Below are 57,671 nucleotides of genomic sequence, written 5' to 3'. Positions count from 1 at the left end.
TCTATAGCATTTATCTCACCTACTTATCAGAAAATAAAATCTCAAACGACTTTTGTAAGAGTATCAAAAACAATAAAGCGAGGAGAAAAAATAAATGATAGCCAAGTTAGAGAAATAAATACATCAGATTCAAAAAGTTTACCATCATCATTTTTGAAACAAAAAAAGGATGTAGTTGGTAAATATGCAATTGTAGATATGGAAAAGGATGACCTTGTTTTAAAATCAAAATTATCAATGCAACCTGTGGCTGAAAATGAGTATTTATATGGTTTAAATGGTGAAAAAAGAGCTATTTCTATAACAATAAAAGACTTTGCATCAGGTCTTTCTGGAAAACTACAAACAGGAGATATAATTTCCATAATAGCTACTGATTTTGGAGATGATAAAAAGACTATAGAACCACCAGAACTGAAATATGTAAGGGTTTTAGCAGTAACAAATGCTAAAGGAGCTGATAAAGAAAATGATGTTATAAAAAGTGATGAAAACGAAAATGAAAATGATTTGCCAACAACAATAACAGTTATGGCTAATGAAGAACAAACAAAATTATTAGCTAAATTGGAAGTTGAGAGTAAAATGCATATTTCTCTAATTTATAGAGGGACAGATTATTATGCAGACAAATTTATAGAGGAACAAGATAAAGCAATAAAATCACTTGTAACTAAAACTTTAGATGTAAAGACATCAAAAAATGAAGAGTAGGAGTGTGAAAAATGGCAAAGAAATTTATTGCTATATGGGGTAGCCCAAATAGTGGTAAAACAACATTAAGTATAAAGATTGCTAGAGAATTTTCTTTAAACAAAGAAAATGTCCTTATTATCTTTTGTGACTACTTATGTCCAGTAGTTAATACTGTTTTACCATATTCAAAAGAACATGATAAGTCTATAGGAAATGTTTTGTCTTCAATTTCTTTGGAAAGAGAAACTATATTTGAAAATCTTATTACAGTAGATAAGAATAAATATATAGCAACATTAGGATATAAACAGTCAGAAAATTTATATTCATATCCAGAATATTCAAGTGAAAGAGTAGTGACATTTTTTAATATGTTAAAAAAAATGGATTGTTTTGATTATGTTATTGTTGATTGTTCAAGTTATTTTTTAAATGATCAACTGACTACAATTGCACTAGAAATGGCTAGTGATGTCATTAGAACTATTACTCCAGATCCTAAATCAATATCATATTTTGATTCAAGTTTACATTTATTAATAGACCAAGCATTTGATATAAGTAAACATAGACCAGTTTTATCAAGTGTGAGAGAGTCAGATGCAATAAATGATATTGAAGAAGTTTATAATATCAAAAATAAAATATGTTATTTAGAAGAAGTAAGAGAACAATTTCTTTGTGGTGAATTATTTTCTGAATTAGTATCTAAAAGAAAAAAAATATATAATAATCAAATTAAAAATATAGTATCCCTAATATCTAATCAAGAATTAAAAGAAAAAAATAGATTTTTTAGGAAAGGAAAAAATTGATGGATTTTACATCAGAATTTAGAAATTCTAATTTAAACAAAAAAGTTATATCTTTGAAAAATAATTCTGATTTAGATTATAGGGAGTATCAAGATGTTTTAGAAGAAATTAGAGAATTTATAACTACAAAATATTCTGGTTTAATAAATAAAGATGATGGACAAAGAAAAGAACAATTAAGAGCTTATATATCAAAATATATAGATGATTATGGGATAATTGTAGAAGATAAGTCTAAAGAAGATTTAGTAAAAGAATTAATCTCTGCAACATCAGGATTTGATTTTTTAGATAAATATCTCTTTAATAGAAATGTAGAAGAAATAAATATAAATGGATGGGATTCAACAAGAATAACTTTTAGAGATGGACATAAAGAGTTTACAAAAGAAAAGTTTAGTAGTCCAGAACATGCAGTTAACGTAATACGAAAGTTACTTAGAAAATCTAATATAACTTTTGATAATTCTAAACCAACTGTAAGAGGACATTTATCAAAGAATATAAGAATTACAGCAGTTGGAATGGGATGTGTTGATTCTGATAGAGGGGTAGCAGTCTCAATCCGTATTATAAATCCACAAAATCTTACTATAGATGATTTTGTTAAAAAAGGTACTGGAACAAGACAAATGTTTGATACTCTTATTTTATGTTATAAATATGGCATTAGTGAATGTTTTGCAGGACCAACGAATAGTGGAAAGACAACAAGTCTAACTGGTGTACTTAGTGAAGCCGTTTCAAATGATGATCGAATTGTAACTATAGAAGAAGAAGTTAGAGAGTTTGATTTAGTTAAAAGAAAAAATGGAGAAGTAATAAATGAGGCGATTCATTTGGTAACAAAACATAGCGAAGATTCAAAACAAGATATAGACCAAGAAAAGTTGTTAGAAATATCTATGACTATGAATCCAGATTATTTTGTTATATCAGAAATGAAAGGTAGAGAAGCCTATGAAGCACAAAAAGCAGCAAATACAGGACATCCATTTATGACATCTTTACATACAAATTCTTGTCGAGATGGATATTCAAGGATAGTAGATTTATGTAAGTATAAATCTAATATGGATGATGAAACTTTATATAATAATGTGACTAAAGCTTTTCCAATTATGGTATTTCAAAAAAGATTAAAAGATTTCTCCAGAAAAATATTAGAGATAACAGAATGTGTTATAAATTTGGATGGAAAGAGAGAAATTAAAACGTTATTTGAATATAAGATAGAAAAACAAGTCAAAGTTAATGGACAACTTCAAATTAAGGGAAGATTTGAAAAGGTAAATAATATCTCAGATAATCTTATTAAAAGATTAATAGAAAATGGAATTACAGATGAAGAACTAGATAAAATATTAAATTAATAAGGGTGATGATATGGATTTGATAAGTTTAATTTCATTTATTGGAATTTCTGTAGGGATTTTAATAATGTGTGATGTATCACCAATAAAATTATATGAAGATATGATAAATTCTTTAACAAAAGATAAAGAAAAACATAATCTAAAAGATATAATTGCAATTGAAACAAAAAATAAGAAAGAAAAAGGATTAAAAAAAATAATCAAAGATGCTAAAAATATATTAGAGTCTACAAATAAGATTGGTGTATTTTCAACAATATGTATAATTTCTCTATTTTTATCAATAGTAGGTGTATTTTTGTCAGTTTCAATAAATAATAACTTTTTAATACCAGTATTAATGATTGGCTTTTTAATTCTTCCATTTGAATATGTAAAATTTGCTTTTATTTTATATAAGAAAAAAGTTGATATAGAACTTAGTGTAGCTTTATCAATGATAACAACTTCATATATGAGAAATAGTGATATAATAAATTCAATAGAAGAAAGTGTTAACAATACAGGTTTGCATATAAGAAAAGAATTTGAATGTTTTTTAAATGAAGTAAATAATGTAAATTCAAGTGTTGAATTAGCTCTGAAAAATTTAAAATCAAAGTTTGATAATGATGTTTTTGAAGAATGGATAACGAGAGTAATTGCTTGTCAATCCAATCAAAATTTAAAAGCTCCATTATCATCTACTATAGAGAGATTTGCATCAGTAGAAGTATTAAATAAGAAGAAACAAAGTAAAATACTTAATCGTACATTTTTGTTTATTATTATTAATGTCTTAATATATTTTATAATGCTTTTCTTGAAATTTATAAATGAAGATTGGGCAAATATATTATATTTTACATCCATAGGTAAACTTTTATTTACTTTAGTTGTTTTTACAACTTTTTTGGGTGTTTTAAAATTATTTAAACTATATGAGCCATCAAATTATAAAGATATTATCAAGAAATAGGAGGTGATATTTTGATATTCATTATTATAATACTAATTTCTTTTGGAGTTTATAAAATATTAGAAGGAAGTTTAAAATTGCCAAATAGAATTTATTCTAAAGCGTTATCACAAGTATTAAAAATTAACAGAAAAAATCAATCTTTGGATGATTTTGTTCGTGATTGTGCTATAAAACTATCTAAATTTATAAAGCTTAATAATTATAGAAGAGAGATGATGAAATCTACACTAAAATCAGCAAATATAAAATTATCTCCTGAATCATACATAGCCAGTTCAATTATAAAAGCTTTAATTATATTTTTAGTATCTATTATACCAATAGCTATGATTTTTCCAAAATTGAAAGCACTGTGTTTTATATTATCTATATATTATTTTTATACTGAAATAACGAAAGCAAATAGAATTATTAAAACTAAAAAAATGATAATAGAATATGAATTACCAGAGTTTGTATACTCAATTACACAAGAATTAAAATGTAGTAGAGATGTTGTAAGTATAATAAAAAATTATAAAGAAAGTGCGAATGAAGAGTTCAGACAAGAATTAGAGATAACATTAGCTGATATGACTTCTGGAAGCTATATAGAGGCACTTAGAAGATTTGATTCTAGGATTGGTATTCAATCTTTAACAGAGATTGTTAGAGGGTTAATAGGTGTCATAACAGGAAATGATGAGGTAGTATATTTTCAAACACTAGGATATAAATTGGAAAAATTCAGATACCAGAAACTAGAGGAATTAATAGAAAAAGAAGCAAAAGAGTTCGATAAATATATTGGATATATGGGATTAAGTTTCTTTATATGTATATTTGGAGTATTAGGAATAAATTTAGTTGATTCACTAAAAACTATGTTCTAGGAGGATGAAGATGAAGAATGTATTGAAAAATAATCATGGTTTTTGGGATTTGGCATTAGGAACTCCTATTATTTTATTTATAATATTTCTTATTATTGCATTTGCCATTAATGCATTACCTGTATTTACTACTAAATATCAGTTAGACCAATTTTCAAGTTCTCTCATGAGAGAAGCAGAATTGACAGGTGAGATTAATGAGAATATAGATAAAAGGGTACAAACATTAAAAGAACAAACAGGTGTTGAACCAGATGAAATAAAATGGGATACAACATATATAAATGGAACACATAAGATTCAGATAAATGAAGAAATAAAGCTGACATTAAAAAAGACCGTTGACATTGGCTTCTTTGAGTTTGGTTCTATACCAATAGATATTCCTTCCAAAGCAACAGGAAGGAGTGAGCAATATTGGAAGTAAAACAAATATTAAAAAATAAAGATGGGAACTCATTTATAATTGGTTTAGCAACTGTTCTAATAATTATAATATTGTTTGTTGCCATTTGTGAATATATGAGAAATCCACTTCTTCTAAAAAGTGTAAGAGATGGTTTTCAACGATCAATAACATCAATTACAATAGAAAACTATGATGAATTATATCCATTTTTGAGACGTTCTTATGGAACGGCTTATAAATTGGGAAAAAATGATACATGGGAAGTAAATATTGATAAAGGGAATATAGAAGAGAGCTTGAAGAAAGAGCTTGGTCTTAAAAAAGAAGGAAATAAATATATAAAGCCTAAAGGTGATGGAGCTGAATATGAGATTAAGGATATAAATTTAGAAATTATAAATAGAGAAATTAATCCAAAAGACATTAGCAAAGCTGAAAAATTTACTGTTAAAGGTACTTTAAGTGTAAAGATTTATTCATCTTTTGGTTTTGAGAAAGTAAAACCCTTGGAAACTAAAATACAGGTATATAGTGCATGTTCTACTAAATTTTAATTGGAAAAAAGATGAAAAAAATACTATTATATAATGAAAAAATATGAAAAATATGATATAATATACTTATAGAAGGAAGTGAGTATATTGAATTATAAACCTGAAGAATTTGCTAATATAATAGGTGTAACAGTTAGAACACTTAAAAACTGGGATAAAAGCGGAAAATTAAAGGCTTTTAGAACAGTAACAAATAGGATGTATTATACTGAGGAACATTATATAAAATTCATGGGAAAAAATGAAAAGTATATAATAGCTTTTAATTGTAAGTCAGAGGAAAAAAGACAAAGTATAAGAGACTATGCTAGATTTATTGGATGCGAGGAAATTTAATAAAATTCTTTAGAGAGGATTTTCAGTATGAAAAAACTAAATAAAAATAAATATATAATAATTATTTTCTCTATAATTATTGTATTAATGCTTAGTGTAGGTTTTTTTTTATCTTTAAAAAAACCAGGAGAGAAAATTCAAATAACTAAAAATGAAAATAAAGGAAAAGAACAAATTATTAATGTTAAAAAAGATGATTATATAGAGATTCCAACTGTAGATATATCAAACGGAAGTACAAAAATAAATGAACCTAAAAAAAATTTAAAAAATACTGTTAATAAGAAAAATAATACTGATGGTCAAATAAACAATACTTCAAAAGGAAAAGAAGGTACAAAGGAAGAGATACAAAAGAAAACAAGACCAATAAAAAGACCAAGTGATGCAAAAGATGAAGTGATACATAATTCTAATAATCAAGGGTCTGATGATATTAGTGAAAATGAAGAAAGTAATAATAAGGAAGAAACATTGAATCCAGGTAATATACAAGAAGAAGTTAAAATGGAAGGTGAATGGGGAAATATAATAGCAAATATGAGATAGTTTAATATATAATAAAGTTAAGTTATTTATGAGGGGGAAAATTTATGAAAATTATGAAAAGAATATTATCATTAGGGTTGACTGTAACATTTTTAGTTGGTAGTAGTACATTAGTTTCAAATGCAATGCAACTTAAAGATATTGATAAAATAGTTGGAAAAAACAGATATGAAACAGCAGGTCTTATTGCAGATAAACAGAAATATACTACTGCTATAATTGTAAATTCAGATAAAAGTATTGCTGATGGACTTAGTGCAAGTGGTTTAGCTGGAAGTGAAAATGCACCAATTCTATTAACTCAAAAGGATAATGTTCCAAATGAAACACTTGAAAGACTTAACACAGTGACTAAACTGTACATAATTGGTGGGGCAGATTCTATTAGTACAGATGTAGAACAAATGCTAACTATGAGAAGAATGGAAGTTAAAAGAATTAGTGGAAAAGATAGAATAGAAACAAGTTATAATGTGGCAAAAGCAATAGATTCTATAAATAAGGTGAAAAATGTAATATTTACTAATGCCTATAAAGGAGAAGCAGATTCAATGAGTGTTGCATCTGTAGCAGTAAGAGATAAAACTCCAATTATACTTACTGATGGAAATAATATTCCATTTAATACAGAAGGATTAAAGACCTATGTAATTGGTGGAAAATCTAGTATGAGTGATAATTTAGTAAGCAAGACAAAATCAGTAAGAATAAGTGGTATAGATAGATTTAAGACAAATAAAGAAGTAATATCATATTTCTATAAAGACGTGAAAGAGTGTTATATAACAAAAGCATATACATTAATTGATGCATTAACAGGTTCTACAATTGCAAAAAATAAACCAATAGTATTAGCTGATGAAGTTAGTGATAAAAGTGTGTTAAAAGGAATGAATAAGTTTGATGTAATTGGTGGTGTAAACAATACTACAATTAATAGATGTTTAAATGTTTTAAATGGAGAAGAAGAAAAGAATAACCCACAATCTTCTGATGATAATAAAACAGGAAATATACAAGATGAAATAGAAATGGAAGGTGAATGGGGAAATATAGTAGCAGATATGTAATTTAAGATAAAGTTTTAAAGAGTGTAAATTTTTACACTCTTTTTTAGTTTTGATTTAAGGAGTGAAAATATTGAAAAAAATAATAACTTTTTTATGTATTTTTCTTATAATGCCAATTCTCGTATTTGGAGATGGGAATGGGAATGTAGATACTGGTGGAGGTAATATGGGAGGTGTTGTTAAAGGATATAAATGGACTCCTGGTGAAGAAGGTGTTAGAGTAACTGTTATAAAAGATGAAACTAAACAACCAGTAACGACACCTATAGATTTCACAAATGTAAAAAATCCAAATGTAAAATATCATTTTGGAAAAGTATCTAAAATATCATATAAAAATGGAACTAAGTTAACACGATATAATACAGCTACTAAAGGGTATGTAAGTAAAAGACCAAGTAGTGGTAATATTCCCATAATAATTAAAAGTAATAATCGTAAACCAGACATGAAAAAAATAAAAGCTTATTTTTGTGATAAGGTATTTATACAAACACTGGTTAAATTAACTGGCATGAACTATGAAGAATTAATTGGTGGAGAATACAAACTTTTAATAGAGCCAATTGGATATTGTACAATAAAAGGTGAAAGATATGCACTTACAGCACATGAAGCAGCACTATATGATGAACAATTAAAAGGTACTTTAAGGTCAAAAATGCCTTCCTTTACTCATAAAAATCTACCTTTTGCTTTATTTTTAGAAAATGCAGACTTAGGTTTTCCTGCTTGGAAGGGAACTACTAACAATAAGCAATTGAACTCTACTATAAAAGATAAACTAGGCTTAGGTATAATTTACTTTGGAAATGAAAGTGAAGAAGAAAAACCACCAGATATTGATATAAAACCAGACCCTACACCTACACCACCTAAACCAAATGAAGATGAAGGAAATACAGATACAAAAGAGTATGAATACAGAACTGATACAGATGTTATATCATCTATATTAATTAGTGGTAGAAATAGAACTCCAGATCATCCTGTGAATGTAAGTTTTAAAATAAAAGATAAAACATATACAATGAAAGACATTTACTTACCGAAAGAAGGTGGAGAACAATATGCATGGGTAAAGTGGCATACACCGAAAACAGCAGAAAAAATAATTATTACTGTTTCATCAAATGCAACAAGTGAAACGTCTAAAATTATTGCTAATGTAAGTAACTTGGAAGAAAAAACTCCACCAGATCCAAAGGCTAAAGATAAAGCAGAGTCAAAGTATACTGATAATAATGGTAAATTTAAAATACCAAATCTACCAGATGATAAGGGAAAAACAACTTCAACTTATGGAGAATGGGATTGTTATTGGGTTGCTCATTGGGTATATTATTCAGATGGAGAAGGTGGTGGAGAATGGGTTGACGAGGGCTGGTGGGAATGGAAATGGATACCATACACTGTAAATTTAAGTGCTATTATGAATATAAAAGCAGATTCCAAAACTCTTACAGCAAAATCAGATGGTAAAGAAATAAAATCAGGTTATGGCATAAATCTTAAAGTTGATGCGAATGTATCATATAATGCTCCAGAAGGGAGTGTTACAGGTGCACAAAATGTAGTTACATATTATCCGGAATTTTATTATAAAGAGTACAATAGGGTATTACAAAGCATTAAAAAAGGATATAGTTCTAGCTTTGAATTAAAAAATAATAAGTACTGTCCTTTTAATGATAAAGTACATTTTACTACTTTATGGTTTACTGATGGTAAATATGTTCCATATGGTAATGTTATGGATGTATGGACACCAGAAGGCATGTTGAGTTTAAATGTAAATGACTTTATTAATATAAAAGGTAATTTATATCAAGATTATCATTTTGGTCCGATAAAAAATATTTCATAGATTAAGAGGTAAATTTGAACAATTATGTTGATTTAAAAAGGTGTCCCTTGGGGGCACTTTTTTAGTGTACAAATATTGGAGTGATACAATAAATGAAATATACTGGTAAAAGATATTTTTATATAGAGAAAAAAGATATTGAAGATAAAATAGATTACATTACTAAATCTAAAGAAAAATTAAAAAAACAATTCAATTTAAATGATGAAGATATATTAAAGATATTAGAATCTTTGCAAATAAAACTAGAAAAAATTAATAAGAAAATTTCAAAAATGTAATACTTTTATGAAAAAGTCCCCTGGGGGCTTTTAGAGGGAGAGAACACTATGATAAATAATATTGAAAAAGTTGTTTCATTAGGTATGATTCAGTTTGTAACTATATTATTGCTAATAGGTTACTATTTTGGAGGATTAAAATATACTTTAATACTAGGGATTTTTATAATGTTTTTATTAGGCATAACTATTATCAAAACAAGTCTGAATTAAAACATTAGAAAGGATAATTATGAATGGAGATAAAAATATAAAATTTACAAAAGTTGATGAGAAGAGGCTGGAAAAAAGAAAAAAACAAAAAGAGATACAAAAAGGAATTTATCTTATGGGTGAATATGAAGAAGGAAAAGTAAGAGTAAGTACAAATCTACCAATTTCTGTTGCTGATGCACTTATATATTATACGAAAACAGAATCGGCAAAAGAAAATTCTAGGTCTGAACTTTTAGAAAATATTATCCTAGATTGGACAAAAGAAAACCTATCAGAAGAATTATTAAAAGAAGGGTGACCATAGATGATTGATATAGAATCAGTGTTTGTAGATTTAGTCAGTAGAGGAAGAAAATGGAGTGTAGGCTTATATAGAACCTGAAACATATGAAAGAATAATTAATGAAGAATCGGATAAAGAAGTAAATGTAAGTGAGTGCTAAAAGTATTAAATAATAAATAAAGGAGAAATTGACATGAGATATATTTCTATGAATAAAAATGGGAAAAAAGAATCTGGTAAATTGATCTCTGTTATGAGTGACAAGGATTGCAATAAAGTTGAAATTATGCTATCAGTGATGGATGAATTATCAAGAGATAATACTATTTTATACTTATCAGAAAAAGACATATGTGAAGAAACTATTTTTATAAATTATGATTATGAAAAACTGGAGTTTCAAGTAAGTATTAAAGATAATTTTTATGGTTATAGTTTATTATCGTTTTACAGACTAGAAGATATGTTAAGGTATGTAATAAAATCAATTGATAATATTGATATTATTTTTATAGATGGAACTAGCTTTAGTATTAAAGTTAATTATAAAAAATTAAAAGATTTGGCAGAAGAAACAGGTGTAACAATCATTCTTTTAGTAGAAAAAGAGACGATTGAACTTTTGAATACATTGAAATTTAGAAAACATATAAAAGATATTGATGAAAGTCTTATTTTATATATTGATAGATATAAAGAGATACCAGAAGGTTATTTCTATAAAGTAAGTGGAGATGAATTTAAATCTGTTCAAATAAATACGCCTACATGGATAGAAGATGTACTAAAAATAACAGGTCTTGGATATAAGTATGTAAAAGTAGCAAATTTTTAAAGTAAAAAAGAGAAGGGGTTGATTATATGATTATTAACTCAATTATATTTTTATTATATCTATTTTCCATTTGTATTTATTTAATAGGTATTTATTCTATTAGTCTAAAAATAAAAAGCAATAAAGAAAATTATGAATTACTAAAACAATGTAAAAAACATTATATATATATATTAAGAGAAATGGCAATAGGAGCTATACCAATAGTAAATTTTTTAATAGGAGTTATGTTAATAAAAATAAGTATAAAAATGGATGATTATGAAATTAAAAAAGTTATTGAAAATAGAAAAAAATAAAAAGGTTTATAAATAATGAAAAAAAGAAGTCCCCTGGGGGCTTTTTTTATTGGAAAAATTTAAAGGGAGGTGTTTGCAAATGTTTTGTAATAGTGTTTAGTTACAATTAAAAAAGTGAAATTCATTATATCAAAAGAAGTCCCCTGGGGACTTTTTTATTATGTCATTAAAAAGGAGTGATAAATATTGGCTAAATCAAAGATAGATGAAAGAAAAAAGTTAGTAGAACAGATTCTTTTATTAAAAGGAAAAAGTTATGATGAGTGGCTAAATGAAGCCCACAATAATTTTATCATGCATAATGTTAATTTGTTAAGTAGTGGATTAGATAAATTAAATCAAGAAAATAGAAATGGAGGGGATTTGTAATGGGTGTTATTGATTCTCTATGTAATCTTGGCTTAGAAGTTGTTACATGGCTTCAGAGAATGGGATTTCCTGCTTGTGCAATTGCTCTTGCGATAGGTGGAATAATTCAAATTTTTGGAGGACCTAAAGGTATTGATAAATCTAAAGGATGGTATGTAGGGGCTGGTACAGGATTCTTATTTGTATTAGGTGCTAAAGCATTTGCAGAGTTCTTACAAGGTCGTATAACATTTTGATGCAGTATTCATTTTTTTAAATTCTACTTATAAATACGTAAAATTTTTAATTTTCAAACTATAAAAGTGCTCTTTATGAGCACTTTCTATATATGCAAGTTAAACGAAATCAGTAGGTGCAATTCCTACAACTTGCCAATTATTAAAATTATAGAAAGGAGTAATAAGTTGGAACTTATAAAAGACTTAATTAATTCATTTTTTGAGACTAGAAATGCAGAGTTTAAGTTTGCAAAGAAACTTGTGAATAAAGAATATTTAACAAAAATAGGCTTATTTATATTTATAATAATAACTATTTTTCTAAATACAGTATTAGAATCAATATCATCATTGACTCAAATTTTCAATGGAGGGGAATTTAATTTATGGAGAATATTTATTCCAAGATTTTTGACCTGTTTTCCAGTATACATAATAGTTTACTTTATATTCTTAGTAGCATATTTAAAGGTAATAGCGAATATAAAAACCTCTTATGCAGAATTTGAAGAAGGTCAAAAAGGAACAGTAAGATTTGCAACCAATCAAGAGATACATGAACAATATAAAGCAGTTCCAGAAAAAGATGAATTGTATGAAGGCAAGGGTGGTATTCCTATTTCAAGGAATCCAGAGACAAAAGAAATATATGTTGATGATAGTTCTGTAAATAATTTAATAATAGGTACAACTAGAAGTGGTAAAGGTGAAACGTATGTTGTACCAACTATAGATATTTTTTCTAGGGCAAAAGAAAAACCATCATTGGTTATAAATGATCCAAAAGGTGAGTTAATTGCAATGTGTGGCGATACACTTAAAGATAGAGGATATGAGGTTTTAATGCTTAATCTATTAGACCCATTAAATTCTTCATCATATAATCCTCTTCAATTGGTTTTAGAGTCCTATAAAGGTGGAAGAATTGATGAAGCACAATTAATATGCAAGACCTTGACTTACACATTATATCATAATCCAAACTCGAAAGACCCAATTTGGGAAAATTCTGCATCAGCTCTAGTTAATGCAATGATACTAGCAATATGTGATGAATGTATAGAAAAGGGTGAAGAACATAAAATTACTATGTATACAGTTGCGAATATGCTTTCAACATTGGGTTCTCAAAATAGAAAAGATTATCAAGGTAATAATATAAATGCTTTAGATGAATATTTTAAAAAACTACCAAATAACTCAGCTGCTAAATTACAATATGCAACAAGTAGGTTTGCAGAAGGTAATACTAGAGCGAGTATATTTACAACAGCTATGAGTGAATTACAACTTTTTACTATGGATAAGATGGCAAAGTTGACATCTAAAAATACAATTGATTTGAAAGGTGTAGGATTTAAGAATCTTCTAGCAAAAGAACATAAACCAAAAGCAATATTCATGGTAACTCCAGATTATGATTCTAGTAATCATAAAATAGCAAGTCTTTTTATAAGACAACTATATTATGTACTAGCAAAAAATGCATCTTTAAGCAAAAATGGAAAATGCGAGATAGGAGTTGAGTTTATATTAGATGAATTTGGGAATATGCCACCAATTGAGTCTTTTGCAAATATAATAACAGTGTGCTTAGGTAGAAATATTAGATTTAGTTTAATAGTACAAGCATATTCACAATTAGAAAAAATATATGGAAAGGATATGAATACAATAGTTGCGAATTGTGGTAATCAAATATATTTACTTACAAATGATGACACTACAGCAGAAAAGTTTTCAAAGTTAGTTGGAGAGAAAACAGTAATAACACGTTCAAGGTCAGGAAAGGTACTTTCTTTATCTAAAAGTCAAACTGAAAACTTAGATACAAGAAGGTTATTGAAGGCAGATGAATTAACCAAACTACAAGAAGGAGAAACCGTAGTTGTAAGGGTTATAAAACGTAGAGATTTAAAAGGAAGAAAAATAATTTCATATCCAATATATAATCGGGTAGGGGATGAAAGAGCATTTAGATATAGATATGAATATCTTAATGATGATTTTGGAAATAAGAAATCATTCTGTGATATTCAAGTTAATACTGTACATAAAGATGTGAATTTAGAAGAGTTAAGTTTATTTCATGAAAAGACAAAAGAAGAGGTGAAAAGAGAAATAGAAGAACGAATAGAGTCAATAATGAAAACTAAAATAAATCCATTATCATATGAAAATGAAAAAATAGATACAGAAAATCAAAAAATATCAGAGTATCAAAAAAATATTATTTTAAAAATAGGTAATAAAATTTTAAGTTGTGATGATATTAAAGAATTGGAAAAGTTATCATCAAAAGAAGATATATTTGATTATTTAAAAGATATAGGAAGGGAAGATTTTATTGAAACAATTAAGAAAGTATTAAATTAGATATTTGCTTATGTAAGAAATAAATTTAGCCAAAGAAAGGAGTGTTTTTTTTGGGAGAAAGTGAAATGATAGATATATTATCCAAATATGATTCTATAATAGTAATTAAAGAGTTTATAGGAGGAGCATTTAGAGCAGTTGGATGGTACTTAATAAAATTTTTAGTTATGATATCTAATTCCGTTGAAGGTGTAGTTGATAAAGTATACACTTTGAACGGATTTTTTAATAGCCCTGAAATTAATGAGTTAATAAAAATGTTTAAGCCAGTTATATTCGTTATTTTTATGGTGTCACTTGGTTATTTAGGATTCCAATTAATGCTTAATAGAAAATTTAAGTTAGAAGGTTTAACTACTAATATAGCACTTGCAGTAGTAGTTGTAGTTGCGTTACCTACATTTATGTTACAAGTAGCAAAAATAACTGATACAGCAATATCAGCAGTAAATAGTAAATATGAAACAACGGCTAATAAGGTTATTAAAGAAAACTTGACAGATATATATTTATTTGAAGCAAATAATTTCAATAAGTCTACTAAAAATAATATACCTGAAAGTGCAGTCATGAATGTAAATGTTTTAGATGAATTAGATACTTCAAAGGTGAAAAATAAAGATTTATTTTCAAAGAAAATTGGTTTTGATGAAAATAGTAAAAAAATGTTGGTAGATTTAAGTGATGGTTTTTTTGGTATGGGTGGAGAATCTTATTATAGATGGCACTTAGACTACTTTAATGTAATAGTAACCTTAACATGTATTATTGTAGTCATAGTGCTTTCATCAATAAGGATAGCAAAAATAATAGCTGAAATAGGAATTAAAAGAATATTTGCAACACTATACTCTTTTGCAGATATAAGTACAGGTCAAGGATTAAAGACTATTGTAAAAGATTTATTTTCATCTTTTGCTATATTATTTTCAATATCTTTATTAATAAAAATATATCTATTACTTAGTTCATATGCATCTTCAAAAGTAGATGGAATAGCAGAATTAATAGTTTTAATTGGTGGAGCATCAGCAGTTATTTCTGGACCAGATATTGTTGAAAGAATTTTTGGAATAAATTCTGGAGTGAGTACTGGAAATGTTATATCTTCAATATATCATGGTGGAGAAATGGTAAAAGGTGGTTTCTCAGCAATTAGAGATATGACAAGTAAGGTTGCAATGGGTGGAGCTACTGTAGCATCTGGTATGAGTGGTTTTATTGATGGATTTAGAACAGGAAGCAATAGTTTAAATGGAGATGATAAAATTAGTAAAATTGATAAAATGCCTAGTGCTAATTCAGATTTAAGTTTGAATGATAAATCCAATAGACCTATAGATGAAGAAGAGAGAAAGCCAAAAGATGAAAAGGAATCTAATAAAGATAATTCTTCAATAAAGAAACCAGATAATCAAGAAAAGCAAGATAAGCAAATTCCAAATAAATTAAAAGATGAAAATATGAGAAATAAACTAGATGATGATACAGATTCTCCTTTAGGAAATATTAGAGACAAAATAGAAAATAAAGGTGACAATAAATCAATAGACGACTTAAACAATAAGAATAAGAATGATAGTATTGATAAAATGCCTAATATTGATAAAATACCTAAAGTGGAAAATAAATCTGACAAAGATAATAATATAAATAGAAATCCTGTTAAAGAGCCTATGAAAAAGGATGATATAAATAGAACATCAACACAAGGTCTTGATAGGAATAATAATATTAGAACAGGTATGAATAGGAATGGAGAAAATTTCAATAGTAAAAGTGAAGGAGTAAATACTCCAAATAACAATCTAAGAAATAGTAAAGATGATATTGTACCTAAAGTTGATTCTCCTAAAATAGCAGATAGAGGAAATGAATCATATGTAGATAAGATTGAGGAAAAAATAAGTCCACTATCACAAAAAGTGTCTCAGCATTATCAATTAGGTAAAAACACAGGAGCAAAATTTAGAGATAGTATAAATAAGAAAATGGGTTCTAAAAAATAATAAAGAACAATTAATATAATTTAGAAAGGATGTTTTTATGTATAATATTCCAAATGAAATTTCTTCAGAAACTAAAATATTTAAATCAATATATGTTACTGACTTATTAATTATTCTGTTAGCCTTGTTCTTTGCATGGATAACAAGTTCAATTGTTTATCCAACTTTAATACTTGCATATTATATATATACATTAGTGGTAGCAATATTTTTAGTTGCAAAAAGTCCGATAAATCCAGGAATGAGAAACTTTATGTCAATATATTTATTGATTACTAGAGATAGAAAAACGTATCATTCTATAGATTGGGATGAATAAAGTAATTTTGAGAATTTAATATTGAAAGGAGTTATTATGCTTAGAAAAAAGTATATAAGTGAATTAAGTAAAGAAGAAAAAAAGTTGGAAAAGCAAGAAAAAAAAGAGTTGAAAAAGATAAATAAAAAAATTGATAAAGATATAACAGAATTACTTCCTTTTTTAGATGTAACAGAAAATGAAGCCTTTGAAACTAAAGATGGGGTTATGGATATGTTTCAAATATCATCTTGTGATATATATACATTAAATAAAGAAGAAATAAATGCACATATTTCCACCTTTGCAACGTTTTTAAGAACATATCAAGATGATATAAAAATTATATCAATGAATTTTCCAGTAAATACATTTATTCAACAACAGTATTTTAAAAGAGTTATAGAAAGAACCACTAATCCTACACATTTACATTTTTTAAAAATAAAATTAGATCAACTTGAACGTATAGAATTTAATAGGGAAAATAAAGAATTTTATATTTTTATATATGCAAATAATGAAGATGAAATGGATGATAAAATTAATTTGATATTTAGATTATCGGCTGGGAAATTCAAATTTAGTAAAATTGATTTAGATAAAAAAATAAAAATACTTTTTAAATTATCCAATCAAAATACAAAAATATAGAGAGATATAAAGGGAGATTTAGTATGAATAAACTAATAAAAATTAATAAATTTAATAAAAAAGAGTACAACCCATATCTTTTGAGAGAAATTCAGCCACAAGGAGGAATTAGATTTTCTACAAGAATTATAGAAAAAGGTGATGGTTTTGAGACCTGTTTACATGTTTATGGTTACCCAAAACAAAATGATACCTTTTGGTTAGAAAAACTTTTTAGTTTTAGAAACGTTATAACTACACTAGATGTAAAAACAGAAAAAAAAGAAAAAACCTTAAATCAAATGAATAAATCTTTGGCTGAGTATAATCATAGATTTTATGAAGATCGTGATATAGTAAGCAAAATACAAGCAAAAGGTTCTTATGATACTTTATATGGCTTAGTAGAGGATATTACGAATTTTGGGGAAGTAATGAAGTCAATACATGTAAGATACTATATATCTGATAAAACAATAGAAGGTGTTGAAAATAGAATTGCTGAAATATCAAAAGAATTAGAAGGTATAGGATTTAAAACAGCTATTTGTTTAAGTGAACAAACAGAAGAGTGGATGTCCTTATTTTGTAAATATGAGAAACAACAAAGTTTTAGGTATAAAAGAAAAGGAAAACCACTTCAAGCTCTTGCTCTTGCAGGTGGGTATCCTTTTCGATTTACTAGTTTAAATGATAAAACTGGTTGTTATCTTGGACAGACTTTTACTGGTGGTGATATAATTTTTGATCCCTTTACTAATGATGGAAGGAAAAGAATATTCTATAATTCTGTGATTGTAGGTCTTATGGGACAAGGTAAATCAACATTATTAAAAGAACTTTCACACAATAATACAATTGTTGGTAATACAACAAGAATTATTGATGTTACTGGAGAATTTGAGGCATTAGTTAAGGCTGAAGGAGGAAAGACAGTATCTTTAGATGGTACTGATGGAATAATAAACCCACTAGAAGTTTTTGCTACAATAACAGATAAGCATACTTATAAAGTAAATAATGAAATGTCTTTCACTACTCATCTTGATAAAGTTAGTACAATATATAAATTTTTAGTGCCAGAATGTTCAGCAAGTGAACAAAGAGAGTTTGAAAAATTACTTAGTGAATTTTATGTTTATCATGGAATCGAAAAGGAAAAATCAACTGAGTATGAAACAGAAAAGTATCCAATTGTTGAAGATTTGTTACATTATGTTGAAAAGCAGATGTATGATGATGTAGCCAATAAAATTCCTAAAAAAAATATTACATTAAATAGGCAAGAAAAACTTGAAAATATAATATTAAATTTAGAGAGTATAGTTAGAGATTATGGAAAATTATTTAATGGACATTCCTCTATTGCAGATATTACTAATGAACAAGTAGTATCTTTTGAACTTAGAAACTTAACACAGTTTGATGAAAGAATATTTAATGCACAAATTTTTAGTGTTTTAAATCTTCTTTGGAATGAAGCATTAGTTCAAGGAAGAAGAGAGAAAGATAAGTTTGATAAAAATAATAAAGACCAAACAAAAACTTTTGCTTCATCAATAGAAGAAGCAAAAAAATTCTTTTTACTTATAGATGAAGCACATAGAATTATAAATTCAAATAATATAAAGGCTGTAAAATTTTTAACTGATTTTGAAAGAGAAGCAAGAAAGTATTTTGCAGGTATAATATTTGCATCTCAGAATATAAAGGATTTTGTTCCAGAAGACGTAACAGGAGAAGTATTTCAAGAAATTAAAAAACTATTTGCCCTTACACAGTATAAGTTTATTATGCGTCAAGATCATAGTGATAAAGAAGTTTTTAATAAGGTATTTGAAGGTCAACTATCAGAAAGTGAATTAGCACAGATAGCAAACTTATCTAAGAGAGAATGTTTGTTGTCTATTTCTGGTCAAGAAAATATTTTCTTTGAAATCGACATTAGTAAATATGAATTAGATTTATTTGCAGGAGGTGCTTAGAATGAAAAATAAAAAGATAGTATTTGGAATTGTTATTGCTATTTCTATATTAATAATATCAATATCTTACTTTTGTATAAATAATAAAAAAGATGAAGGTATTGAGCATAAAGAACTTGTAATAGAAAATAAAGATAAAATAGAAGATAAAGAATCTAATAATAATGAGAAAAAAAGTGTCAAAGAAGAAACAGAAGATATAGCAAAAAAATTTGTTATAGCATGGCATACAGTTGAAGAAAATCCAAAAAATAGGATAGATTCAGCTAAAGATTTAATTAATGAAAATTTCTATAAAGAATTGAAGGATGAAGAAGAACTTGAATATAATGATATTAGAAAAGATAAATATACTTATAGAAGAATAAAAGAACTAGTTGCAGTAGATTACAAAGAGAAAGATGGAAAAGTCTATTGGACTGTCAAAGTGTGGTATGATTGGTTAGATAAAGATAAGAAAATACAAGAAGGTAATTTAATGACAGTATATCATGTTGGATTATTAAAAGAAAATAATAACTGGAAAGTATTTGAAAGTCCAGCAGAATTTTATTAAAAACTACTATCTTTTAAAAGAAATTAAAAGATAGTAGTTTTTTAATTTCTTTTTTTATATGAGGAAAGTGTAGGGAATAAAGATGTTAAATTATATAAAGAAAAAAATATTTTTATCTGTGATAAGTCTAGCTATAGCTTTTATGATGATATTTATGTTGATACTTTCTGTTTTTTTTATAGCAAATAATTCTAGTGGAGGAGGAAATTATTCAGGAGGTATTTTAGAAGGTGTACCAGAAGAATATATGCCTTATTTTAATGAAGCAGCAACAATATTTCATGTTCCAAATTGGACTTTAGCAGCAATTGCAAAACAAGAAAGTAATTTTAATCCAAATGATGCCTATGGTGGTGCTTGGGGTATAATGCAAATTCAAAAAACAGACTGGAGCTATTATATCTCAAATGGATTAGGTGATTTATATAAAAGTGTAGGATATTCGTTTTCTAGTGCAGATAATATGTGGCAAAAATACCTCAATGATGTAAGGGCACAAGTTTTAGCAGGTTCTTGGGAATGCATGAGATATACAAATATAGTTTTGAAAAGTAAAAATATAATTGATAGTGTACCATATAGAGATAATCAGAAAATGGCTGAAAATATGGACTTAATTAATTGGAATGCAAATGAAAATGATGTAACATTTAAAGAAATACTAAGACGTTCCTTTGCATGTTATAATGGTGGACCTGGATATGGTTTAAAAGTAAATCTGGATAAAGCACAAAATAATTACCCAAATAAAGTTTTTAAATATGCAATGGAATTTAGAGAAAGTGCAAGTGATTTGCCTAATATAAGTGGCAATCCAAATTCTCCAAAAGCAAAGCAACTATTAGATGTAGCATTTAAACAAAAAGGAAAACCATATGTATGGGGAGCTACAGGACCAAATAGTTTTGATTGTAGTGGGTTAACTCAATATTGCCATAAGCAAATAGGTATTCAAATACCTAGAACAGCACAATCGCAATCATATGCAGGAAAACCAGTAGATAAAAATAATTTACAAGCAGGGGATTTAGTATTTTTTGGTTCTAGTGTAGATAAGATTACTCATGTTGGAATGTATATTGGAAATCGTCAATTTATACATTCACCACAAACAGGTGATGTAGTGAAAATAACAAGTTTAGATAAAGAATATTATGCAAACAGATTTAAAATTGCAAAAAGATTTATTTAAACAAGTAAATTTAATTCAAAAAAAGTGTCCCCAGGTGATTATAAATAAGGAGTCATATTATGGAAGAATATAATATTAAATGTTTAAATGAAGAAGTAGATGAAATAAGATTTTTATATAAAAAATTCGCTATCAATTTAAATGTATCTGAAAATATTTTAGATAGAAAAATTGTATATGTGAAAAGTGGAGCAATCCTTATAGGTGCGTTATATGGATTTGTAAGACAAAGAAATAAATATAGTGATGAATATAAAATATTTAAAGAAATAGAAAAAATATTAGATTCTGACAATGTTATAAATTTAGAAAAATCTAATGTTTATTTTGAACAAATTAAAGGTATGGCATTAACTTTATGGAAAATATATCTGAAAAATGCAAAGACAGAGATAATGAGAACACTAATAGTAAAAGAATTAAAATCCAATTTAAAAGATTTTTATTATGAATATTCTTTGAAAATCAATATAAATATAATACATAAATTGAATGAAATTGATGAAGAGAGAGAACTATTAGAAAGTACAAAAATATAAGTAATATGACTAATAAATAAATGTGCAAGTTAAAGAATAAAATAACAAAAAAGTTTGCAAAAGAGATTCACATAAAATTTATATGGAAAAAAGATGAGGAGATTATTTTATGAATCATGTTAATTTAATTGGTAGATTAACAAAAGAACCAAATATAAAATGTAAAGAAAATGGAAATTATGTGCTTTATTTTGATGTAGCTATAGATAACCAATATAGTAAAAGTATGGTTTCTTATGTCCCTATAGAAGTTAATGGTAAATTAGTTGAAAAATATGCATGTGAACTTTTTAAGGGGCAATTAGTGGCTATAGAAGGTTATATAAAGGCATACAAAAACTATTTTAGAGTGAGTACTAATTATGTGAGATTTTTAAGTAAGAGTAATGATACAGAGTTGAAATATACTCCAGAGCCAATTACAGATGATGATGAAATACCATTTGAAATTTAAATATTAAATAAAGTGTAAAGCATATGTCCCCTGGGGACTTTTTTTAATTGGAGGAAAAGATATGAAAAGTGTTATCATAGCAGAGAAACCCAGCCTAGCTCGTACAATAGTAGGTGCAATAAAGGAAGGTTTTAGTAAGAAAAATGGTTATTACGAAAATAATGAGTATATAGTTACATATGCTTTTGGACATCTGTTTGAATTATTTGATATAGATGATTATTTAAATAGAGAGAGAACTTATTGGAACATTGATGATATACCTTTTGTTCCAAAAAAATTCAAATTTAAATTAAAATCTGATGATGGTGTTAAGAAACAATTTGAGACAATAAAAGAACTTGTAAATAGATCAGATGTAAACGAAATAATAAGTTGTGGTGATGCAGATAGAGAAGGTGAAGTAATCATAAGGTTAATCTTAAATGAAATAAAAGTAGATAAAAGAGTAAAACGATTATGGCTACCAGCACAAACAGAAAATGATATATTAAACGCATTGAATGATTTAAAAGATATTAATAAATACGATAATCTGTATTCAGAAGGTCTATTAAGAACCCATATAGATTGGCTTTATGGTATAAATCTAACAAGATTTTTAACATTAAAAAAGAATAAAACTTTCTCAGTGGGAAGAGTAATAATTCCAATTGTAGAGGTTATTTATAAAAGAGATTTAGAAATAGAAAAATTTGTATCTAAAGATTATTTTCAGCCTGAATTAACTATATTAAAGAATGGAGAAGAAATAAGGTGTAATGTAAATGACTTGAAATTTGATTCAAAAAGTGATTGCGATTCAGAAGTACTGAAACAAAAAGAGTATAATTTAGTAGTTAAAAATATAGATATAAAAGAGGTCAAAAAGAGTCCTAAAAAATTGTTTTCACTTGATAAACTTCAAAATAAATTATCAAAAGATTTAAAATTAAGTGCTGATGAGTCCTTAAAAATCATACAAAATTTATATGAAAAAGGATATGTTACTTACCCTCGTACAAATACAGAATATCTTGCTGAATCAGAAAAAGAAAAGATAAAAAAACTTATAAATATACATGATTCTGAAAATAGAATATTAGAAATTAAAGATAAAAAGAGTATATTTGATGATACGAAGATTGAAAGTCATAGTGCTATAATACCAACTGAAAAACTATCGAGAAAAGATGAATTAGATAGTATTGAAACTAGTGTATACAACATTATAAAAAACAGATTTATGTGTAATTTTTTAAAAGAACAAACTCTTTTAGAAGAAACTATTACAACTTTAGAATTTGGTGAACATGAAATAAAATTAAAAGGAATAGTTATAAAAAAACTAGGATATTTAGCATATGAAAATGACTTGAGCGAGAAGGCAGTTCCTAAATTTTCTCAAGGAGAAAAATTAGATTTTAACATAGAAACTGTAAAGAAAAAAACTCAACCACTTAAACATTTATCTCTTGAAGATTTAAATAATTATCTAAAAAATCCATTTAAAAATGATGAAATGACAGAAGATGAAGAATATAATTTAATGTTAAAAGGAGTTGAGATAGGGACTGTTGCTACTAGAGCAGAAATAATAAATAAAGCTAAAAAGTTACAATATATCGAAGAAAAGAAAGGGACGTTTTTCATAAAAGAATTAGGGAAAATATTAATCGAATCTCTTGGTGAATTAAACATTAATATGGATAAAAATAAAACTGTTGAATTATCAAAAATATTAAAACAAGTATACAGAAAAGAAATAGAATTTGATAAGGCTATTGAACTATATTCAAATGATTTAGTTAATACAATAAACAATAGCAAGGATATTGAAGTAAAAAAAATAGACTCTAATGTGAAAGAAAAAGAGGTTATAGGTGTATGTCCTAAGTGTAGAAAAAATGTATTTGAAGGTCCTAAAAGTTTTTATTGTGAGGGCTATAAAGATGTAAATAAGTGTACTTTTTATATATCTAAAGAAGATAAATTTTTTCAAGCTAGAGGGAAAAAACCAACAAAGACAATGGTTAAGAATCTACTAAAAGATGGAAAGGTTAAAGTTAAAGGATTTAAGAAAAAAAATGGGTCTAGTTCTTATGATGCGATAGTAAATATGGACTTAAAGGGAAAATGGGTCAATTTTAGCTTACAATTTGATAGTAAAAAAATTAAAAGATAAAGAAAAGAAAGGTAGCATTTTATATGGATAAAATAAAAGAAAAGGTAAGAAAATTTTTGAATACATTACCTCAAAAACTAAATATAGTATATAAAAAAATAAGTCAAAATAAAGCCTTTATATATTATGTTATTCCAGTATGTATGATTCTAGGATTTTCATTTTTTTTTAATTCAAAAACTATTTTTTCATCTAAAGAGGATATAAAAAGCACACCATTATACGTTGAACAAACTCTAGGAAGTACAAATATAGCTTTAATGAATAGAAGATATAATCCTATAGATAGAAAAGTAGAATTTATAATATCTGGAGAACAACAAGATAAATTAAAGGAAAGTAATTTGAAATTTGAACTAAGAGAAAAGAAGAATCCTACTATTTCAATTCCACTAGAAAGTAAGAGATTAGATGAAGATAATTATGTTATTATAGCAAAAGTACCTAAAAATTGGGAGGTATTATCTTTATCTATTGTTGATGAAACAAAAGACTATTTGGATGCTATTGATTCAGTAAAAAAAGAAACAGACTATATAAATAATATTAATAATTTAGATAAACAGACTACATCTAAAGGTAATAATAAAGTAAGAATTTATACAGATTCAAGAGAGATAGAAAAAGATTACAAAATGAAAGAAAAGAATAAATATGAGTATTTAATTCAATTAACAAATAAGAAAATTGAATTTATAGAAGGCGAAATAGGTAAGCAAAATAAATTAATAGATGCTGAAAAAGAAAAACAAGACAAGTTGATATATGAAATTAATAAAATAAGAAGTGATGAAAGATATAGAACAGATAAAGAAAAAGAGGATGCTAAATATGAAATAAGCTCTTTAGAAAGCACAAAAAAAGGTTCTAAAGAAAATGTAGAATTATATAATAATCAGATTAAAGAATATAGAGAAAAAATTAGTAAATTAAGATTAAAAGTAAAAGATTATGCAAGAAAAAATCATTAAATTTATACAAAAAAACATGTATTTTTGGTGGTCTAAGAGTGGTCTAAATGTGTATTTTTGAGTGATTTTCTGACCCCAAAGAAAATAACCTATAGAATACATAGCATTTTGACTTTAACTAAAGAGTTTTGCTAGGCTTTGCCTAGCTCCCCATGTTATGGAATAAATGAAATTTATGTAATATGGGGACAAAAACTCCTTATGCTCTTTTTTTTTAGGAGAAACGAGTAAAAAAAACTACCAATAATAGATTTTAAGAAATAAAGATGTGTATAAAAGTGTAGAGATGTAATTATGATAAATACAGGTTTAGAAATCTTTTTAAAATTCTTTGCAAAGAAATATAATATTACAAAACAAAAGAAGGTGAAAGATATTGGGAGAAATAAAAATTAGAAATTTACCAGATTTTGTTATAGAAAAAATAGACATAATGGCAAAAAAAAATGGAATGAAAAGGGAAACTTTTTTAAGAAAACATTTAGAGAATTTAGTAGAATCAGAAGAGATATTTAAAATTGAGGATAAATATAAATTAATTTTAGAAAAGGCTTTAGTAATAATTGAACAAAATTCAGAAGAGATTCAAAAAAATAGAGAAGTGATGAATTTATTTATGATAGAAAATATGATCTCTTTAGATGAAAATTAGGAGATGAATATGCATAAAATACATGTAAGTTTGGATGATAAAAGTTTTGAATTTATAGAAACTTTAAAGAAAGAAAAAAACTGCAATAGGAGTAAGATTATATCAGATATAATAAGAGAATATATGAATAATATGAATGAAAATGAGATATTTGATATTATAGCGGATAAACTATTTGATAGAATAAAGACATACTTATCTAGTACTAAAAAGACAACAAGTATTATAGATGAAAATGTTCAAATATTAATAGAATTAATAAATGGGATTTATCTTAAAGAAAAGTATGTTGATGTAGTTTCAACTGATGTAATTTCTTCTAAAGCTTTAGACTCATCAAAAAAAATAGTTAAAGACAGACAGATATTAAATAAATATAAAAAGGAAGGAAAATTATATTAATGTCTACTCCAGGTGTTATACATAAGTCAAGATTTGTTATATCTACTTCAGAAGAATTTAAAAATTATATTGATTATGTTGATAGGGATGAAGCAATAAGAAATAATGCTTATAGTAGATATTCAGCCTATAATGATTACATGGGCAATCCTGAAAAAACAAGTGCTCTTTTTACACAAGATAGAAATTTTTTGAGAGAGAAAGATAAAGAAAAAGTAAAAGATTTATTTTCAATGGCACAATCAAAAAAAAGCATAATGTGGCAAGATGTATTTAGTTTTAATAATGCATGGCTAGAAAAAGTAGGTTTTTATGATAGGAGAACAAAAGATATTGATGAAGAAAAAATAAAAAATGCTGTAAGGGCTTCTATGAAATATTGGTTTGAAGAAGATGGGCTTGATGGTAGTGCAATATGGAGTGCTGCTATACATTATAATACAGATAATATACATATACATATCGCTACATGTGAACTTAATCCATTAAAACAACGTGGTAAAAGAACATTAAAAACACTTGAAAATATGAAAAGTAAATTTGTAAATAATTTATGTAATGAAAAAGAAAGTTATAAAAAAATAAATGATATAATAAGAGAAAATATTGTAAGTGATATAAATTCAATTAATTATAATAAAAATAAATTAAAGAATTTATACAAGAAAGTAGTAGAAAATTTACCAGTTGATAGGCGACAATGGTATTATAATTATAATACAATGTCAGATGCTAGAGTCTATTTAGATAAGATAACTTCACTTTATATAGATGAAAAAAAATCTAATGATTGGAGTTTATTAATGAAAGAATTGGATAAACAAGAACATATATTGAAAGAAGTTTATGGAAAAGGTAAAAATGAAAAATATAAACATTATAAAGATAATAAGATACAAGATTTATATACAAGGTGTGGAAATCGGATATTGAATGAAATCAAGGAACATATAAGAATGGAGGAATTAAGAGAAAAAGAATTATTAAAAATTAAAGATAAGAAGTTAAGAGAAAAGAGGAATAAAAAGATTAATTTAAAAATATTTGCATCTAATTTAAAGAAGTTAGAAAAATCTTTAAATGATGAATTTAATAGTTTGAAAAATCAAAGTTACTATGATAGATTGCAAGAAGAAAAAGAGTATAATATGTAAATTATAAATAATATAAGAGGAGTGATTTGAATGGATTTTTTAATGTCAAATAATAATAAAGGAATAGTTACTAATATATTTGCAGATACTTTAACTATAGAAGATATAGAAAGTAATGATATTACAGAAATAATTATGGAAAAAGGGTTTGTTGAAGAAAGTGAAATAGAAATTGGTTGTTTTGTGGAATATGATAAATATAAAAAAATAATAATTCAAGAAGATATAAATTAGAAGAAGATGTCTCCAGGGGACATCTTTTTAATTGTAAAAGGAGTATGTCTATGCTTTTAAAAAAACATATATTTAAAGTTAAACTTGTAATGCTGAGTCTATTTTTTCTATTTATATGTACAGTTAAAATAGAAGCGTATAGGGATAATGAGATAGATGATTTAAAACCTCATTATAATCAGATTGAAGGATTAGAATATAATTATGAATCAATGATTGAGGTTGATTCTGATAATAATGAGAAAGTACTAAAACTTTATAAATATATGAGTTTAATACCAAATAATGTTATAAATGAATTTGCAGAGAATGGAGGAAAAATTGTTTTAACACATGATTCTCTACAAGATAGATTTATTAGTGAATATGCATTAGCAGGAGTTTATTTTGATAAAACTATTTATTTAAGTGATAAAGAAAATTGGTCTGAACAATCTTTGATACATGAGGTGGGTCATTTTATTAGTGACTTATATAATGATACAAGTGATAGTGTTTTTTAGATATATATGCAAATGAAAAAAACTATTTAAAGTTAAATTCAGATAAAGATATAAACTATTATATAAAAAATTCTGATGAATATTTTGCACAATGTTTTGAAGAGTTCATAATAAATCCTGATCGATTATTAAAAAATAATTTTAGAACATATAAATATATTAGATTTTGTATAAATAGAGTTTAGTGGTTTCAAAAAGATGTCCCCAGGGGACTTTTTTAGGATGTGATTTTATAGAAATAGATGAAAAACTAGTAATTAAAGATTTTAATAAAGGATTAAGTATACTAGAGGATATATGTACTTTAAATGAATTAAATAGAATGGATTTTGAAAAAAAATTAAATGAAGTATTTGAGATTTGTAATACATTAGAGGTTCTTAGTGTGTTTTGTGATGCAAGTGAAGAAATAAAAAAAGCCTTTTGTGGTTTAATATGTGTTTCAAAGGTGATAAAAAATAATAAAGATTATTTTTGTAATAACGCTAGATTTAGAAAAAGACAATTAATATTTTTAAAAAATAACGAGGTGAATAAAATTGAAAAAATATAATGAGAAAGATATAGAAGCATTAAAAGCTAAAATAGAAGGACATTTAAAATTAGTTGATAAAAAAATAGAATTGCATCTTAACACAAAAGAAGAAATGGAAAACTATCTTAAATTTATGGCAAAATTTTATGACTATTCAAATGGTAATAGGATATTAATTGAAAAACAATTTACAGGTGCAGAGGCAGTAGGTTCATTTAAATTTTGGAAGGAAAAAGGGTTTGCTGTAAAACGAGGAGAAAAGGGTGTAAAGATTCTTGTACCTTGTTTTAGTAAATACTTAATGTATGAAAATGGAGATACAAAAAATATAAAGTATGCATCAGAGGAAGAACTAGAAAAAGTTAAAAGAGGAGAAATAAAAACAAAGAAAAAATTATGTTACTACATGGAAGGAAATGTATTTGATATAAGTCAAACTACAGCTAAAACTAGTGATTTACCAAAGATTTTTCCTAACAGATGGCTAGAGGGAGATATAAGCAACTATAGTCTAATGTATAAAGGTATGGAGAATATCGCTGAAAAAATAGGTGCTAAGATTGTAGAGCCATATGAAGAACTTGGAGTAGCAAAAGGTGTTACATATGGAAATAAAGAAATTGCATTAAATCATAGAAATTCTCAACTTCAAAATGTAAAAACCTTATTACATGAACTTGCACATGCAAAACTTCATGGAGGCAAAAAACATGAGAACTACACAATAGAAGAAAGAGAATTTCAAGCTGAAATGGTGGCATATACAACATGTAGTTATTTAAAAATAGATACAAGTGAATACTCTTTAGATTATATAAAAAACTGGACTAAGGATACTGATATACGACATAAAAAAGACTTGCTAAAAGAGGTGTCTGATACTGTTAAAGAGTATATAGAAATACTTGAATTAACTTTAGAGAGAGAAAGAGAACTAACTAAAGGTAAAGAAAGCAATAATGAAGAACTAGAAAAAGATAACAATAATAGTAAAAATAAAGAATTGACGATAGAAGATACATATGTAAAATTTATTGGCAGTACAGCTAAGGAAATAGAAAGAGGTGATAAATGGCAATTTAATGTAACAAATGAACTTATTGAAATGATGGAAAAGAAATATAATATAGATGAAATCACACATAAGGTGAAAATTAAATTATATAAAAATGAGAAATGTAGTCAATTACTTTCCTCAGAATTAGAATTTAATATAGGAGATGGAGAAGCAAGAGATTTAACAGAACGCATTTTTATGGCTGTAAAAAAAGATGAAAAAGTTATAAAAGAAACATCTTTAAGAAAAAATATTTTAGAAAAATTTAAAGGTAATAATAGTACAAAGCAATTTAATAAAGAGCTTGACAGAGAAATGTAAAAAATATGTCCCCAGGGGACTTTTTTAATGAGAAAATATATGAAAATAAAATTTTCATCTGAAAATTTGAAACGAAAAATGTTGTTACAGGAGTAAGGAGGTACTTTATTATGAAAAATCTTAAAAAACTAGCTGCGTTAGGTATAGCTACATTATCTGTTTCAGCAGTCGCAATGACATATACAGGAGAGGACACAACTAATAGTCTTATAAATACATTACTAGGATTAGATAATGATGCAAAGCTATTAGCAGAAGGAGAAGCAAAGTTAATAGAAGAAGTAAATAGATTAAAAGAAGAAAGAGCTAATTTAACTGAACGATATAATGAACTAAAAGGAAGTTCTGATGCAGATGATTCAACAAACATTACAACTATAAATAATGAAATAAACAAGGCTAATGATGATTTAGCATCAGTACAAGATGTATTGGATGGAATAACAACAGGAGTTACACATGTTGATGGATATTTTGATGTGATAAATGGTACAAAATAAAAATTTTATTAAATAAAAGTAATGAGGATATTGTATATGTTGAATAAATATAATATAAAAGAAACAGTAATAAAAATAGTGTTTCAAGATGAAAAAGTGAAACATGAACAGTTGATACAAGAGTTGCAAAACACTTATGAACTAAAAAAGTTACAAAATATAAAACTTGGAATAGAAAATGAGAATGAAAATGACTTTTTAAGTCATTTTTTTTAATAGAGAAAAAAGTAAATCTGTAAAAAAATAGTCTCTTTATTAGGGACTATTTTTTATGAAAATGAGGGGATGGTGTTTATGTATAATAAGAAGGTAATTTCTATATTATTATCTACAGTAATTGCAAGTTCAACTAGTTTAAATATAACACTTAGCAATATAAATGTTTTTGCTGATAAACCAACGTATAAGAATAACTTACAAAGTGAAAATGAAAATATTTCACTTCATATGGGAGAATATAAAGATGATAATGGAATATTAAGTTTTCAAGGTGCAGAAGGCAAACTTAAAGAAGCAACTTATTTAAGATTTGACTTCAATAGAAATGCGTATAATGATGTGACTGTCTTGTATACATTAAACTCACAAGAAGAAAGCATTACTGGTAAAAATATAAAAATACCTATAAAGAATCAAACAGAATTAGATGAAGTATTAAAAAGTTTAAAAATAAATACAAATGGTAATAAAAAATTAGGCTTTAATGTTTCACTAGGAGGATTACCCATCTTTAAAAGTGTAGAAGGTAAACCATCTCGTTTATATAAGCCAGAGAGAGCGATTGATGGAAATAACGACACTTTCTATGGAGCTATAAATCAAAATGATAGCACATTTACTATTTTGTTTGAAGAAAAAACATATATAGAAAATGTACTTATAAAAGCAAATAAAAATTTTACAATAGAAGGTTTAAAAGATAATGTTTGGAAAACTATAGGAGATAGTACAACTGATTCAATAGAAATAAATGGGAAGAAAAAAATAAATGTAGAAAAAGATATATATGATGGAATAATTATAAAACAAAAACATTCTGGCGTAGACTCTTGTACAATTAATGAAATTGAATTTAACAATGGAAGTGTAGAAGAAAAAATAAATTATAATTCAAATGTATGTAGTTTAGATTTAGGAAATAAAGTTGTTAATGAAGATGGAAGTATATCATTTAAAGACTTTAATGCTAAAGGAAATGAAGTTAAACTTTTAATAAGTTTTGAAAAGAATAGTGATAAAAATAAAATATCTTATATGCAAAATAAACAAGCTGTTGAGAAAAAAGGGGACTGTGAAATAGATGTAAATAATGAAACTGAGTTAAATGAAATACTAGAAAGTATTAAAATTTACTATGATAATAAGACTGAAAATAGTGCGAGTATTTCATTAATAACAAACAATAATAATTCTATAGAAAATGTACCAAAAGGAATTATAGCAGAAGGTGGAGCATCTGATAGTGTACACACAGCAGAAAATGTATTTTCTGGTAGTAATAGTTTTTTTATAAGTAATTCAAGCAATACTTTAACATTAAAAAATACAAAAGATATTTATCTAAACGGAGTAGCGTTTTTGAATGGAAATTCTCAAACTATTATAAAAGGATTGAAAAATGGTAAGTGGTCAGATATAGGAACACATAGCTCTAATGATTTTGAAATGATAAATTTAAATTCTGGTTACTATGATGAAGTAAAGTTTACTAGTAGTTCTACACTGGATATTAGAAATTTATATTTAAGATATAGTGATATAAAAGAAAATATTAAGTTAGATATAAAAGAAGAAGTAGCAGACAAAATAGATTTGGGTAAAATAGAATATTCTAATGGAAAAATAACATTTAAAGGTGCAACAGGTAGGATTCAAGATAAGGCTAATATTAGTATTTCATCAAAAACTAATGTATGGATTAATTATACTTTAAATGGCGAAGAAATAACAAAAGATGGAAAAGAGATAATTGTTGAAGATTTGACTCAAGAAACTTTAGATGAATTTTTAAGTAATTTTTCTATAAGTTACAATGAATATGAAGGTTGTGAGCTAGATATTAGTTTATTAGGTAATTCAAGTACAATAATACAAACACAAAATTATAGTATACCTCAAATTCAAGGTGATTTAGAACTGAATTTAGGTGATTATGAAAATGACGGAGATGGAAATGTAGTATTTCCAAGTGCTAAAGGCTTACTATATAGAAAAGGTAATTTAAATATAAACTTTGAAACAGGTTTTAGTGATGATATAGAAATAAAATATAAATTAAATGATACTGAATATACTAAAAAACAAAATAATTTATCTATACCAGTTTCTAATCAACATGAATTGGATGAAGTACTAAACACACTAAAAATTAAATGCGATAGTAACTTAGAATATAATTTAAATATTACTTTAGCAGAAGAAAGATATATTCCTCTAGGAACTACATCAGATAAACCAGAAGTGTTAAATGGGAAAGGTTGGTATTCTGGAAGGAGTAGTACTGCAACAATAAATTTTAAATCCCCTTTAAAAATGAGTGCTGTAAGCTTAACAAAAACAAGTGGAGTAGATAATTGTTTTTATATAAAAGGATTAAAAAATGGAATATGGAAAGAAATAGGGCGTTTTACAACTGTTTATCCAGATTATGACCGTTTATCAACAAGAGAAATTGATGTACAAAGAGATTCTTATGATGCAGTTTCTATAACTTATACAGTTGCAAATGGTTGGGGAAGTTCAAATGTTAGTAAACTTGGATTTTTAGATAAAGTTTCGAGTTCTGTTAAAATAAAGCCAAATATAAATTTAAAAGTTACATTAGCAGATAAATTAGAAAAAACAATCTTAAAATGGACAAGTGATTTAGAAGTATATGCTTATAATATTTATGTTAAGAAAAAAGAAGATGTTAACTGGTCTTTATGTAAGAGTGTAACATCAAATATTAATGAAACAGATGATTATAACATAAATGATTTAGCAGCTCCTTCAATTCCACAATATGAAATACAATTAGATGGATTAAAAAAAGGAATACAATTAGAGTCAGATGATTTAGGAACAGAATACTCATATTATGTAAATGCAATTGATAAAAATGGAAATAAAATAGGGACATCTAATGTTGAGAACGTAAATGTACAAAGTGATTTTAAAGAGTTTGTTTATGAAGTAAATAATAATGCTACAACACCAATTGAATTAAAAAATAAAAGTAATGGTTTTATACCACTTAGAGAATTAGTTGATAAGAATTATCTACATGTTGCTTCTGTAGATAATATAGGTAATATTAGTGATATAAAAACAATTCCAATCCTAGGTATATTTGTAGATGGACCTCCTATTATAAATGTACCTGGAGACTGTTCCTTAAAAACAAACAGTAAAATAGATATAAATGAAGGAGTGTCTGCTATTGATGAAATAGATGGAGACTTAACAAGTAAAATTAATACTAAAATTATATCTCCTAAAGGAGAAGTCGTATCTGACATAGATACAAATATTTTAGGAAACTGGATTATAGAATATAAGGTAACTGACAGCAAGGGGCAAACTACAGAACATATTAGAAAAATAAATGTAATAAAAAATATAAACTTAAAACTTAATGTTGGGAAACTATTGACAACAAGTAAGTTTACACAATTTCCAAATGCTAAAATAGAATTTAAAGAAGATGAAAAGGTAAATGGAATTAAGATGTATTTTAGTAATGAGTTTAATGATTCTATGAAAGTTCATTATACATTAAATGGAATTGAAAAAATAACAACTGATAGAAGTATAGTTATAGATGATGAATTAACTATTAAAGATGCTGAAAATTTAATTAAATCAATAAAAATTGAACATGATAATAGTAAGAAATTCAACTTTAATATAGTTTTAAGTAGTAATGATGCTGAAAGTATAATTTATAATTATGAAAATAATCATTATTATAAATTTATTTATTCAAATGGAATTAGTTTAGAAGATGCTAAAAAAGAAGCAAGTAAACAAGAGTTTTTAGGTAGTAAAGGTTATTTAGTAAAAATAGATTCAGAAAGCGAAAAAGAAGTTTTAAGTATGTTAACAAATCAATCCTTTTGGAATGAAGCATCAACAGATAATAAAGAAAAAAATGGTTTTGTAGTAGAGTTTGGGCTGGAAGATAAACTTCCTTCTCCAGATACAATAAATATTTTTGATTATGAAAGCATTATAAATATTGAACCTTTTGAATCTAAACAAGATATAGTACTTAATACTTTAGTGGATAAAAAAGAAAATAAAGTAATACTTGACTGGAATGATGTTGAGGATGTAGATTACTATAAAGTATATCAAAAGAAAAATGGAATGGGTGATTTTGAAGCAATGTCATCCAATAACTATGCAAAAGGTAAAAAAGTAAAGGTTTTAAATATATATCCAACTAGTTCCGTTAAAGATACCTTTAAAAATTGGGTAACCGAATCTGGTCAAAGGTTAATTGATATAGACACTGTAAGTAATGGTGATTTCAATAATAATCCAGATTTTTACCTAAAAGATAAAAATGGAAAATATAAATATGATGTAATTGCTTGTGGATTTGCTAATATAACTACAGCTACTTCACTTCCAATTAAGTCTGTATTAGCTATCAATGAGGCAAAAGATAATAATATCGGCATACTTTTAGGACATCACTACATTGGAGAAAGTATAGGAAATTTCCCAAAATTTACAGAAGATTATTACATGAAATCATACAATAAATCAAATGAAGTATGTGGGGTTGAAGTAGAAATTAATAAATCTCATGAGGCATTAAATTATCCAAATAAACTGGGTAATGTAGGAGATGTACTTAAGATACCAGAATCTCATAGTAATCTAAATGCTTACCCTTTGGAAGATGATGTTATTATAAAATTCCACAACTCCAAAAACCATCGATATCCTTATTTTGGTTGCAGTGAGAAATATGATGGATATAAAGGAACTATAGATGGAAAAAATGTATCTCAAAATGCTTATTTAAGCATACATGAAAATACAGCACAAATCCAAATGGGACATAGTGGAAGCGTTACAACTGATGAGAAAAATATGTTAGCAAACACAGTCTTTTATTTAGCACAAAAATTGGATGAAAGCTATCTTGAAGATATAAATGGAAAAGATATAAATGAACCAACAACTCCTGCACATAAGTTATATCAAACAGGAATAAAACAGGGAATAAAATTTAATTCAGAAGATATTGGTTCAAAGTTTGAATATTATATAGAAGGTGTATCAAAATTTGGAGATGTAACACATACTTCAAACAAAAAAATGGTTGAAATAAAGTCTGGTCTTGAAGGTTTTAATTATGAAGTAAGTGATAATCCTACTCCATCATCAAATCTAGGAGACAACATAAATAGTACAGATGGTTTTATTTCTGCAAAAGAATTAGCAAGTAAAAAATATGTACATATAATTTCTATAGATAAAGCAGGAAATAAGAGCCAAATAGTTACGTTACCAATAACAGGATTATTTATAGATAATCCGCCAGTTTTAAAAATCGGTGGAAACATATCAGTAGGACAAAATAAAAAATACAATATTATGGAAAATATTTTAGCTACAGATGATTATGATGGCGACTTAACTAAAGATATAAAAGTTAATATTAAAACCCCAAATGGTAGAATAGTTGATAAATTTGATACAAGTATTTTAGGGAAATGGACAATAGAATATAGTGTAAAAGATAGTAAAGAGCAAGAAAGCAGGGAAGAAAAGACAATAACAGTAAAAGAAAATTTAGATTATTTAAATGTAAATTTAGGAGAGCCCAATAAAACAAGATTTTGTACAGAATTTCCTAATGCATCAGTTATAAACAATAGTGATAAAAAAATAAATGGAATTAAACTGTACATTACTTCTGGGTACAATGAAAGCATAGTAATAAATTACACGGACAAAGGAATTAAAAAGTCTTTTAAGGGTCAACAAATAATATTAGATGATAGTTATACAACAGAAGAAGCTAATAGTCTAGTAAAGTCATTAAAAATAGAGCATGATAATACAACTGATTTTGATTTTAATATAAGAGTTGGAAATTCATTAGCCGAGGATATAGTATATAATTCCCAAAATAAACATTATTATAAGTTTGTAAATGCGTCAGGAATAACATGGGAAGACGCAAGAAAAGAAGCTGAAAAACAAGAATTAGAAGGTGTTAAAGGGTATTTACTTACTATAGAATCATCTGAGGAACAATCTATAATAAATAGTATGTCACCTCAGTCTATATGGATTAACTTAAAAAGGCTAGATGAAAAATGGGTATCTGTAATTGAAGATGAGACAAAAGAAGCAACTTATTTTAATTGGATTGATGGAGAACCTAATGATCAAAGTGGAATTGATGTACAAGAAGATTATGTGCAAAGTATAAAGGAGAATAATGGAAAATGGAACGATATTCCAAATGATACTACATTACCAGGTTTGCTTCCAAAATTTAAAATAAATGGATATGTAGTTGAATTTGATGTGAATAAAGATATTTCTAATCTAAACACTTATGAAGATACTGCACATATCAAAAAAATGATTTCAAATCAAGATATTGTTTTAAATACTGTAAATGATGATGAAAATAATTATGTTAAATTAAATTGGAACAAATATAAAAATGCAGAGTATTATAAAGTTTTTAGAAGAGAATTAAATAGTGATTCAGATGAATTTGAAACTATCTTAGAAAATACAAAAGAAAACTGTATTAATGATATGGATGGAAAAGATATAACACCTCCAATATATGATTTTTCTTTAATATTTGATAAAGAGATGAACTCAAGATTAGAATTTCATGCAGAAGAGGTTGGAACAACCTATGAATATAAAGTAGAAAGTTATGATAAAGACAATTATCAAACTGCATATTCAAATACTTCTAAATCTACAGTTACATCTAAGTTCAAAGGATACAGCTATGTTGTTGATGAAAAACCAGATACAGAACTTGATAATACTATAAATAATATAAATGGAAAATTTTCTTTTGAAAATGTAACTTATAACACATATCTTCATATAAAAGCAATAGATGAACAAGGGAATGCTACAAAAACAAAACATATCAAACTTGCTGATGAAACACATAACAATGAACCTAGAATAGTTGTAAAAGGAAAAAATAGAGTTATTAAAATAGGAGAAGAATTTAATAAACTAGATGGTGTGAAAGCATATGACCTGGAGGATGGAGATTTAACAGATAAGTTAGTTATTGAAGGAGAAGTTAATAATCAAGTAAAAGGTGTATATGAGGTTAAATATAGTGTTGAAGATAATAAGGGATTAAAGTCAGAAGTAATTGTAAAAGTTCATGTAACAGGTAATATGAACTTAAACATAGAAGAACAAGAAAAAGATAAACTATTAATTAGTTGGAATGAAGTAAAAAATGCTGTTAAATATAAACTATACAGAACGGATGTAAATGGATATGATTTTGAAGAAAAAGGCGTTTTCGCTGATACAACATTTATAGATAATTCAGCCAATGATGTAAGCTCTCCAGTAATAACATATTTAAATGAGGTAATCACAGAAGAAGAAACAAGTAAAATTGGTAGATTTACTATTTTAAGTAAAAATATAATAAAATTAGCAGACAAAGAAATCAATAAAGATTCAGAACAAAATACTGAATTAAAATTATTAGCAAGAGATTTAGCATCAACATATAGATACTTCGTTGAAGCAATAGATATAAATGGTAATGTTGTAAACTCCAGTGAAATTAAAAATGGTTCTGTTTCAGTTGGACTAGCAGGGTTTAATTACATAATAGATAATAAAGAAGATACAGAAGCAGCCAATTTTGTAAATGCAAAAAATGTACTTGATATAGATATATCTAATAGTAAATTTAAGTTTCTACACGTAAAAGCTATTGATTCAAATGGGAATGTAAGTAAAACTGCACATCACTTAATAAGTGGAAAATATGATACTAACCATATTCCTGTTATAAGAGGTTTAAATACGATAAGAGTTAAAGAAGGAGATAAATTTGACCAACTTAAAGGAGTAAGTGCATATGACACAGAAGATGGAGATTTAACATCTAAAATAGAGGTTGAGGGAAAAGTAGATTCAAATGTAAATGGAAAATATATATTAACATATAAAGTTGAAGATTCACAAGGGAACAAAAGAGAAGTGAAAAGAAATATAATTGTATATGCAGATATGGAAATTAAAGTAACACCAGATTTTGAAGAAAATAATTTAGTTATATCTTGGGAAGAGAATCCTTTAAAAGATAAAGTATTTTATGAAGTTAGAAAATATGATTATGAAATTGGAAACTATAAAACTATTGGATATACAGAAGATTTAAGTTTCGTGGATAAAAATGCAAAAGATATTTATGGTTCTAAAATAAATAATATACAAGGAAGTGATATGGATACAGATGAATTAGAGGATAAAATTATACTTGATATAGATGCTAAAGATATAGGAGCTTCTGAAAAGTATCAAGTTAGGACTAGATTAAAAGAAGATAATTTAATTCTTAGAGATATGACAAATGAAGAAGGAGTAGATTGGGGAGTTAGAGGAAATCTGAGTGGAGTTGTTAAATCTTTTAAATGGAAATTAAGTAATAAAAGAGAAGATAATTTAAAAAGTGGTATGATAACTACATCTATATCTCCTAATAAAATAGAATTTGAACACAAAGGATATAAATATATTCATATTATGCCAATTGATTCTTACGATAATGAAGGAGATATTGTCCATTATGAAATTGGTAAACCACCTGTTGAGGAAGTAATTGAGCCACCTATCATAGACATAAATGGAGTTCCTGTTATAAATGGAGTAAGTACAGCTACAATAAAAATTGGTGATGAATTTAAAATAATGGAAGGTGTTACTGCAAAAGACTACAGAGGTCAAGATTTAACTAATTTTATCAAGGTAAAAGGATTTGTAAATAGATATGAAAAAGGAGAATATAACTTAACCTATTCAGTAATTGATTTTAAAGGTCAAGAGACTTTAAGAACATGTAAGGTAATAGTTATAGACTATAGTGAGCAATTACCAGATTCCAAACCAGATAAAATAAATAGTTCTCCAGAGGCTAATTTTTGGAATGAAGATTATATTTATGTAGGAGAAAAATATGGAGAAGATAGAATATTAAACGGAATAAGAGTAATTGATGAAGAAGATGGAGATATAACACATAAAGTAACTTATGAGACTGATTTAAACATAAATGAAGTTGGAACATATGTAATACTTTATAGTGTAAGTGATAATGATGCTAACAAAGTAAAATTTACTAGAGTAGTGTATGTAATAACAAAAGGAGAATATAAGCCAGATTTAGGAAATAATGAAAACTGGAAAAATGGAAGATGGGCAAGAATAAAAACATATAATAAATATCTAAACGTAGGAGACACATTTAATATAAAAAGTGGAGTATATGCTTATGATGATGTTGATGGAGATATAACATCAAAAATAAAAGCATCTGGAATTGTAAATACAATTAAACCTGGTGCGTACAATGTCACTTATAAGGTGACTAACTCTGATAATAATACAACTATAGCAGGAGCAACAGTGTTTGTAAGAGATGGAGGCTGGGATAATAACAATGGTGAAGAACCTAATCCAAATCCGGATTGGGGAAGTAATGATAATGATGATTCACATAATAATCATATTCCAAATAGACCAGACCAACCAAATCAAGATGAAGATGACATAAATGGGGATAAACTTCCTAATATAAATGATGATACAGGTAAAGATGATAACAAAGATATATTCATTGACAAAGATGGAAATAAAATATTTCCAGATGGAATAATTGAAAAACCAGATGGAACACAGATTAAACCAAATGAAGAAGGTGAAAAACCAAATATTGATAATAATGGAAATATAATTGTACCACCAGGAGGAATAATTATATTTCCAGATGGGACTGTGATTGTACCTGAAAATGGAGCAATAATACATCCTGATGGAAAAGTTGAATTAAACAAAGATGAGGATAAAAATGAAAAAAATGATTATGATAATGAGCATAACAATCCTAATAAGTTTAATAATATAACTCATCCATCTTCAAACAATAATCATGATGATAGTTATAATGATTCAGAAGAAAATAATTTAGATAAATCCTCTTCTGAAATTTCTCCTAAAACTGGTGATAGAGGAGTGATGGGATTTATTATCACAGGATTTCTATCTTCTATTTGCCTATTTTTTAGTAATAGAAAAAGAAAATAATTAAATTCGATTTTAATATATAAAGGAGCTGTCGCATGAGCAAATTAAATTTGTTCTGTGAGAGCTCTTTTTTTATTTATTTTAATATTGATTATTACACTCTAAAAATGCATAGTTTTCCTCACTTTCATATCCAGAATCAGCTACTATTTTAGGAGTTTATATCAAGATGTAGGTTCAACAGTAAATATGGGAATGACTGGAGCAAACGGAATAACAGATCCTTTTTTTAAATTTCTTACATAATTTCATTTGATAAGTATAGAATATTTTTATAAATATATCCTATTAGGTATTTTTATATCTTATGGGTTGTTAAAAGTATTCATTTTAAAATATATACTAATTAATAAGAATTTTAATAAGAATTATATAAAAAATAGGAGAATATAAATTTGAATATAGATTATTTAGGTGAAAGAATTAGAGAGCGTAGAAAAGAGTTAGGAATTACAATAGAACAATTAGCAGAGAGAGTTGGTATAGGATATAATCATTTAAGCAATATTGAAAGAGGCAGGAAAATACCTAGTTTAGAAACATTTATTAAAATCGTAAATGAATTAGATACAACCTCTGATATAATTCTTAAAAATTATGTTAAATATGCAAAACCACATTTACAAAGTGATATATTAGCTGGTTTAGAAGATTTAGATTCAGAAGGGTTAAAAATCGTTTCAGATGTTTTATCTGCTTTAATAAAAAACTTAAGTAAAACTAGATATAATAAGTAAAAAAGAGTTATTTAAACATATAACTCTTTTTAAGATGATTTTACATATTAATCCTCATCTTCCCAGTTTTTGACCCAATTTTCTAATTCCTTGAGTTTTTCTTCAGTTAAGTGTTCATCTTTATGTAGTGTAGAAACTGAATATATAAGTTTATCATTATAGTTTTTAAATATTTGTTTTATTGTAATTAATACTTTTTTATATATTTTTTCTATTTTTCTAAGTCCCATTTAACTATGCTCCTTAACATATTATCTTAAATGATAGAACTATTTTTTTAAAATATCCACAGGTATTTTTTTCCATATTATTGCGTATTGGTTTTAAAATATATAAAATTATAAAATAAAACACCAGAAATAGTTTTTTAGAGGGGTATGATAATTATATGATGAATTATTTATTTGATTGTTTATTAAAAACAACAATTATAAGCAGTATTTCTATATGTATATTGTTATTATTAAAGACAAGTTTATTTAAAATATTTAGTAAAAAATTTAATTACTATGTTTGGTTAATTATTATACTTAGAATGATGTTTTTCTTTTTCAGCTATTCTATAGATTTTACTAAAAAAGCATCTAAGAATTATGTTTTTATTGATAACATTACTAAACTAGATAATAAAATTAATCTAAGTGTAGATATTTCTTTTTTAATGCTATTAATTTGGATAATTATAGCTATAGCTTCTTTGTCTTATACATTAACTAAATATTTTAAATTTAAAAATTTGGTTATTGATACTTCTTTTGAAGTAGAAGATGAATATATAAACAATATATACCAAAATTTATTAGTTGAACTAAATATAAAAAAGAATATACCTTTAAGATACACGGATGAATTAGAAAGTCCAGCAGGTATAGGTTTATTTAAATCATATGTATTATTACTAGATTTACCATATGACAGAGATAAAATTTATTGGATTTTGAAACATGAATTAATACATTTTAAAAATAAAGATATATTAATAAAATTTTTAGTAGAAATTATAAAAAGTTTATACTGGTTTAATCCACTTGTTTATGTTATGAGCAAAAAAATTGCTGCTGACTGCGAACTTTGTTGTGATGAAAGTGTTATGAATAATTGTTCTATAAAAGAGAAAAAATTATATGGACTGACTTTACTACATTCAATAGAACTTGCTAAATTTAATGATACAGAACTGTTAACAACAGAATTTAATAAATTAGATTTAGAAATAAGACTCGAAAATATTCTAAAAAGTAAAGGTAAAAATGGTATTGTACTATTAATACTAATTTCCATAATTTTAAGTACTTCTTTTTTAGAGATTAATGCTTTAGAACCTATCAGAAATAAAATAAATTCTGAAAACAAAGCTAATGCTGAGAATGAAGGTTTTAAATTTGATGAAACTATAGATTATACATATGCAACTGCACCAGAAAAATATCGAAAGAAGTATGAGGAAGCTTGTAAAAAACTAGGGGAAACTCCTAGAGATTCAGATATAATAGAAGTTTCTACTAAATATGAAGATAACCTTATTCTAACTGACTAAAAACATAAAAAATAGTTCCAAATATTTATTTTTGATTCACTTCGATTTTATTAAAAAATTTAACATAAAATCAAAATAAAATATATGTCAATATATTTTATTTTGATTTACAAATTTTTTATTTGACTCTTTCACTCTAATTTTGTAGTATTAAAAGAAAGGGGGAAGATACTATGTTAAAAAAATTACCAGAAGCAGAATTAAAAATTATGAAATTTATATGGAGGAAAAATGATACTGTAATATCTAAAGATGTTACATTTGCAATGGAACAGAAATATGGTTGGAAACAAACAACAACACTTACACTTTTATCAAGACTTGTCAAAAAAGGGTTTTTAGAAGCTAATAAAATAGATAGATATACTCACTATAAAACTATTGTCGAATATGGAGAATATAAAGATTTTGAAACAATGTTAATCGGTACAAATATTCATGGCAATTCTATTAAAAGTTGGGTTACGTCACTAATTAATACTCAAGCTATCCCAGAAGACAAAATAGAATCATTTAAAGAGCTCTTTAAAGACAACGAAGATGAATAATTTTTTGTTTTACAATATCTTAAAAACTACTATTATAAGTAGTTTTGGTATTTGTATATTAATGTTTTTAAAGGTCTTTATATTTAAAAGGTTTAGTAAAAAATTTAATTACTATATTTGGTTGATTATTGTATTTAGAATGTTATTTTTTATGTTTAATTATTCAGTAGATTTTTTTGTAGAGACACCTAAAAAATATTTTCTAATTAATAATGTTTCTAATCTTAACAATAATTTTAAAGAAAAAATAAATGTTTCTTTTTTTATATTATTAATCTTGTCAGCTGGAACAATATTATTTTTATACAATGCAATAACTAAATATTTTAAATTTAAAAATTTGGTTATTGATACTTCTTTTGAAGTAAAAAATGAAAGTATCAATAACATTTACTATAATTTATTATCTGAATTAAATATTAAAAAAACTATTACACTAAGATATACAGAAGAATTAGAAAGCCCAGCAGGTATTGGATTATTTAAGTCATATATCCTTTTACCTTCTGCTTTACAATACGATATTAACGACATATATTGGATTTTAAAACATGAATTAATACACTTTAAACACAAAGATATTCTAATAAAGTTTTTAGTTATATTTACAAAAAGTTTATATTGGTTTAATCCTCTTATTTATATTATGAGTAAAAAAATTGCTACAGATTGTGAGCTTTGTTGTGATGAAAGTGTTATAAAAAATTGCTCTATTAAAGATAAAAAAGCTTATGGTAGAACCTTACTTAAGTCAATAGAACTTCTTAACAATACTAATGTAGCACTGTTAACAACAGAGTTTAATAAATCAGACTTAGAAACAAGGCTTGAAAATATTATAAATGACAAGGGGAGAAGTGGCATTGTATTAGGAATATTAATATTTATAATTACAAGCACATCTTTTCTAGAAATTAATATTTTAGAAACTATACAAACTAAAATATATAATGAAAATAAATCTAATACTGAACTTGATGGTTTTAAATTTGCAGAGACTATAGATTACACATATGAAACTGCTCCAGAAAAATATCGGAAAATGTATGAAGAAACTTGTAAAGTTTTAGGTGAAAATCCAAAAAAATCTGATAAAATAGAAGTATCTACTAAAAGTAATACACTTATTAAGTAGAAATATAATTATTTTTTAGGGGGATTTTATGTTAAAAAAAGTTTTAACACTTTTCTGTTGTTTAATGCTTACATTTACAAGTGTAGCATTCGCAGAGCAAAAAGACGATAGTTCAAATCAAAATGAAGCGTCTATAATAAATTTCAAAAGTACTGGATATACTTTTAAGTATGAAACTGCACCAGAGCAAGTTAAAGAATATTATGAACAAAAATGTAAGGATTTAAATATAGACCCTGACCCAAATGCTGAAATATTTATTCCAGATGATAAAAATATTCTTAGCTTAGAAGATGAAAGTATTGGAACATATTCACAATATTATGGAAAATATGACCCAGATAAAGCAACTATTACTATCTCAGGCGATAAAAATTATACAATAAGTACTCGTACACTTGTTGGATACGGATATGTTACAAAAGGAAATAATGTTCACTGTGTACAATTAATGTTACGTCAGTTGAATTATGACCTTGGTTTAGATAGTTCATTTGGACCTGCTACATATAATGCAGTAAAACATTTCCAAAGAGGACACGCTTTAACTTCTGATGGAATTGTAGGATATAATACTTTTGATATGATGGCAAATCGTTTACACATGTAATTACATAACCAGAAAAGTCACTTCTTTAAAATTGAAGTGTCTTTTTTATGTATAAAATGAGCTCTCAAATTACTTAAACAGAAATCAAAAACTAAGATAAAATAATATATATTCTCTAAGATTATACTTTTAAGTTAATAATTATATGTATAATTTATATATTTATCTATAAGGTGAAAAAGATGTCCCCTGGGGGCATCTTTTTTATTGTTTATGTTTTTTTATCCAATCAAGAATATATATTTCATCAGCGATATTAGAAGCAATTTCCAATCCTAATTTAACAAGTTCACTTTGAGAATATTCTATTGAAATTTTATTTAATTTGCATAATAAAAGCATTGTAGAAATACCAATTCTTTTATTTCCGTCAATAAAACAATGGTTACTTATTAAACTATGTGTCGTAACTGATATTTTTTCTTCAATTGTTTTATATAAGTCAATTCCAGAAAAAGTTGCATTTGCTCTATTAAGAGCACTATCTAATAATTTTATATCTTTGATACCTTGAGAGCCACCACTTTTAGCTATTATTTTTTGATGATATTTTAAAATCTCATCTAATGTTAATGAGATATACATTATTCAGCCAACTTTCTTAGAGCTTCAATATTATCATCTATTGTATCATCCATCATTTCATCAAGATTTTTTTTTGCATTAAAATCTAAAAGTTCCTTTATTACTTTTTCTTGTTCGTTTTCATCCAAATTATAAAATTCATTTATAATATTTCTTGCTGTAGCCATAATTATCACTCCTTTTTGCATCTTTATTTTATTATACCATAATTACATCATTTAAAATTTAATGCGTATTAGAATCATATATGTGTTTATTATTAGCAGTTAAATATATTTAACTCTACTTTTTCTATTTTAATAAAGTATATATTTTTTTAAAATATATCTACACTTATATTTGATTTAAGATTTACTTCTAAACTTGTATCTTGTTTAAACTTCTAATTCATCAGTTTATATATTATAAAAATTTAAAGTTAATGTTTCATCAATAGTCTTTTTCAAAGAACAATTATCACATAGATTAGAGTTTCTTAGGAATAAATTTTCTTTTTTATATAAGGGAGATACTCAAATTTTTATTTTGAGACATTCACTTTATATATTATTGAAAAAAGAGATATTTAGTATGATAGCAATGTATAGAATTACATTTTTGAAGTAGATCCCATGATTTTTTATTTGAATAGTAATTCAAAAATATAACATGATAAAATATTAAGAATAACAGAAAAAATAGCAGTAATTATCAATGATACTATTGGCTTTTGTTTTATAAAATCAAGAAGTCTAATATATTTGCTTTTGCGAATTTTTTTTAATTCTTTCTTTAGTGTAGAAATATAATTAGATGGTAAACTTCTCTGTCCTAAATGAGCTTCACATTGTTGACAAAGACATGCATTTGAAGTGGAGTATACTAAATCATACTTATTTCCAGCCATATCAAAAATACAACTTCTGGTTTCATCATGTATAAATTCTGAACTATTTTCAGCTATTTTATTATTTGCAAGTTGATACATTGTTATTGTTTTATAAATTATTACCAACAAATAATTGAATAAATCAATATTAGCATCTCGCAAAATTGCTTCTGCTTGGTAAAATGACAAAACAATACTTTTGTCAGTTAATCTCCTTGCAAAATAATTTCCCTCAATTTTATTTTCAATAATTGCAATAGTAATATCTGCATCAGAGTTAGGTTTAAACTATGAAGAAATAACCTGTTTGCTATATGACCAATCATGTAAATCTGTGTTTGGAAGTGTTGCGATTGAACTTGTTGACTTTATACGAAATAAATCTGAATGGTATGTGTCCAATTTTCTAATTGTAGATATGTGTAATTGTGTTCCTAATAAAACTATATGTATACTGATACAATCCTCTTTCATGTAAGCACTTGTCCTTTCTTAAAAATATAATGATTATCACCTTATTATATTTATACAATATATCAGATTCTGAAATTTGTAAATATGGTTGTTTTATCGTACTTTATTCATCATATATAAACAAAATAAACTGAACTTTTATATACTATGGGAAAATAAGGATTTTGGCTAGTATAAAAAAGAGAGTGTATGAGATATAAGTAAAGATATAAATTTGTATTCTGAAGACATAAAAAAATAGACTACAAAATAGTTATGTTAGAGTGTCTCTTAATTGGATAAGTACAGCAAATTAATTTGAAGAATCACCTTAACAATCATTTGGTGATTCTTCATTCTTTGTAACCAATTAAACCTTTTGTACTCATATCGTATTTTTTAACTTTAAATAATTGTTTTTTATCATGTTAATAGCTCATAGATATTAGAATTTTACTTATCAGTATAGCAGAATTGTAAAAGTCCTAGAATAAAAAAATATCAATTGATTGTTAAAATTCCAAAGGTTTTATGCTTCAAGAAAATAAATGCTGGGTTTAAGAAGTGTTGACAAAATAAGCCTAGCATGATATTATATAAATATAAGCAGAAAGGAGTGATTAAATTGATTGTTGAATAAGTAATTAATATAAATAAGAAAGGAAGAAACTGTTATGAAAAAAATTGATGTTTTTATAACAAATAAAAAAGTGTCCTATATGGACACTATCTTGATTAAATAAACTTTGCACGGTTTTATTTAATTATTCTAACATAAGTATAAGATAAAAACTAGGAAAAATCAATATAAAAAGGAGATTTAAAAATGAGAATTATATCTATTTACAATATAAAAGGTGGTGTAGGTAAAACTACAACAACTATAAACCTTTCAGCAATTTTAGCTGAAAAAGGATATAAAGTATTAATGGTAGATGCAGACCCACAAGCTAACCTATCAAATACATCTGAAAACTATAATCATAAAGATTATACAATAGCAGAGTTACTAACTAAAAAAGGTATGTTGACTAGTGAAGTAATAATAAGAACAGAGTTTGATAATATTGATTTGATACCATCAGATATACGATTCTCTTATTCAGAAAGAGAAATATTGCTTGATATGGGAAGAAGACAGCATGATAGATTAAAGAAAGCTTTAGAACAAGTTGGAGATATTTATGATTATTGTATCATAGATTGTCCACCTGCGTGGAATTTAATAACAACAAATGCTTTACATGCCAGCAATGAAGTACTTGTTCCACTTGTAATTGATAGATATACAATTGATGGGGTAAATGATTTAATGCAAAAAATTAATGAAATTAAAGAAGAATTTAATCCTACTTTAGCCATAAGAGGTTGTTTTGTAACTAGAGATGAACCTACAACTGTAAATAAACAAGTAAAAGAAGGATTAAAAGAATTTCTAGGAGATATTCTTTTGAATGTGAGTATAAGAAAAAATGTAACTGTACCAGAATCAACCTTTGAATGTATGCCAGTTGTATCTTATAAGAAAAACTCAAATGCAAGTAAGGATTATTATAGTTTGGCAAGAGAATTAAACTTATAATTGGAAAATGGAGGACTTTATATGGCTAAAAATTTTATGAAAAGTAATGCAGTAACTAAATTGGAAAATATAAAAAATGAGGTTCAAAAAGTTGAACTAAAAGAACAGGAACAGTTTAAAATCGAACCTATACATATAGATAACATTATTAGAAATGAAAAAAACTTTTATGAAATTGTAGATATAGAAACTCTTGCAAATGATATAAAAGAGAATGGATTACATCATAATATTGTTGTTAGGAAAAAAGATGATAAATATGAACTTTTAAGTGGGGAAAGGCGTTATCAAGCACATAGATTATTGGTGGAACAAGGATATAAACAATATATTTTTATTCCTTGTAAAATTGAAAATTTAGATGATATAGATAGCGAAATAGTATTAATACAATCAAATGCACAAAGTCGAGAGTTAACAGAAATAGAAAAGTTAAAACAAGTTGAAAGATTGACAGAATTACATTCGCTGAAAAAGAAAAAAGATGGTACAAAGGGAACCATAAGAGGGTTTGTTGCAAAAGATATAGGATTAAAACCTACACAAGTTCAAAGATATACAACTATTAATCAAAAACTAATACCAAAATTGAAAGAACTTATAGAAACAGAAGAATTAACTATCGCAAATGCTAGTGAATTTGCCACATTAACAGAGGAACAACAAAATTTGGTATATGATTTAATTAAAAATAAGATAGATATAACTAAAAGTGAAGCAAATAGAATCAAAAAACAATTTAAAGAAGTAGAAGAAGAGAAGGAACTTTTATCAAAAGAATATTCAGAAAAAATAAAACTACTCGAAAATGAAAATAAAGAAAAAGATATTAAATTAAAAGATGCAACAGAAAATATTAATAAAAAAATACTTGAAGTAAGAGAAGAAATGGAAGGAAAGAGTGAAAAAGAGCAAGAGGCATATATTGATGAATTAAAGAAATTTGAGGATGAAAAGAAAGCATTAGAAATTCAATATAAGGATGAAAAAAATGAGTTAGAAAATGCACTAGAAAACTTAAAGAAAGAAAATGAAAAAATTATCTCACAAGTGGAGAAAGAGGTTAAGATAAAATCAGAAAAAATAATGAAAGATTTTGAAGAAGAGAAAAAACATCTAAAATCAGAAAATAAAGAAATAAAATTAGAGAATGAGAGACTGAAAAAGGAATTAGAAAGCAAAGAATTTAGTGATAAAGAGAAAAGAGCCATATATGAAACAAAAATAACATTGATGAAACTTAAATCAGATGTTACAAGAGTTACTTCTTTATTAAAAAATATATCACTGGATGAAGAAATGAAAAAAGATATAGATTTGATTCAAGGATTATTTAAAATATTGGAATCAACAGTAAATATACATGAAAAATAAAAAAGGTGTGTCCTAGAGGACACATCTTTTTAAAAAGAGGTGAAAGAATGGATTTAGTAAACAGAATAATTGAAAAAAGAAAAGAAATGAATTTAAGTAAAGTAAAGTTTTCAAGATATTTAGATGTATCAGCTAGGACAATTGAAAGGCTTGAAAATGGAACCAAAATATCAACAAAGACATTAAAAAAAATAGTTGAAGCTTTAAATTTAGATGTAGATTATTATGAGTATGCTGATATTCAAATTAAAAAAGTGCAATTTTTAGTTTGGAATGATAGAAGTAGTACAAGAGTCTATCTTTATGAAGATTGGATTAAATACTTGAATATATCAAAAGAAGATCCAGAAGTAGATTTATTTTTTTATAAAGATAAAAAAGAGATTTGGATAAAAAAACATAAAGAAAATTGTATTGAGAATGAGAAGTTAATTGATAAAGTTACTAAAACAATATTTTTTGGTAGTATCTTAAAATTGACTATCCCAATAAACTGGGTAAGAGAATTAGCTATAATTGAAGAAGAAGCACATGTGACTTTAGAGCTATGTAAAGACAAAATAATATTAAGAAAGACTGAATAACTTGTATGTTGCTGACAGGTTAATAAAACATATATTGAAAGGATATTATGGAAGAATATTTGATTAAAAATATGAATAAAGAGCGTAAGAAGAAACTTTATCAAAGATTCATTAGCTATGGGATCAATAGATTCAAGAGAAGTAGAATAAGATATAAAAATATTAATGGATGATTATGTAAATGATATAAAAGAACTTGAAGAGGCTAGAAAAGCAATAGTAAAATTATATGAAAAAATATAACATAAAAAAGAGAATTAAAATATGAAAGAGATATATTTATATGATGATGCTCCTATATTGAAAAATAAATTTGGAAGAAAGAATAATAAAACATTAGAAATATTTGAAGATGCTATGACACATCCTAGATTTGTTAATGTTGATGCTATAATGAAAAAATTGATTTTGGCTATTTAAAAAACTGCATAAGTATTTATTTGATGATATTTATAGTTGGGCTGGTGAATCAAGAAAAATCAACGTTGAGAAGTTTGAAAAGGTACTGAATGGTTTAAGTGTAGACTATTGTGATTAGAAGTTAGTAGATAGAGAAGCTACTTGTGTTATAAAAGAATTAAATTCAATTAAGTGGTCTGAATTAAATTTATCTAAAAGAGCCAAGTTATTTTCTAAAAAGATATCACAGTTATGGAAAGTATATGCTTTTAGAGAATGTAATATGAGAATAATAATGACTTTTGCTGTGAAATTCGTAGAACGTAATGGATTTCATTTGAATAAAGATATATCTAATTCTGTAAAATTGTACTTTTAACCTATTTCCTAGTTTGAATATTTTACATTATAAGTCATTTGTGGTAATAATTCTATATATTAAATTTAAAAAATATGCATGTTAATTGAGTTAGACGATATTTATCTATATGATGTATAATAGGTATATATAGAAATTGGAGGTATAAAATGTCAGGATATAGGGTAGGTCGTACAATATATGAATCTGAAAAAGGTGATTCAGTTAGATTAGTGCATTATGAAGGTGAAAAGAAAAGATATGTTGTGAAATTTATTGGTCCTTTAGATAATGATCTAAAGAAAATCATTTTTAATAGAGAAATAAATGCACTAAAAAAATTAAATAAATACAATGATATAGTAAAAATATATCATCATGAAACTGGTGCAAAGATAAATGGCAAAACAAATATGGGAGCTATATTACTTGAATATGCAGGAGATAAAACTTTAGAAGATATAAACTTTTATGAATTATCTGAATTAAAAAAGTATGATATTTGCTTGAAAATATTAAAGGCTGTCAGTAATGCTCATAGTAATGGGATTATTCATAGAGATATAAAACCATCTAATATAATGTATACTGACCAAGGTATAAAAATTATAGATTTTGGTAGTAGCAAGATAAAGTCAGTTGTAGAAAGTGAGACAATGTTACCAATGTCTTCCACAGGATATTCAGCACCAGAGTTAGTATTAGGTAAAGAAACTACAGAAATAAGTGATATATATTCAATAGGTGCAGTTTTCTTTAGGATATTTACAGGTAAGGAACCTAAGTCTAAAGAACAGATTGCTAAAGCTGTTGAGGATTTAAGTATAAACAAAGATGTTAGGAATATTATTTTATCAATGCTTGAAGAAGATTTAGATTGTAGGTTAAATGATATAAATATTGCGATAAATACATTTGAAGATACTATTGGTAATCTAAATACTATGTTATATCAATTTTATTTTAGAGTTGATTCTCATAAATTAACAGACCTTAAAAACAACTTTATAGTTAGAAGTGATATGACGATGAATCAATTTTTACATATATATCTAAAAGATGAATTTGAAAAGTTATATGGTCATTATAATGAAAAAAATAATCTATATGAATTTATTGGAAATTGTTTGTACATGGAGTGTTTATATAAGGTTGATACTAATTTATTTCAAGTTACAAAAATGTATAAAATAGATATAGATAAAAAGAAAAGACGACAAAAGAAGTATTTAAAAATATATGGTAAAAAGAAATTTATTAATTCATTCACCTCAGATAAACTTATTGATAACTATAATAACAGCCTACAATTAACAAATATGATCCAAAACCATGATGAAAATATAAAATCATTGGATAGTAAAAATAAAAAATTTAATGAGCTATTTCAACAATGGAGAATAAGTTTGGATGAATCAATAGAGAGTGAAAAAATAAAAAATGGAAAGATAGTATTTGATAGTTATAACATAAAAGATGATAAGATAATTTTAAAAGTTAAAGAATACAAGAATAGATCCTCCTATGATAATTTAGACAGTGATATAAGATATTTGATTGAATTACAAGAGAATGGAAAGCTAAGAACAGAAAGTATTGGTAGTTATGAGGATGTAGTATTTGATGATAGTGGTGTAGAGATAATTATAAATATTGATAACTTAAAGAGTTTGAGTAAAATTAAAAAAGCATTAGACTCACAGAATCAAATAGAAGAAGATTATAATTATAAAATAAAATCATATACAAAGCAAATAAGAGCAATAAATTCATTATATAATGAAGAGTATAATTCTAGGAACTTAAAAGATATAATACTTGATATTGAAGAACCACAATATATTAAGAGCCTAAAAAATTTAAGCCTTCATGAGAAAGGATTGAATCAATCTCAGAAAGATGCTGTCAAAAAAGTATCTGAATCAGAGTGTATAAGCCTTATACAAGGTCCTCCTGGAACAGGAAAGACTAAAGTAATAAAAGAAATATTAAGCCAGATAGTAAATACTGGAGATAAAAACTTATCTATACCAAAGATTTTAATTGTTTCTCAATCCCATACAGCTGTGGATAATATACTAGAGGATTTAGATGAAATAGACAAAAAACCAGATATCAAAATAATAAGAATAGGAGCAAAAAAAAATATTGCAAAAGAAATATTTGATAAATACACAGTCGAATCTATCAGAAAGAATATTTATGATCAGGTGAAAGAAAATTCTAATCTATATATGAAAAATAAACAGATAGAATATAATAGTAAAGGATATTTAGATGAAGATGAAAAAATAAATTGGCAAAAAATCAAAGATATACAAATGGATTGGATAAAGCGATGTGCAGATTATGAATCTTTAGACTATCAATTAATAAATAGTGCTACTATTATAGCAGGTACATGCATTGGCTTTCTGTCTAATGAGTTTGTAAGAGAAATGGAATTTGATTATGTAATAGTGGATGAGGCAGCAAAAGCAACCTCACCAGAACTATTAGTATCTATAATAAAGGCAAAAAAAATAATCTTAGTTGGAGATCAAAATCAATTACCTCCTTTCAATGATCAAGAGTCTTCACCTACAGCTAAGACTTTAGCAAATCCTAAATTTAGATTATTTGATATATTATTTGATATATTACCAGAATCACACAAACAAGTTTTAACAAAGCAATATAGGATGATTAGAAATATAGGTGATTTAATAAGTACTGTGTTTTATGATGGATTACTAGAGACTGGAGTCGAGGATGAAAAAAGAAGACATGGTATTGAGAGGTTTGGAAATAAATCAATAATTTGGTATAATACTTCTGGTTTAAAGTCTAGAAATCAAGATAAGCAAAATGGAACTTATATAAACTTAACTGAGAATAAAATAATAAAGGACATACTAATAGATTTACATAAATCTTCAAATGCAGAAAATTTAGATATAGGTGTAATAACAGGATATAGGGGACAAAAGAATCTAATAAGTAAAACCATATCTAATATAGATTTTAATAAGTTTCATAAACCAATAGATGTAAATACACTAGATGCATTTCAAGGTAGAGAAAATGATATTATTATATACAGTACAGTTAGGACTCAAAATAGTATTGGTTTTCAACATGAGAAGGAAAGAATTAATGTAGCATTTTCAAGGGCAAAAACATTATTGATAATATGTGGAGACTTAGATTTTTTCTATAATTGGGATGAAAAAGAAAATAAATATGTTGAGATTATTAATTACATAAAGAAAAATAAAGAAGAATGTGAAATAATAAACTTAGAAGAAGGTGATATAATTGGATAAATATATTCAAGAAGTATATAACAATCGAATTTCAGAAAATAAGGGTTATACATATATTTCAACAGAACCTATATATTTACCCATATACAATGTAGAGCTATCTATAACTAAGAGGAAAGAAACGAAGTTAAACCTAGTTGAAGAGATGATTTTAAAATTAATTAGTAATGGAATTACAAATATAAATGATATTTCAGGTATACTTGGGATTGATAGAAGTATGTTAAATATAACTATAGCAGATTTATATTTAAAAGACTTAGCATATAATACAGCAAGTAAATGTATAATTATGCAAAAAGGAATAGAGGCATTAAAGGAATTTAAATTATCAACTAAGGAATCTGATATACTAAAAAATGTTTATGTAGATCCAATAAGTAGAGAAATAATAGACTTAAAAAATGAAATTCTCATTAAAAAAGTTAGTGATAAAAATAAAATAATGACTATATTTGATGGGGAAGATATTGAGTTTTATAGAAAAAACATTCGTAAAATTAAAGAAGTATTTGAAGAAGAAATAGTGAAAAAATATTTTGATAAAAATACATTATGTGATGAATTAGTAAGTGTAGATGATATTAATCAAATTAATATTGTTTTTCTTGAGATACCAATACAAATTTATCTAAATAATGATGATTTAGATTTTGACATACTCACTATAAAAACTAGAGTTAAAAACATATTAGATAGTAATAAATCTTATATAATTAATGAAATAAGAGAACATAGGTTATTAATAGATACATTTCGGCTAAGAAAACCAAAAGAGTATAAACAGCATGCGAGTGAATTACAAAAAAAAGATAATATATATAGGTTAATGAAAAATTATTTTTGTGAAGAAAGTAGTAAAGATGAATATTACTTAGAGATTAAAGAAATATCGAGTAAAGATAGAGAATTTAATGAAGACGAGTTTTTACCATTGTATAGTTATTTAATTAAGAGTGCTAAGAATATTGATTTTTATGTATCTCAACTAGATGAATGGTCAAAAGATGTTAATTTTTTAAATCTTCTAAGTTGCATAAATAAAAATTGTTCATATAAAATAATATATAATGAAGTAGTAAATGAAGATAGAAGTAAAAAACGAATAAGAAAAATGGTTTATAAAATAGACAAAAAAAAATTCATACAAAAAAAACATGAAGATTATTTGTTTATATCTATAGATAATAAATATAATATAATTGTAGAAGCAGATATATTTAATATTATAGATAAAGATAGATGGGTTGTAAAAAAGAGGTATTATTTAAAAAGAAATGATATTATGTAATAGTTAAATAAGATAAAAGATTATTATTTAAAAATTATTCTATAATAATAGAAAAAAATATTAAAATAGAGTTTTATCAGTGGGCGAAATTATAGTACTCATTACGATGGAGATATATGATGACCTAGTATGATAAAAACAAATTAAAAGTATTTATATTATTATGCTTTAATCTTAAATTTATAATATATATAATAAATAATAGATAAATATAAGCTTCGATAGTTTAATTACTGTTGAAGTTTTTTTATTCTGCTTAAATAAAAATATTTTGCATGGAATATTTAGAGAATGGTCTATATAAAAAAGATGACATATTCATGCTTGAAAAAACCAATATTTAATCGTATATAGTATATATGTAAAAATGGAGTACACTTGATTTTTGAATTTGATTTATATATAAATCATTGAAAAATAGGATTATTTTTTATATTATTTTACATATTGTAGGGTAAGTTAAAGACTTCATTTTTACATTATGTTATAATTTAAGTATAATAAACTGTTTCAAGGAGTAATTGAAAATGATAGTAGGATATGTTAGAGTCAGTAGCATTGAACAAAATGAAGCAAGACAACTTGTCACTATGGAAAAGTATAATGTTGAAAAATTATTTAAAGAAAAAATAAGTGCAAAAGATGTTAACAGACCAGCCCTTAAAAATCTACTTGAATATGTAAGAGAAGGTGATGTAGTAGTAGTACATGATTTCTCTCGTTTAGCTAGAAGTACTAAAGACCTTTTAAATATAGTGGAGCAACTTCAAGATAAAGATGTAAACCTTATTAGTTCTAAGGAAAACATAGATAGTTCAAAACCTGTTGGTAAATTAATGATGACTATGATTGGAGCTATAAATGAGTTTGAAAGAACTAATCTACTGGAACGTCAAATGGAAGGTATAATAATAGCAAAACAGAAAGGTAAGTACAAAGGAAGCAAAAAGATTGTAATTGAAAATTTTGAAGAATACTATAATAAATATATGCGTAGAGAATTAAATAAAGGACAGATGGCTGAAGAATTAAATATCAGTAGACCAACATTGAATAGAATAATAAAAGAATATAAAGTTGGTGCGAAAGCTGAGCTATGATTAAAAAAGGAGTTATAGGAAAATTTGTTTTACACAAATTTACCTATAGCTCCTTAAAATGAGTCTGGAAATATTTATGTGTATTCTTTAAATAAAAATTTATTTTTTAAGTGATAATTAAACTTTTATTGGTAAGGCTATGGCTTTAAAAATCATAGCCTTATTTTGATATTTTTTCCATTTTTGCAAAAATTATTACCCCTTTAAGAAAATTTCTTATTTTTTTTGAAATATTTCTTTATTAATTTAGAGTTAAAATTCTTTCTTCAAAATAAATACTTAAATGAGATAAAATTTGAGTCCAATTTCTAATCTTTTGAGTCCATCTTTCAGAAATATCCATAGTT

The 57,671-nt window shown here is 25.7% G+C and carries 56 protein-coding genes (1 of these 56 running past the window's edge); 51 read left to right on the top strand and 5 right to left on the bottom strand.

Annotated elements, in window-relative coordinates; translation table 11 throughout:
• From KGF42_RS08565 to KGF42_RS08370, 40 genes are all read left to right on the top strand, one after another.
• Positions 1–714 carry the 3' portion of an RcpC/CpaB family pilus assembly protein gene (locus KGF42_RS08565; protein WP_227826129.1) on the top strand. The gene continues 69 nt to the left of window position 1, outside the view, so 714 of the gene's 783 nt are visible here — the last part of the coding sequence; its start codon lies beyond the left edge, outside the window; its stop codon occupies positions 712–714.
• An 11-nt stretch (positions 715–725) separates the two neighbouring features.
• Positions 726–1,511: an AAA family ATPase gene (locus KGF42_RS08560; RefSeq protein WP_124983528.1), complete on the top strand. Its 786-nt coding sequence runs from the start codon at positions 726–728 to the stop codon at positions 1,509–1,511.
• Entirely contained in the window at positions 1,511–2,884 is a 1,374-nt protein-coding gene (locus KGF42_RS08555; RefSeq protein WP_227826128.1) for an ATPase, T2SS/T4P/T4SS family, read from the top strand. Before KGF42_RS08560 ends, KGF42_RS08555 begins: the two co-directional genes overlap by 1 nt.
• Before the next feature lie 13 nt (positions 2,885–2,897).
• Complete coding sequence (locus KGF42_RS08550; RefSeq protein WP_227826127.1) at positions 2,898–3,845, top strand: hypothetical protein; 948 nt, start codon at positions 2,898–2,900, stop codon at positions 3,843–3,845.
• A gap of 11 nt (positions 3,846–3,856) precedes the next feature.
• Entirely contained in the window at positions 3,857–4,720 is an 864-nt protein-coding gene (locus KGF42_RS08545; RefSeq protein ID WP_135325861.1) for a secretion protein F, read from the top strand.
• Positions 4,721–4,730: 10 nt separating this feature from the next.
• Positions 4,731–5,147, top strand: a complete 417-nt coding sequence (locus KGF42_RS08540) for a DUF4320 family protein (protein ID WP_158221810.1) — start codon at positions 4,731–4,733, stop codon at positions 5,145–5,147.
• The gene (locus tag KGF42_RS08535; RefSeq protein WP_021424716.1) at positions 5,138–5,683 is read left to right on the top strand and encodes a hypothetical protein; all 546 of its coding nucleotides are present in this window, start codon (positions 5,138–5,140) and stop codon (positions 5,681–5,683) included. The genes KGF42_RS08540 and KGF42_RS08535 overlap by 10 nt, the downstream gene beginning before the upstream one ends.
• A gap of 87 nt (positions 5,684–5,770) precedes the next feature.
• A complete protein-coding gene (locus KGF42_RS08530; protein ID WP_021424717.1) occupies positions 5,771–6,019 on the top strand; it encodes a MerR family transcriptional regulator in 249 nt (82 codons plus the stop codon).
• A 27-nt stretch (positions 6,020–6,046) separates the two neighbouring features.
• A complete protein-coding gene (locus KGF42_RS08525; RefSeq protein WP_135325862.1) occupies positions 6,047–6,568 on the top strand; it encodes a hypothetical protein in 522 nt (173 codons plus the stop codon).
• Between the two features lie 44 nt (positions 6,569–6,612).
• Positions 6,613–7,638 (top strand): cell wall-binding repeat-containing protein, encoded by a 1,026-nt coding sequence (locus tag KGF42_RS08520; RefSeq protein ID WP_227826126.1) that lies wholly within the window; start codon positions 6,613–6,615, stop codon positions 7,636–7,638.
• 70 nt (positions 7,639–7,708) lie between these two features.
• A complete protein-coding gene (locus KGF42_RS08515) occupies positions 7,709–9,505 on the top strand; it encodes a copper resistance protein NlpE (protein ID WP_227826125.1) in 1,797 nt (598 codons plus the stop codon).
• A 92-nt stretch (positions 9,506–9,597) separates the two neighbouring features.
• Positions 9,598–9,786 carry a hypothetical protein gene (locus KGF42_RS08510; RefSeq protein WP_135325865.1) on the top strand — a complete coding sequence of 63 codons (189 nt, stop codon included), beginning with the start codon at positions 9,598–9,600 and terminating at the stop codon, positions 9,784–9,786.
• 48 nt (positions 9,787–9,834) lie between these two features.
• The gene (locus KGF42_RS08505) at positions 9,835–9,999 is read left to right on the top strand and encodes a hypothetical protein (RefSeq protein ID WP_158221809.1); all 165 of its coding nucleotides are present in this window, start codon (positions 9,835–9,837) and stop codon (positions 9,997–9,999) included.
• 19 nt (positions 10,000–10,018) lie between these two features.
• A complete protein-coding gene (locus KGF42_RS08500; RefSeq protein ID WP_135325866.1) occupies positions 10,019–10,300 on the top strand; it encodes a hypothetical protein in 282 nt (93 codons plus the stop codon).
• A 178-nt stretch (positions 10,301–10,478) separates the two neighbouring features.
• The gene (locus KGF42_RS08495) at positions 10,479–11,120 is read left to right on the top strand and encodes a hypothetical protein (protein ID WP_135325867.1); all 642 of its coding nucleotides are present in this window, start codon (positions 10,479–10,481) and stop codon (positions 11,118–11,120) included.
• A gap of 26 nt (positions 11,121–11,146) precedes the next feature.
• Positions 11,147–11,419, top strand: coding sequence for a hypothetical protein (locus tag KGF42_RS08490; protein WP_021424726.1), 273 nt, complete (start codon positions 11,147–11,149; stop codon positions 11,417–11,419).
• Between the two features lie 186 nt (positions 11,420–11,605).
• Positions 11,606–11,788, top strand: a complete 183-nt coding sequence (locus KGF42_RS08485; protein WP_227826124.1) for a hypothetical protein — start codon at positions 11,606–11,608, stop codon at positions 11,786–11,788.
• On the top strand, positions 11,788–12,024 hold the full coding sequence (locus tag KGF42_RS08480) for a hypothetical protein (RefSeq protein ID WP_107594972.1): 237 nt from the start codon (positions 11,788–11,790) through the stop codon (positions 12,022–12,024). Before KGF42_RS08485 ends, KGF42_RS08480 begins: the two co-directional genes overlap by 1 nt.
• Before the next feature lie 168 nt (positions 12,025–12,192).
• Entirely contained in the window at positions 12,193–14,382 is a 2,190-nt protein-coding gene (locus KGF42_RS08475) for a VirD4-like conjugal transfer protein, CD1115 family (RefSeq protein ID WP_227826123.1), read from the top strand.
• A 50-nt stretch (positions 14,383–14,432) separates the two neighbouring features.
• A complete protein-coding gene (locus KGF42_RS08470) occupies positions 14,433–16,391 on the top strand; it encodes a pLS20_p028 family conjugation system transmembrane protein (RefSeq protein ID WP_227826122.1) in 1,959 nt (652 codons plus the stop codon).
• A gap of 37 nt (positions 16,392–16,428) precedes the next feature.
• Positions 16,429–16,710, top strand: coding sequence for a DUF5592 family protein (locus KGF42_RS08465; protein WP_021424731.1), 282 nt, complete (start codon positions 16,429–16,431; stop codon positions 16,708–16,710).
• Between the two features lie 36 nt (positions 16,711–16,746).
• Positions 16,747–17,343 carry a hypothetical protein gene (locus KGF42_RS08460; protein WP_066024777.1) on the top strand — a complete coding sequence of 199 codons (597 nt, stop codon included), beginning with the start codon at positions 16,747–16,749 and terminating at the stop codon, positions 17,341–17,343.
• 23 nt (positions 17,344–17,366) lie between these two features.
• Entirely contained in the window at positions 17,367–19,307 is a 1,941-nt protein-coding gene (locus KGF42_RS08455) for a VirB4 family type IV secretion system protein (RefSeq protein WP_021424733.1), read from the top strand.
• 1 nt (position 19,308) lies between these two features.
• Positions 19,309–19,863, top strand: coding sequence for a hypothetical protein (locus KGF42_RS08450; protein WP_066024778.1), 555 nt, complete (start codon positions 19,309–19,311; stop codon positions 19,861–19,863).
• Positions 19,864–19,945: 82 nt separating this feature from the next.
• A complete protein-coding gene (locus tag KGF42_RS08445) occupies positions 19,946–21,055 on the top strand; it encodes an NlpC/P60 family protein (RefSeq protein WP_066024779.1) in 1,110 nt (369 codons plus the stop codon).
• Positions 21,056–21,114: 59 nt separating this feature from the next.
• A complete protein-coding gene (locus KGF42_RS08440; RefSeq protein WP_021424736.1) occupies positions 21,115–21,594 on the top strand; it encodes a hypothetical protein in 480 nt (159 codons plus the stop codon).
• Between the two features lie 109 nt (positions 21,595–21,703).
• A complete protein-coding gene (locus KGF42_RS08435) occupies positions 21,704–22,048 on the top strand; it encodes a single-stranded DNA-binding protein (RefSeq protein ID WP_227826121.1) in 345 nt (114 codons plus the stop codon).
• A 61-nt stretch (positions 22,049–22,109) separates the two neighbouring features.
• The gene (locus tag KGF42_RS08430) at positions 22,110–24,212 is read left to right on the top strand and encodes a DNA topoisomerase (RefSeq protein ID WP_227826120.1); all 2,103 of its coding nucleotides are present in this window, start codon (positions 22,110–22,112) and stop codon (positions 24,210–24,212) included.
• A gap of 23 nt (positions 24,213–24,235) precedes the next feature.
• The gene (locus KGF42_RS08425; RefSeq protein WP_107594967.1) at positions 24,236–25,183 is read left to right on the top strand and encodes a hypothetical protein; all 948 of its coding nucleotides are present in this window, start codon (positions 24,236–24,238) and stop codon (positions 25,181–25,183) included.
• Positions 25,184–25,559: 376 nt separating this feature from the next.
• Positions 25,560–25,835 carry a hypothetical protein gene (locus tag KGF42_RS08420; RefSeq protein ID WP_021424742.1) on the top strand — a complete coding sequence of 92 codons (276 nt, stop codon included), beginning with the start codon at positions 25,560–25,562 and terminating at the stop codon, positions 25,833–25,835.
• 9 nt (positions 25,836–25,844) lie between these two features.
• A complete protein-coding gene (locus tag KGF42_RS08415) occupies positions 25,845–26,237 on the top strand; it encodes a CopG family transcriptional regulator (protein WP_021424743.1) in 393 nt (130 codons plus the stop codon).
• Entirely contained in the window at positions 26,237–27,391 is a 1,155-nt protein-coding gene (gene mobP2, locus KGF42_RS08410) for a MobP2 family relaxase (protein ID WP_227826119.1), read from the top strand. The genes KGF42_RS08415 and mobP2 overlap by 1 nt, the downstream gene beginning before the upstream one ends.
• Positions 27,392–27,421: 30 nt before the next feature.
• The gene (locus KGF42_RS08405; protein ID WP_227826118.1) at positions 27,422–27,625 is read left to right on the top strand and encodes a hypothetical protein; all 204 of its coding nucleotides are present in this window, start codon (positions 27,422–27,424) and stop codon (positions 27,623–27,625) included.
• Positions 27,626–27,675: 50 nt separating this feature from the next.
• Entirely contained in the window at positions 27,676–28,128 is a 453-nt protein-coding gene (locus tag KGF42_RS08400) for a hypothetical protein (RefSeq protein ID WP_227826117.1), read from the top strand.
• Positions 28,129–28,312: 184 nt separating this feature from the next.
• Entirely contained in the window at positions 28,313–28,681 is a 369-nt protein-coding gene (locus tag KGF42_RS08395) for a hypothetical protein (protein ID WP_227826116.1), read from the top strand.
• Positions 28,668–30,041 carry an ImmA/IrrE family metallo-endopeptidase gene (locus tag KGF42_RS08390; RefSeq protein ID WP_227826115.1) on the top strand — a complete coding sequence of 458 codons (1,374 nt, stop codon included), beginning with the start codon at positions 28,668–28,670 and terminating at the stop codon, positions 30,039–30,041. Before KGF42_RS08395 ends, KGF42_RS08390 begins: the two co-directional genes overlap by 14 nt.
• 110 nt (positions 30,042–30,151) lie before the next feature.
• Positions 30,152–30,541 (top strand): hypothetical protein, encoded by a 390-nt coding sequence (locus KGF42_RS08385; protein WP_107594960.1) that lies wholly within the window; start codon positions 30,152–30,154, stop codon positions 30,539–30,541.
• A 36-nt stretch (positions 30,542–30,577) separates the two neighbouring features.
• Positions 30,578–30,757, top strand: a complete 180-nt coding sequence (locus tag KGF42_RS08380; RefSeq protein ID WP_107594959.1) for a hypothetical protein — start codon at positions 30,578–30,580, stop codon at positions 30,755–30,757.
• 78 nt (positions 30,758–30,835) lie between these two features.
• Positions 30,836–40,858, top strand: a complete 10,023-nt coding sequence (locus KGF42_RS08375) for an immunoglobulin-like domain-containing protein (protein ID WP_227826114.1) — start codon at positions 30,836–30,838, stop codon at positions 40,856–40,858.
• Between the two features lie 395 nt (positions 40,859–41,253).
• Positions 41,254–41,595 (top strand): helix-turn-helix domain-containing protein, encoded by a 342-nt coding sequence (locus KGF42_RS08370; protein WP_159066597.1) that lies wholly within the window; start codon positions 41,254–41,256, stop codon positions 41,593–41,595.
• 47 nt (positions 41,596–41,642) lie between these two features.
• Here the strand turns inward: KGF42_RS08370 and KGF42_RS08365 are convergent, their stop codons facing one another.
• A complete protein-coding gene (locus KGF42_RS08365; protein WP_107594956.1) occupies positions 41,643–41,825 on the bottom strand; it encodes a hypothetical protein in 183 nt (60 codons plus the stop codon).
• Positions 41,826–41,983: 158 nt separating this feature from the next.
• Here KGF42_RS08365 and KGF42_RS08360 point away from each other — a divergent pair, with 158 nt between their 5' ends.
• The 4 genes from KGF42_RS08360 (at position 41,984) to KGF42_RS08345 (ending at position 45,425) form a co-directional block, all read left to right on the top strand.
• Positions 41,984–43,132, top strand: coding sequence for a M56 family metallopeptidase (locus KGF42_RS08360; protein WP_227826113.1), 1,149 nt, complete (start codon positions 41,984–41,986; stop codon positions 43,130–43,132).
• 173 nt (positions 43,133–43,305) lie between these two features.
• On the top strand, positions 43,306–43,680 hold the full coding sequence (locus KGF42_RS08355) for a BlaI/MecI/CopY family transcriptional regulator (protein ID WP_107594955.1): 375 nt from the start codon (positions 43,306–43,308) through the stop codon (positions 43,678–43,680).
• The gene (locus KGF42_RS08350) at positions 43,673–44,815 is read left to right on the top strand and encodes a M56 family metallopeptidase (RefSeq protein WP_107594954.1); all 1,143 of its coding nucleotides are present in this window, start codon (positions 43,673–43,675) and stop codon (positions 44,813–44,815) included. The genes KGF42_RS08355 and KGF42_RS08350 overlap by 8 nt, the downstream gene beginning before the upstream one ends.
• A gap of 28 nt (positions 44,816–44,843) precedes the next feature.
• The gene (locus KGF42_RS08345; RefSeq protein WP_107594953.1) at positions 44,844–45,425 is read left to right on the top strand and encodes a peptidoglycan-binding domain-containing protein; all 582 of its coding nucleotides are present in this window, start codon (positions 44,844–44,846) and stop codon (positions 45,423–45,425) included.
• Positions 45,426–45,629: 204 nt separating this feature from the next.
• Here the strand turns inward: KGF42_RS08345 and KGF42_RS08340 are convergent, their stop codons facing one another.
• The 4 genes from KGF42_RS08340 to KGF42_RS08325 form a co-directional block, all read right to left on the bottom strand.
• Positions 45,630–46,010 carry a type II toxin-antitoxin system death-on-curing family toxin gene (locus KGF42_RS08340; RefSeq protein ID WP_107594952.1) on the bottom strand — a complete coding sequence of 127 codons (381 nt, stop codon included), beginning with the start codon at positions 46,008–46,010 and terminating at the stop codon, positions 45,630–45,632.
• Entirely contained in the window at positions 46,010–46,177 is a 168-nt protein-coding gene (locus KGF42_RS08335) for a hypothetical protein (protein ID WP_159066596.1), read from the bottom strand. Before KGF42_RS08335 ends, KGF42_RS08340 begins: the two co-directional genes overlap by 1 nt.
• Positions 46,178–46,629: 452 nt before the next feature.
• Positions 46,630–47,067, bottom strand: coding sequence for a hypothetical protein (locus tag KGF42_RS08330; RefSeq protein ID WP_227826112.1), 438 nt, complete (start codon positions 47,065–47,067; stop codon positions 46,630–46,632).
• Between the two features lie 99 nt (positions 47,068–47,166).
• Positions 47,167–47,352, bottom strand: a complete 186-nt coding sequence (locus KGF42_RS08325) for a hypothetical protein (protein WP_227826111.1) — start codon at positions 47,350–47,352, stop codon at positions 47,167–47,169.
• Between the two features lie 805 nt (positions 47,353–48,157).
• Here KGF42_RS08325 and KGF42_RS08320 point away from each other — a divergent pair.
• From KGF42_RS08320 to KGF42_RS08290, 7 genes are all read left to right on the top strand, one after another.
• Complete coding sequence (locus KGF42_RS08320; RefSeq protein WP_227826110.1) at positions 48,158–48,913, top strand: ParA family protein; 756 nt, start codon at positions 48,158–48,160, stop codon at positions 48,911–48,913.
• 21 nt (positions 48,914–48,934) lie between these two features.
• Positions 48,935–50,287, top strand: a complete 1,353-nt coding sequence (locus tag KGF42_RS08315; RefSeq protein ID WP_227826109.1) for a ParB N-terminal domain-containing protein — start codon at positions 48,935–48,937, stop codon at positions 50,285–50,287.
• 47 nt (positions 50,288–50,334) lie between these two features.
• Positions 50,335–50,871 carry a helix-turn-helix domain-containing protein gene (locus KGF42_RS08310; RefSeq protein WP_227826108.1) on the top strand — a complete coding sequence of 179 codons (537 nt, stop codon included), beginning with the start codon at positions 50,335–50,337 and terminating at the stop codon, positions 50,869–50,871.
• Positions 50,872–51,135: 264 nt separating this feature from the next.
• Positions 51,136–51,291, top strand: coding sequence for a hypothetical protein (locus tag KGF42_RS08305; RefSeq protein WP_227826107.1), 156 nt, complete (start codon positions 51,136–51,138; stop codon positions 51,289–51,291).
• 507 nt (positions 51,292–51,798) lie between these two features.
• On the top strand, positions 51,799–54,933 hold the full coding sequence (locus KGF42_RS08300; protein WP_227826106.1) for an AAA domain-containing protein: 3,135 nt from the start codon (positions 51,799–51,801) through the stop codon (positions 54,931–54,933).
• Entirely contained in the window at positions 54,926–56,224 is a 1,299-nt protein-coding gene (locus KGF42_RS08295; RefSeq protein WP_227826105.1) for a hypothetical protein, read from the top strand. The genes KGF42_RS08300 and KGF42_RS08295 overlap by 8 nt, the downstream gene beginning before the upstream one ends.
• A gap of 527 nt (positions 56,225–56,751) precedes the next feature.
• A complete protein-coding gene (locus tag KGF42_RS08290; protein WP_227826104.1) occupies positions 56,752–57,324 on the top strand; it encodes a recombinase family protein in 573 nt (190 codons plus the stop codon).
• Positions 57,325–57,671 lie beyond the last annotated feature (347 nt).

The organism is Clostridioides sp. ZZV15-6383 (assembly GCF_020657735.1).
GTDB classification, from domain to species: Bacteria; Bacillota; Clostridia; order Peptostreptococcales; family Peptostreptococcaceae; genus Clostridioides; species Clostridioides difficile_D.
Note: the sequence above shows the minus strand (reverse complement) of the source record. Positions and strands in the feature narration are given on the sequence as shown.

Bases quoted from the DNA above. Each gene is read 5' to 3' on its own strand.
- KGF42_RS08440 (WP_021424736.1), top strand. From the start codon at position 21,115: ATGGAAGAATATAATATTAAATGTTTAAATGAAGAAGTAGATGAAATA.
- KGF42_RS08520 (WP_227826126.1), top strand. From the start codon at position 6,613: ATGAAAATTATGAAAAGAATATTATCATTAGGGTTGACTGTAACATTT.
- KGF42_RS08455 (WP_021424733.1), top strand. From the start codon at position 17,367: ATGAATAAACTAATAAAAATTAATAAATTTAATAAAAAAGAGTACAAC.
- KGF42_RS08385 (WP_107594960.1), top strand. From the start codon at position 30,152: ATGAAAAATCTTAAAAAACTAGCTGCGTTAGGTATAGCTACATTATCT.
- KGF42_RS08500 (WP_135325866.1), top strand. From the start codon at position 10,019: ATGAATGGAGATAAAAATATAAAATTTACAAAAGTTGATGAGAAGAGG.
- KGF42_RS08555 (WP_227826128.1), top strand. From the start codon at position 1,511: ATGGATTTTACATCAGAATTTAGAAATTCTAATTTAAACAAAAAAGTT.
- mobP2 (WP_227826119.1), top strand. From the start codon at position 26,237: ATGTCTACTCCAGGTGTTATACATAAGTCAAGATTTGTTATATCTACT.
- KGF42_RS08540 (WP_158221810.1), top strand. From the start codon at position 4,731: ATGAAGAATGTATTGAAAAATAATCATGGTTTTTGGGATTTGGCATTA.
- KGF42_RS08355 (WP_107594955.1), top strand. From the start codon at position 43,306: ATGTTAAAAAAATTACCAGAAGCAGAATTAAAAATTATGAAATTTATA.
- KGF42_RS08315 (WP_227826109.1), top strand. From the start codon at position 48,935: ATGGCTAAAAATTTTATGAAAAGTAATGCAGTAACTAAATTGGAAAAT.
- KGF42_RS08425 (WP_107594967.1), top strand. From the start codon at position 24,236: ATGGATAAAATAAAAGAAAAGGTAAGAAAATTTTTGAATACATTACCT.
- KGF42_RS08435 (WP_227826121.1), top strand. From the start codon at position 21,704: ATGAATCATGTTAATTTAATTGGTAGATTAACAAAAGAACCAAATATA.
- KGF42_RS08495 (WP_135325867.1), top strand. From the start codon at position 10,479: ATGAGATATATTTCTATGAATAAAAATGGGAAAAAAGAATCTGGTAAA.
- KGF42_RS08400 (WP_227826117.1), top strand. From the start codon at position 27,676: ATGCTTTTAAAAAAACATATATTTAAAGTTAAACTTGTAATGCTGAGT.
- KGF42_RS08310 (WP_227826108.1), top strand. From the start codon at position 50,335: ATGGATTTAGTAAACAGAATAATTGAAAAAAGAAAAGAAATGAATTTA.
- KGF42_RS08525 (WP_135325862.1), top strand. From the start codon at position 6,047: ATGAAAAAACTAAATAAAAATAAATATATAATAATTATTTTCTCTATA.
- KGF42_RS08290 (WP_227826104.1), top strand. From the start codon at position 56,752: ATGATAGTAGGATATGTTAGAGTCAGTAGCATTGAACAAAATGAAGCA.
- KGF42_RS08505 (WP_158221809.1), top strand. From the start codon at position 9,835: ATGATAAATAATATTGAAAAAGTTGTTTCATTAGGTATGATTCAGTTT.
- KGF42_RS08345 (WP_107594953.1), top strand. From the start codon at position 44,844: ATGTTAAAAAAAGTTTTAACACTTTTCTGTTGTTTAATGCTTACATTT.
- KGF42_RS08360 (WP_227826113.1), top strand. From the start codon at position 41,984: ATGATGAATTATTTATTTGATTGTTTATTAAAAACAACAATTATAAGC.
- KGF42_RS08430 (WP_227826120.1), top strand. From the start codon at position 22,110: ATGAAAAGTGTTATCATAGCAGAGAAACCCAGCCTAGCTCGTACAATA.
- KGF42_RS08510 (WP_135325865.1), top strand. From the start codon at position 9,598: ATGAAATATACTGGTAAAAGATATTTTTATATAGAGAAAAAAGATATT.
- KGF42_RS08560 (WP_124983528.1), top strand. From the start codon at position 726: ATGGCAAAGAAATTTATTGCTATATGGGGTAGCCCAAATAGTGGTAAA.
- KGF42_RS08405 (WP_227826118.1), top strand. From the start codon at position 27,422: ATGGATTTTTTAATGTCAAATAATAATAAAGGAATAGTTACTAATATA.
- KGF42_RS08380 (WP_107594959.1), top strand. From the start codon at position 30,578: ATGTTGAATAAATATAATATAAAAGAAACAGTAATAAAAATAGTGTTT.
- KGF42_RS08335 (WP_159066596.1), bottom strand. From the start codon at position 46,177: ATGGCTACAGCAAGAAATATTATAAATGAATTTTATAATTTGGATGAA.
- KGF42_RS08460 (WP_066024777.1), top strand. From the start codon at position 16,747: ATGCTTAGAAAAAAGTATATAAGTGAATTAAGTAAAGAAGAAAAAAAG.
- KGF42_RS08325 (WP_227826111.1), bottom strand. From the start codon at position 47,352: ATGAAAGAGGATTGTATCAGTATACATATAGTTTTATTAGGAACACAA.
- KGF42_RS08340 (WP_107594952.1), bottom strand. From the start codon at position 46,010: ATGTATATCTCATTAACATTAGATGAGATTTTAAAATATCATCAAAAA.
- KGF42_RS08445 (WP_066024779.1), top strand. From the start codon at position 19,946: ATGTTAAATTATATAAAGAAAAAAATATTTTTATCTGTGATAAGTCTA.
- KGF42_RS08550 (WP_227826127.1), top strand. From the start codon at position 2,898: ATGGATTTGATAAGTTTAATTTCATTTATTGGAATTTCTGTAGGGATT.
- KGF42_RS08300 (WP_227826106.1), top strand. From the start codon at position 51,799: ATGTCAGGATATAGGGTAGGTCGTACAATATATGAATCTGAAAAAGGT.
- KGF42_RS08465 (WP_021424731.1), top strand. From the start codon at position 16,429: ATGTATAATATTCCAAATGAAATTTCTTCAGAAACTAAAATATTTAAA.
- KGF42_RS08375 (WP_227826114.1), top strand. From the start codon at position 30,836: ATGTATAATAAGAAGGTAATTTCTATATTATTATCTACAGTAATTGCA.
- KGF42_RS08490 (WP_021424726.1), top strand. From the start codon at position 11,147: ATGATTATTAACTCAATTATATTTTTATTATATCTATTTTCCATTTGT.
- KGF42_RS08305 (WP_227826107.1), top strand. From the start codon at position 51,136: ATGAAAGAGATATATTTATATGATGATGCTCCTATATTGAAAAATAAA.
- KGF42_RS08350 (WP_107594954.1), top strand. From the start codon at position 43,673: ATGAATAATTTTTTGTTTTACAATATCTTAAAAACTACTATTATAAGT.
- KGF42_RS08365 (WP_107594956.1), bottom strand. From the start codon at position 41,825: ATGGGACTTAGAAAAATAGAAAAAATATATAAAAAAGTATTAATTACA.
- KGF42_RS08415 (WP_021424743.1), top strand. From the start codon at position 25,845: ATGCATAAAATACATGTAAGTTTGGATGATAAAAGTTTTGAATTTATA.
- KGF42_RS08320 (WP_227826110.1), top strand. From the start codon at position 48,158: ATGAGAATTATATCTATTTACAATATAAAAGGTGGTGTAGGTAAAACT.
- KGF42_RS08480 (WP_107594972.1), top strand. From the start codon at position 11,788: ATGGGTGTTATTGATTCTCTATGTAATCTTGGCTTAGAAGTTGTTACA.
- KGF42_RS08450 (WP_066024778.1), top strand. From the start codon at position 19,309: ATGAAAAATAAAAAGATAGTATTTGGAATTGTTATTGCTATTTCTATA.